At 60.1% G+C, this 55,894-nt stretch carries 53 protein-coding genes and 1 pseudogene (2 of these 54 cut by a window edge); 27 read left to right on the top strand and 27 right to left on the bottom strand.

All coding sequences use genetic code 11. The features are described 5' to 3' along the window. Positions 1–359 carry the 3' end of a CbtA family protein gene (locus tag ACIOMR_RS06710; protein ID WP_087692947.1) on the top strand. 373 nt of this gene lie to the left of the window's left edge, so only the last 359 of its 732 coding nucleotides appear in the window; its start codon lies beyond the left edge, outside the window; its stop codon occupies positions 357–359. Between the two features lie 67 nt (positions 360–426). Here ACIOMR_RS06710 and ACIOMR_RS06705 read toward each other — a convergent pair whose 3' ends face one another. The 5 genes and pseudogenes from ACIOMR_RS06705 to ACIOMR_RS06685 form a co-directional block, all read right to left on the bottom strand. Continuing rightward, positions 427–954: a flavin reductase family protein gene (locus tag ACIOMR_RS06705; RefSeq protein ID WP_087692946.1), complete on the bottom strand. Its 528-nt coding sequence runs from the start codon at positions 952–954 to the stop codon at positions 427–429. 8 nt (positions 955–962) lie between these two features. After that, the gene (locus ACIOMR_RS06700) at positions 963–1,991 is read right to left on the bottom strand and encodes a methionine synthase (RefSeq protein ID WP_087692945.1); all 1,029 of its coding nucleotides are present in this window, start codon (positions 1,989–1,991) and stop codon (positions 963–965) included. 24 nt (positions 1,992–2,015) lie between these two features. Continuing rightward, positions 2,016–2,999: a DUF1852 domain-containing protein gene (locus ACIOMR_RS06695; protein WP_401193013.1), complete on the bottom strand. Its 984-nt coding sequence runs from the start codon at positions 2,997–2,999 to the stop codon at positions 2,016–2,018. 490 nt (positions 3,000–3,489) lie between these two features. Next, a pseudogene (locus ACIOMR_RS06690) lies at positions 3,490–4,952 on the bottom strand (methylenetetrahydrofolate reductase C-terminal domain-containing protein). Between the two features lie 112 nt (positions 4,953–5,064). Beyond that, positions 5,065–5,739 carry an epoxyqueuosine reductase QueH gene (locus tag ACIOMR_RS06685; RefSeq protein WP_087692942.1) on the bottom strand — a complete coding sequence of 225 codons (675 nt, stop codon included), beginning with the start codon at positions 5,737–5,739 and terminating at the stop codon, positions 5,065–5,067. A 182-nt stretch (positions 5,740–5,921) separates the two neighbouring features. Here ACIOMR_RS06685 and ACIOMR_RS06680 point away from each other — a divergent pair, with 182 nt between their 5' ends. Next, complete coding sequence (locus ACIOMR_RS06680; protein WP_087692965.1) at positions 5,922–6,842, top strand: LysR family transcriptional regulator; 921 nt, start codon at positions 5,922–5,924, stop codon at positions 6,840–6,842. 604 nt (positions 6,843–7,446) lie between these two features. On the opposite strand, the gene ACIOMR_RS06675 is transcribed toward ACIOMR_RS06680, so the two are convergent. Further along, complete coding sequence (locus ACIOMR_RS06675; protein WP_401193010.1) at positions 7,447–7,710, bottom strand: Ada metal-binding domain-containing protein; 264 nt, start codon at positions 7,708–7,710, stop codon at positions 7,447–7,449. A gap of 152 nt (positions 7,711–7,862) precedes the next feature. On the opposite strand from ACIOMR_RS06675, the gene ACIOMR_RS06670 reads away from it, so the two are divergent. Next, positions 7,863–9,908 carry a prolyl oligopeptidase family protein gene (locus ACIOMR_RS06670; protein WP_401193007.1) on the top strand — a complete coding sequence of 682 codons (2,046 nt, stop codon included), beginning with the start codon at positions 7,863–7,865 and terminating at the stop codon, positions 9,906–9,908. Here the strand turns inward: ACIOMR_RS06670 and mug are convergent. Continuing rightward, on the bottom strand, positions 9,895–10,410 hold the full coding sequence (gene mug, locus ACIOMR_RS06665; RefSeq protein ID WP_003216518.1) for a G/U mismatch-specific DNA glycosylase: 516 nt from the start codon (positions 10,408–10,410) through the stop codon (positions 9,895–9,897). The two genes, ACIOMR_RS06670 and mug, sit on opposite strands and share 14 nt — an antisense overlap. Then, positions 10,407–11,030 (bottom strand): TetR/AcrR family transcriptional regulator, encoded by a 624-nt coding sequence (locus ACIOMR_RS06660; RefSeq protein WP_003216516.1) that lies wholly within the window; start codon positions 11,028–11,030, stop codon positions 10,407–10,409. The genes mug and ACIOMR_RS06660 overlap by 4 nt, the downstream gene beginning before the upstream one ends. Before the next feature lie 104 nt (positions 11,031–11,134). On the opposite strand from ACIOMR_RS06660, the gene ACIOMR_RS06655 reads away from it, so the two are divergent. Genes ACIOMR_RS06655 through ACIOMR_RS06640 form a run of 4 tightly spaced genes read left to right on the top strand, consistent with a single transcriptional unit; the run spans position 11,135 to position 15,972 of the window. After that, complete coding sequence (locus ACIOMR_RS06655; RefSeq protein WP_087692937.1) at positions 11,135–12,166, top strand: HlyD family secretion protein; 1,032 nt, start codon at positions 11,135–11,137, stop codon at positions 12,164–12,166. Then, positions 12,163–13,617 (top strand): MFS transporter, encoded by a 1,455-nt coding sequence (locus tag ACIOMR_RS06650; protein ID WP_401193003.1) that lies wholly within the window; start codon positions 12,163–12,165, stop codon positions 13,615–13,617. The genes ACIOMR_RS06655 and ACIOMR_RS06650 overlap by 4 nt, the downstream gene beginning before the upstream one ends. 18 nt (positions 13,618–13,635) lie before the next feature. Further along, positions 13,636–15,015, top strand: a complete 1,380-nt coding sequence (locus tag ACIOMR_RS06645) for an efflux transporter outer membrane subunit (RefSeq protein WP_401193000.1) — start codon at positions 13,636–13,638, stop codon at positions 15,013–15,015. Between the two features lie 12 nt (positions 15,016–15,027). Continuing rightward, the gene (locus tag ACIOMR_RS06640) at positions 15,028–15,972 is read left to right on the top strand and encodes an aldo/keto reductase (RefSeq protein WP_177122573.1); all 945 of its coding nucleotides are present in this window, start codon (positions 15,028–15,030) and stop codon (positions 15,970–15,972) included. 528 nt (positions 15,973–16,500) lie between these two features. Here ACIOMR_RS06640 and ACIOMR_RS06635 read toward each other — a convergent pair. After that, a complete protein-coding gene (locus ACIOMR_RS06635; RefSeq protein WP_003207888.1) occupies positions 16,501–16,887 on the bottom strand; it encodes a MarR family winged helix-turn-helix transcriptional regulator in 387 nt (128 codons plus the stop codon). Between the two features lie 309 nt (positions 16,888–17,196). On the opposite strand from ACIOMR_RS06635, the gene ACIOMR_RS06630 reads away from it, so the two are divergent. The 4 genes from ACIOMR_RS06630 to yghU all read left to right on the top strand — a co-directional run bounded on the left by ACIOMR_RS06630 (position 17,197) and on the right by yghU (position 23,964). Beyond that, on the top strand, positions 17,197–20,385 hold the full coding sequence (locus ACIOMR_RS06630; protein WP_008433261.1) for an efflux RND transporter permease subunit: 3,189 nt from the start codon (positions 17,197–17,199) through the stop codon (positions 20,383–20,385). A 1-nt stretch (position 20,386) separates the two neighbouring features. Continuing rightward, entirely contained in the window at positions 20,387–21,568 is a 1,182-nt protein-coding gene (locus tag ACIOMR_RS06625) for an efflux RND transporter periplasmic adaptor subunit (protein WP_401192995.1), read from the top strand. Then, positions 21,561–22,988, top strand: coding sequence for an efflux transporter outer membrane subunit (locus ACIOMR_RS06620; RefSeq protein WP_087692933.1), 1,428 nt, complete (start codon positions 21,561–21,563; stop codon positions 22,986–22,988). The genes ACIOMR_RS06625 and ACIOMR_RS06620 overlap by 8 nt, the downstream gene beginning before the upstream one ends. Before the next feature lie 133 nt (positions 22,989–23,121). Further along, positions 23,122–23,964, top strand: a complete 843-nt coding sequence (gene yghU / locus ACIOMR_RS06615; RefSeq protein WP_401192992.1) for a glutathione-dependent disulfide-bond oxidoreductase — start codon at positions 23,122–23,124, stop codon at positions 23,962–23,964. Between the two features lie 71 nt (positions 23,965–24,035). Here the strand turns inward: yghU and ACIOMR_RS06610 are convergent, their stop codons facing one another. The 3 genes from ACIOMR_RS06610 to ACIOMR_RS06600 all read right to left on the bottom strand — a co-directional run bounded on the left by ACIOMR_RS06610 (position 24,036) and on the right by ACIOMR_RS06600 (position 27,341). Next, a complete protein-coding gene (locus ACIOMR_RS06610; RefSeq protein WP_401192989.1) occupies positions 24,036–25,364 on the bottom strand; it encodes a cation:dicarboxylate symporter family transporter in 1,329 nt (442 codons plus the stop codon). 91 nt (positions 25,365–25,455) lie between these two features. Next, entirely contained in the window at positions 25,456–26,664 is a 1,209-nt protein-coding gene (locus tag ACIOMR_RS06605) for a pyridoxal phosphate-dependent aminotransferase (RefSeq protein ID WP_401192986.1), read from the bottom strand. An 11-nt stretch (positions 26,665–26,675) separates the two neighbouring features. Further along, positions 26,676–27,341 (bottom strand): RraA family protein, encoded by a 666-nt coding sequence (locus ACIOMR_RS06600; protein ID WP_134326042.1) that lies wholly within the window; start codon positions 27,339–27,341, stop codon positions 26,676–26,678. 117 nt (positions 27,342–27,458) lie between these two features. On the opposite strand from ACIOMR_RS06600, the gene ACIOMR_RS06595 reads away from it, so the two are divergent. After that, positions 27,459–28,355 carry a LysR family transcriptional regulator gene (locus tag ACIOMR_RS06595; protein ID WP_008433274.1) on the top strand — a complete coding sequence of 299 codons (897 nt, stop codon included), beginning with the start codon at positions 27,459–27,461 and terminating at the stop codon, positions 28,353–28,355. A gap of 51 nt (positions 28,356–28,406) precedes the next feature. Then, the gene (locus tag ACIOMR_RS06590) at positions 28,407–29,330 is read left to right on the top strand and encodes a LysR family transcriptional regulator (RefSeq protein ID WP_008433275.1); all 924 of its coding nucleotides are present in this window, start codon (positions 28,407–28,409) and stop codon (positions 29,328–29,330) included. Here the strand turns inward: ACIOMR_RS06590 and ACIOMR_RS06585 are convergent. Further along, positions 29,233–29,937, bottom strand: coding sequence for a TetR/AcrR family transcriptional regulator (locus tag ACIOMR_RS06585; RefSeq protein ID WP_087692927.1), 705 nt, complete (start codon positions 29,935–29,937; stop codon positions 29,233–29,235). The genes ACIOMR_RS06590 and ACIOMR_RS06585 overlap by 98 nt on opposite strands. A gap of 124 nt (positions 29,938–30,061) precedes the next feature. On the opposite strand from ACIOMR_RS06585, the gene ACIOMR_RS06580 reads away from it, so the two are divergent. The 4 genes from ACIOMR_RS06580 (at position 30,062) to ACIOMR_RS06565 (ending at position 33,815) form a co-directional block, all read left to right on the top strand. After that, positions 30,062–31,285 carry an MFS transporter gene (locus ACIOMR_RS06580; RefSeq protein WP_401192981.1) on the top strand — a complete coding sequence of 408 codons (1,224 nt, stop codon included), beginning with the start codon at positions 30,062–30,064 and terminating at the stop codon, positions 31,283–31,285. Between the two features lie 112 nt (positions 31,286–31,397). Continuing rightward, on the top strand, positions 31,398–31,778 hold the full coding sequence (locus ACIOMR_RS06575; RefSeq protein WP_003207908.1) for a type 1 fimbrial protein: 381 nt from the start codon (positions 31,398–31,400) through the stop codon (positions 31,776–31,778). A 22-nt stretch (positions 31,779–31,800) separates the two neighbouring features. Then, positions 31,801–32,706 (top strand): LysR family transcriptional regulator, encoded by a 906-nt coding sequence (locus tag ACIOMR_RS06570; RefSeq protein ID WP_003207910.1) that lies wholly within the window; start codon positions 31,801–31,803, stop codon positions 32,704–32,706. 116 nt (positions 32,707–32,822) lie between these two features. After that, positions 32,823–33,815 carry an MBL fold metallo-hydrolase gene (locus ACIOMR_RS06565; protein ID WP_003207912.1) on the top strand — a complete coding sequence of 331 codons (993 nt, stop codon included), beginning with the start codon at positions 32,823–32,825 and terminating at the stop codon, positions 33,813–33,815. 7 nt (positions 33,816–33,822) lie between these two features. Here the strand turns inward: ACIOMR_RS06565 and ACIOMR_RS06560 are convergent, their stop codons facing one another. Beyond that, positions 33,823–34,746 (bottom strand): LysR substrate-binding domain-containing protein, encoded by a 924-nt coding sequence (locus tag ACIOMR_RS06560; protein WP_087692926.1) that lies wholly within the window; start codon positions 34,744–34,746, stop codon positions 33,823–33,825. A gap of 196 nt (positions 34,747–34,942) precedes the next feature. Here ACIOMR_RS06560 and ACIOMR_RS06555 point away from each other — a divergent pair, with 196 nt between their 5' ends. The 5 genes from ACIOMR_RS06555 (at position 34,943) to ACIOMR_RS06535 (ending at position 41,723) form a co-directional block, all read left to right on the top strand. Then, positions 34,943–35,863: an ABC transporter permease gene (locus ACIOMR_RS06555; protein WP_003207915.1), complete on the top strand. Its 921-nt coding sequence runs from the start codon at positions 34,943–34,945 to the stop codon at positions 35,861–35,863. A gap of 7 nt (positions 35,864–35,870) precedes the next feature. Then, on the top strand, positions 35,871–36,734 hold the full coding sequence (locus tag ACIOMR_RS06550; RefSeq protein WP_008433279.1) for an ABC transporter permease: 864 nt from the start codon (positions 35,871–35,873) through the stop codon (positions 36,732–36,734). Between the two features lie 62 nt (positions 36,735–36,796). Beyond that, positions 36,797–38,377 carry an ABC transporter substrate-binding protein gene (locus tag ACIOMR_RS06545; protein WP_003207917.1) on the top strand — a complete coding sequence of 527 codons (1,581 nt, stop codon included), beginning with the start codon at positions 36,797–36,799 and terminating at the stop codon, positions 38,375–38,377. A gap of 5 nt (positions 38,378–38,382) precedes the next feature. Beyond that, complete coding sequence (gene argH, locus ACIOMR_RS06540; protein WP_023659030.1) at positions 38,383–39,888, top strand: argininosuccinate lyase; 1,506 nt, start codon at positions 38,383–38,385, stop codon at positions 39,886–39,888. Between the two features lie 11 nt (positions 39,889–39,899). Further along, positions 39,900–41,723, top strand: a complete 1,824-nt coding sequence (locus tag ACIOMR_RS06535) for an ABC transporter ATP-binding protein (RefSeq protein WP_003207919.1) — start codon at positions 39,900–39,902, stop codon at positions 41,721–41,723. Positions 41,724–41,767: 44 nt separating this feature from the next. Here ACIOMR_RS06535 and ACIOMR_RS06530 read toward each other — a convergent pair whose 3' ends face one another. The 5 genes from ACIOMR_RS06530 to ACIOMR_RS06510 form a co-directional block, all read right to left on the bottom strand. After that, positions 41,768–42,064 (bottom strand): DUF3144 domain-containing protein, encoded by a 297-nt coding sequence (locus tag ACIOMR_RS06530; RefSeq protein WP_003207921.1) that lies wholly within the window; start codon positions 42,062–42,064, stop codon positions 41,768–41,770. Positions 42,065–42,146: 82 nt separating this feature from the next. Then, positions 42,147–43,439, bottom strand: a complete 1,293-nt coding sequence (locus ACIOMR_RS06525; protein WP_401192972.1) for a PQQ-dependent sugar dehydrogenase — start codon at positions 43,437–43,439, stop codon at positions 42,147–42,149. After that, positions 43,436–43,864 (bottom strand): DUF2231 domain-containing protein, encoded by a 429-nt coding sequence (locus tag ACIOMR_RS06520; protein WP_003207924.1) that lies wholly within the window; start codon positions 43,862–43,864, stop codon positions 43,436–43,438. Before ACIOMR_RS06520 ends, ACIOMR_RS06525 begins: the two co-directional genes overlap by 4 nt. 123 nt (positions 43,865–43,987) lie before the next feature. Continuing rightward, entirely contained in the window at positions 43,988–45,490 is a 1,503-nt protein-coding gene (gene proP, locus ACIOMR_RS06515; RefSeq protein WP_003207926.1) for a glycine betaine/L-proline transporter ProP, read from the bottom strand. 125 nt (positions 45,491–45,615) lie between these two features. After that, on the bottom strand, positions 45,616–46,347 hold the full coding sequence (locus ACIOMR_RS06510) for an SDR family oxidoreductase (RefSeq protein ID WP_177069250.1): 732 nt from the start codon (positions 46,345–46,347) through the stop codon (positions 45,616–45,618). A 98-nt stretch (positions 46,348–46,445) separates the two neighbouring features. On the opposite strand from ACIOMR_RS06510, the gene ACIOMR_RS06505 reads away from it, so the two are divergent. After that, positions 46,446–47,351 carry an AraC family transcriptional regulator gene (locus ACIOMR_RS06505; protein ID WP_401192967.1) on the top strand — a complete coding sequence of 302 codons (906 nt, stop codon included), beginning with the start codon at positions 46,446–46,448 and terminating at the stop codon, positions 47,349–47,351. Here ACIOMR_RS06505 and ACIOMR_RS06500 read toward each other — a convergent pair. Together ACIOMR_RS06500 and ACIOMR_RS06495 are read right to left on the bottom strand one after the other, a co-directional pair. Then, entirely contained in the window at positions 47,348–48,238 is an 891-nt protein-coding gene (locus tag ACIOMR_RS06500) for a bestrophin family protein (RefSeq protein WP_008433288.1), read from the bottom strand. The genes ACIOMR_RS06505 and ACIOMR_RS06500 overlap by 4 nt on opposite strands. 86 nt (positions 48,239–48,324) lie before the next feature. Continuing rightward, entirely contained in the window at positions 48,325–48,831 is a 507-nt protein-coding gene (locus ACIOMR_RS06495) for a GNAT family N-acetyltransferase (RefSeq protein ID WP_102368487.1), read from the bottom strand. A 101-nt stretch (positions 48,832–48,932) separates the two neighbouring features. On the opposite strand from ACIOMR_RS06495, the gene ACIOMR_RS06490 reads away from it, so the two are divergent. After that, entirely contained in the window at positions 48,933–49,841 is a 909-nt protein-coding gene (locus ACIOMR_RS06490) for a bifunctional oligoribonuclease/PAP phosphatase NrnA (RefSeq protein WP_401192962.1), read from the top strand. Positions 49,842–49,919: 78 nt separating this feature from the next. Next, positions 49,920–50,615: a tRNA (adenine(22)-N(1))-methyltransferase gene (locus ACIOMR_RS06485; protein WP_401192959.1), complete on the top strand. Its 696-nt coding sequence runs from the start codon at positions 49,920–49,922 to the stop codon at positions 50,613–50,615. A gap of 3 nt (positions 50,616–50,618) precedes the next feature. Here the strand turns inward: ACIOMR_RS06485 and ACIOMR_RS06480 are convergent, their stop codons facing one another. Beyond that, positions 50,619–51,473, bottom strand: a complete 855-nt coding sequence (locus ACIOMR_RS06480) for an aldo/keto reductase family oxidoreductase (protein WP_003207934.1) — start codon at positions 51,471–51,473, stop codon at positions 50,619–50,621. A gap of 71 nt (positions 51,474–51,544) precedes the next feature. On the opposite strand from ACIOMR_RS06480, the gene ACIOMR_RS06475 reads away from it, so the two are divergent. Together ACIOMR_RS06475 and ACIOMR_RS06470 are read left to right on the top strand one after the other, a co-directional pair. Then, positions 51,545–52,177, top strand: coding sequence for a TetR/AcrR family transcriptional regulator (locus ACIOMR_RS06475; protein ID WP_023659027.1), 633 nt, complete (start codon positions 51,545–51,547; stop codon positions 52,175–52,177). Positions 52,178–52,269: 92 nt separating this feature from the next. Then, positions 52,270–53,133, top strand: coding sequence for a DNA/RNA non-specific endonuclease (locus ACIOMR_RS06470; RefSeq protein WP_003207938.1), 864 nt, complete (start codon positions 52,270–52,272; stop codon positions 53,131–53,133). Positions 53,134–53,152: 19 nt separating this feature from the next. On the opposite strand, the gene ACIOMR_RS06465 is transcribed toward ACIOMR_RS06470, so the two are convergent. The 5 genes from ACIOMR_RS06465 to ACIOMR_RS06445 form a co-directional block, all read right to left on the bottom strand. Then, on the bottom strand, positions 53,153–53,332 hold the full coding sequence (locus ACIOMR_RS06465) for a DUF1289 domain-containing protein (protein WP_003207939.1): 180 nt from the start codon (positions 53,330–53,332) through the stop codon (positions 53,153–53,155). Positions 53,333–53,336: 4 nt separating this feature from the next. Continuing rightward, entirely contained in the window at positions 53,337–53,708 is a 372-nt protein-coding gene (locus ACIOMR_RS06460; RefSeq protein ID WP_003207940.1) for a hypothetical protein, read from the bottom strand. A gap of 361 nt (positions 53,709–54,069) precedes the next feature. Continuing rightward, complete coding sequence (locus ACIOMR_RS06455) at positions 54,070–55,284, bottom strand: MFS transporter (RefSeq protein ID WP_003214526.1); 1,215 nt, start codon at positions 55,282–55,284, stop codon at positions 54,070–54,072. Between the two features lie 5 nt (positions 55,285–55,289). Beyond that, the gene (locus ACIOMR_RS06450; RefSeq protein ID WP_102368490.1) at positions 55,290–55,619 is read right to left on the bottom strand and encodes a hypothetical protein; all 330 of its coding nucleotides are present in this window, start codon (positions 55,617–55,619) and stop codon (positions 55,290–55,292) included. A 2-nt stretch (positions 55,620–55,621) separates the two neighbouring features. Continuing rightward, positions 55,622–55,894, bottom strand: partial view of an isochorismatase family protein gene (locus ACIOMR_RS06445; protein WP_401192952.1) — the end only. It continues 291 nt past the right edge of the window; the window shows 273 of its 564 coding nt (coding positions 292–564); its start codon lies beyond the right edge, outside the window; it ends in the stop codon at positions 55,622–55,624.

Below are 55,894 nucleotides of genomic sequence, written 5' to 3'. Positions count from 1 at the left end.
CTTCGGTTGGTAACCCAGACACAATCGGATTGCGCACTCAACTGTTCTTCCTGATCATGCTGGTGTCTGTGATCGGCGCCGTGATTTCGGTCAATGTGGGCCGCAAGCTGATCGGCCAAAACGGCATCTGGAGTGGCGCCATCAGTGGTGTCGCGCTTTATCTAGTCATCGTATCGGTCGCCGCTTACTTGTTCCCAACGATCAATGAGGTGCCAGACAACTTCTCTGCGGTACTGCTGTGGAAGTTCCGTACGGCGTCGTTAGGTATCCAGATCGTACTGTGGACTAGCCTAGGACTGATTTTCGGCAAGGTTGCCGAGTTGGCCCTATACCCATCTCGCAAGGCTGTAGGCGTCTAATTTGCTTTAACGCAGCATAAAGGAGTGGTTTGTGGCCACTCCGGTTACGCAGAAAAACGCTCGTCGCTCAAACTGCGCCATGCGCCGCCAGGTTGCGATACTGCCCTTTGAAATACAGCAATGGCTGTTCGGTATCAGCTTTTTGCAGATCCAAAGCTTTCACCTCACCAATCACGATCACGTGATCACCCGCGATATACTCGGCGTGAATCTCACAATCGAGCCAATGCAGGCTGCCATCGATGACCGGATTGCCCAGCGGCGATTCCTGCCATTCGATTCCCTGCCATTTATCCGTGCCTCGGCGAGCGAACTGGTTGGAAATCCCGGCCTGCTCACCGGACAAAATATTGACTGCGAACCGACCTGCCTCGCGAATCTTCGGATAGCTGGCCGAACTGCGCATGACGCTGAACGACACCAACGGCGGGTTCATCGAAACGCTATAGAACGACTGACAAGTAAAGCCAATCGGCTCATCACCGGTGTGCGATGTGATCACCGTAATACCGGAGGCGTAATGCCCGAGCGCCTCACGAAAGCTCACGGGCTCGATGGCAATAGCTGTAGCATTGGTAGCGGCAGTGAGTGACATCGCAGTTCCTAGTTCGACAGCTCTTTCCGAATGATCTCTGCGCCTGCACTCAACGCATTCAACTTGCCCCTTGCCACCTGACGAGGCAACGGAGCCATGCCGCAGTTGGTGCATGGATAGAGCTTGTCGGCATCGACGAACTGAAGTGCCTTGCGCAGGGTATTGGCAACCTCCTCGGGCGTCTCGATAGCATGGTTTGCCACATCAATGGCCCCCACCATTACTTTTTTGCCCCGAATGAGTTCGATCAAATCCATAGGGACGTGAGAGTTATGACATTCCAGCGAGACGATATCGATGCTGGATTTCTGCAACTTGGGGAACGCCTCTTCATATTGGCGCCATTCCGAACCAAGCGTTTTCTTCCAATCGGTGTTGGCCTTGATGCCGTAGCCGTAGCAAATATGCACGGCGGTTTCGCATTTAAGCCCTTCGATGGCTCGCTCCAAGGTGGCTACACCCCAGTCATTCACTTCGTCGAAGAACACGTTGAATGCGGGCTCATCGAACTGGATGATATCTACCCCGGCAGCCTCCAGCTCTCTGGCCTCCTGATTGAGAATCTTCGCAAATTCCCAAGCCAGTTTTTCACGGCTTTTATAGTGAGCATCGTAGAGGGTATCGATCATGGTCATTGGGCCAGGTAGGGCCCACTTGATCGGCTGCTTCGTCTGCTGGCGCAAAAATTTGGCGTCTTCGACGAACACCGGCTTTCTCCGAGCAACCGCACCTACAACCGTCGGCACGCTGGCATCGTAGCGATCTCGAATCCGGACGGTTTCACGATTCTCAAAATCGACACCTTCGAGATGCTCGATGAAGGTCGTCACAAAGTGCTGACGAGTCTGTTCGCCATCACTGACGATATCGATACCGGCCAGCTGTTGCTCCTGCAATGAGAGGCGCAGAGCGTCTTGTTTACCTTCAACTAGTTCTTCATCCTGCAATTTCCAGGGTGACCAAAGCGTTTCAGGTTGTGCAAGCCAGGAAGGTTTAGGCAGGCTACCAGCGGTCGAAGTAGGCAACAGTTTTTTCATTAAAAATGACCTTGATTTAAATTATTAAAGCGCGCAGCTAACAGACCACTGATCAAAAATGGCTTGATATGGCTTGATGAATTGTTCTTCGGCAAACTTTCCCTGTTCGGCAGCCAGTCGGCTACGCTCTTCTCGATCATAAACAATTCGAGTCAATGAGTAGTCCTGATGCTTCAAACTAGGCTGATAGAACTTTCCAGCTACGGAGTTCGCATTGTAAATCTCAGGACGGTAGATTTTCTGGAACGTATCCATTGTACTGATGGTGCCAATCAACTCAAGATCGGTGTAATCACCGAGCAAATCCTCTGAGAAGTAGAAAGCCAGTGGCGCAGCACTGTTCGGCGGCATGAAATAACGAACCTTCAAGCCCATTTTCCTGAAATACTCATCTGTCAAAGAGTACGCATCTTGCTGGTACTCAAAGCCCAGGACAGGGTGCTGGTTCTCGGTTCGCAGGTATGTCCGGGTACTTGATACGCTCAGGCAGATGACAGGTGGCTTGTCGAAATGATCTTTGTAAGCGCTTGAGTTGACGAAGCACTTAAACAGTTTGCCGTGCAAATCGCCAAAGTCATCTGGGGTGCTGAACTCCGACTGGTTCTTGTTGTGCTCCAGCAGTCTCACACTGAAGTCATAGTCTCGCACGTAGGATGAGAAATTATTACCTACAATGCCATTGATGCGTTCATTGGTTTTTCGATCAACAATGGTTGTCTTCAAAATCTCAATTAACGGAATAGGTTGGCCGCAACCTTCAGGATCAATTTTCATTTCAGCGGAGATAATGTCCAACTCGACCGCGTAACGATCACTGGTCGGATTATCCCAGTGCGCCAAAGCATTAAATCGATTGTCAATCATCTTTAAAGTGTTACGCAAATTCTCCTGACGACTCTCTCCTCTTGCTAAATTAGCAAAGTTGGTCGTAATGCGCGTATTGTCTGAGGGAAAGTAGTTTTCATCAAAACAAATTTTCTTGATAGCAAATGTGAATTCATTGTTCATCGTGACCTGCACCTATATTTTTGACAAGCCTGAACTGGCGCATTGCCTCTTTCAGCTTTGATCAACATTCTCTTCCTTCGCTCGACGGCCTGTAGATCAGCCACAGTGAAGTGCTGCACGCATTTTAAGCAGGCAGGCTACATGAACAAAAACGAATTGATTTCAAAAGAATATTAGTCACGCTCATGATGGCGTGTAGGCGCAGCGGTGAGGTCATCGTGGAGGCCCCTGTCGATCACCCCGTATACATCTGCATCGAGCAACCGTTGACGTCCTTCTTTTTGATACGTGTGAAAAACGTCGCTATGTACCAGAATATCCTGTGCTCGCACGTAAAAATACTCATGCTAGGCGATAGTGACCCGGCCATATCTGCGCGCTACCTGGTAGCGATTCTGCTTGACCGCTTCGATAACTAAAGGCGCTATCAGTTGTCTGGTCGATCTTGAATGCTCAATTCTCGGCTCATGCGCCTGCTGCTCTTTCGATTTCATTCGGATGCTTTTCCAGACTGCCTGGAATCGGCAGCAAACCAGTGTGGCCAGGAACTACGATGTCTACTGCCCAGCTCAACGCACGGAATCAAGCGATCTGCGAGAACTGGAAACTGACCTACTGACTTGGCGGTACGGTACTTCACACTGTGTACGCACTCCCGATCCCCGAACTCGCAACGGTTGAGTTGAGTGCCGCCGCAGGGGCCATTGGCCAATCCTTTCGGACATGTTTCGGGACAGACATACAGCGTATCCTCAAGACGACACTGCCCGCAGGTGTTGCAGCCCATCACGGGACGTTTCAGATTTCGCTCCAATTGGTGCAACCATCGTTACCCCGTAGCGGAAGACCATACAGAGCGCTGTACGCTCCAGCCGAAAGCCTTGCTGAGCCCCGTGGTTCGACTGAAAAGGTGAGAATGGAAGGCCGACAATACGTGGTAGCGAAACGTTTCTTTCAGAGTCGCCTTCACGCTGGATTCGCCCCGATACCAATTGCCTCCAATGGGGTTAAAAGTGACTGCAACGTTGGCCATCCAAGTGCCAACTAGCTTCCCAAGCTGGCTGCCACTGTTTCAGGGAATCGATTTGGCTGACCCAAATGGAAATCCGCTGTTCCAACGCTACAAGCTCATCTGGCGTGTGGACACCGGACAGGTGGATTCCGGCATATCCCATCAACCGCAAGCCGACGATCTGGAGAGCCAAGCGATCAATGCAGCGCAAGTGTGCATGATCCTCTGAGATAGCTGCCTCAGCAGCCAGCGCTTTAAGCATAGAGGGGCTGATCACGATGCCAGGTACGCTGAAGCATGTTGGCGCGTTGCGGGGTTAACCCCATCACGCAAGCCAGAAGTGGCTTAGGCCTGTCCTGTTCAGCCATCCAAGCAAGCGCTTCCAAGTGCTTCTGGGTGTCGAAGCCGAGTTGTACAGTGAGAAAATCGGCACCCGCAGCAAGCTTCTTTTGTGCCTTGAGGTACTGGGCGCCGCCTTCCTCCTCGCAATATTTAAATGGATTGAGCGCAGCGCCCAACAGCCAGTCCGGGCGAGCCGCACGAACGATTTGCAGCGCGGGCACCGATTCGAGATAACGCACCGGGCGCTGGCCAGGCTCACGTCCTGACAATCGGTCGCCACTGATGAGCAGCAGCTGATTTACACCCAGGTTTTCCAGCCTGTCCAGTTGTGCCAACAGGCCGGAACGCTCGCGGTCTTTTCCAGAAAAATGAATGAGCACCGGAATTGGGCGTTTGAAAGCAGCACATGCGTCCACAGGGCCCACATCCAGGTTACCGCCAACACGGTCTGCCACGGCGGCGACGAGCGGCCACTCGTGAAGCCGTGCATGCTCCATGAGAGCCTCAAAAGCAGCAAAACGCTCCGATGATGGTTTGGGCACAAACTCAACGACGCAAGTGAATACGCCATCGTGCAGTGCTTCTTTCAACACACTCATGTTTTATCCGTATCGGAGAGATCTCATCATTCAGCCGCACATCCTCATCGGCTCCAGTGACGACATAAAGTGAGGAATTTTCCTTTTGCATATGAGTGCCGTTTCTGGCCGGTTACCTACCAACCGAGCCATCATCACGGTCATCCCCGTAATACTTCACGCCGATACGGATGATGTCTCGCCCTTGATCCTTGCGATGGTGATTGGTGTCTCGCAGTGAGTAGATACAGCCGCAGTATTCTTGTTGATAGAAACGCTCACGCTTGCTGATCTCGATCATCCGTGCCGAACCGCCCGCCTTGCGCCAGTTGTAATCCCAATAGCTGACTCCAGGATATTTCTGCGCGCTGCGGATACCGCTATCAGTGATCTGCTTCATATCCTTCCAACGAGAAATCCCTAGCGAGCTGCTGATCACGCTGAATCCATGCTCAAAGGCATACAGGGCCGTACGTTCAAAACGCATGTCAAAGCACATGGCGCAACGTACGCCGCGTTCAGGTTCATGCTCCATCCCTTTAGCACGAGCGAACCAGTTGTCGGTGTCATAGTCGGCATCCACAAACGGCACGTTGTGGTCTTCGGCAAAACGGATGTTCTCGTCCTTGCGCAGCAGGTACTCGCGTGCAGGGTGAATGTTCGGGTTGTAGAAGAAAATTGTGTAGTCGATCCCCGATGCCGTGATCGCTTCCATCACCTCTCCAGAGCAGGGAGCACAGCAAGAGTGGAGGAGCAGCTTATCGGCTCCATTCGGCAAGGTGAGTTGAGGTCGATCTACCGTTGTCATCGCGAGTTCTCAGCGGGATTTCCAGGTTCACAGTCGCCTCCCATACACGGAAATACGAGGAGGATTAACCCCTGAGAAGCAGGCGACTGCAATTCGTTTATCTCTAGACCCATTGTCGTCAATTAATCTATGGTGAGACAAACTAATTTTAGTCTATGACAACTCAAATTTTATTCATGATCATGATCGATATTCGTCATCTTAAAACCGTACAAACCATGCGTGACACCAACAGTCTGGTGGAGACGGCTGAGCGTTTGAACCTGACGCAGTCAGCCATTTCCCATCAGCTCAAAGAGCTGGAGGAGCGGATGGGTATGACATTGTTCGCGCGCAAGACCAAACCGATGCGCTTTACCAGTGCGGGTCTTAGATTGCTCAGGCTGGCGGATGAAGTGCTTCCATTGATGAGGGAAGCTGAGCGCGATTTCAGCCGGTTAGCGGGAGGCTCTGCTGGGCGTTTGCACCTGGCAATTGAGTGTCATAGCTGCTTCCAGTGGCTGATGCCAGCCATTGACGCCTTCAGGACCTCATGGCCTGAGGTGGAGATGGATCTGGCATCAGGTTTTTCATTCGCGCCGCTTCCAGCTTTAGCCCGAGGGGATCTGGATCTGGTCGTGACCTCCGATCCGATAAACCTGAGTGGCGTTACCTATGTGCCGCTGTTCATGTATGAAGCATTGCTGGCCGTGGATAACCATCATTCACTGGTTGGGAAAAGTATTATTCTGCCAATGGACTTGAAGCCCTTCACGTTGATCACCTATCCCGTCGACCGAGACCGGCTCGACATCTTCACTCGTTTCCTTGACCCCGCCGATGTCGAACCGCTCAACATACGAACCTCAGAAATGACCGTGATGATGATGCAACTCGTCGCATCTGGTAGAGGGATTTGCTGCCTACCAAACTGGGCCGTGCACGAATACACGTCTCGTGGATATGTCACAGCTCGACGCCTGGGCGACAAAGGCCTATTTCCCACTCTATTCGCTGCGGTGCGTACGGACATGCTGACCACACCCTACATGAGGGATTTTCTGCTGACGGCGAAAGACACATCATTCTCGACTCTAGAGGGCATCAGTCCCATTCGGGAATAGTCCTCCTGAATCGTAACCGTGGTGGTAGAGCCAGTTTGCTTTCCTAAGTTTCTACTTTGGGTCGATTGTTGCCGTTACTCAATGGTACCTTCTGGCCGACTCTTGCCCGTCGCGACCGGCAAAGAACGGCCAATTTCTGCCCATCGCAATCGTCAGCTTTGGGTTGCTCACTGCCGGTCACCTTCTCTACGAGTATCGGTCAAGTCGGATGCAAAAGATGGTCAGCATCAATGCCATTGATTAGCCGGCAGGAATGCAAACCACGAATCAAAACCTGTCGAAATTCAGGACGTCTTTTTCAATACCTAAACCACCCAACTAAAGTCCGTTTCTGACTGACACAGTGATCACGAGGAACGAACTACTGCACTGATCGGTAGGCGGGACGGACGCAACTGCCGTGCTCATGGGGATCCAAAGAGTTCGTATAAAATCCGGGCTTAATAAGGATAACCTTAGGGATAAATATTTTATAAGTCGACATAATTTACTTTTAAAACAGATGCTTAATCTTCTATTCGAGTCCAGGTCGTGGAGCCAGATAGTAAAAAAGCCTGCAGCGATGCAGGCTTTTTTTGCCCGGAATTTGTCCCGGACACTCGATTCAGGCGTGCCCTCGAAACAGGCGATATTCGGCTGGCATGCACACCGCACAAGGACGAAATCCCGCGGCGATAGCCGTCGCTTCATCGAGAAAAAACACGCGATTTTTCACGTAGCCGCCACGCGCAATGGCTCCCAGCGCCGCACGACAGTCGAGCTTTCCATAGCGCTTGCCGCCTCGGTGGCCGCCCAGCGTTCCCGGCTCGGGGCTTGGGAAGGGGCTTGCGTCTGCGCCCATCAGCATCCACATGTTTTTGTCAGCCATCGCTTGTCCTCCTGCCGCACCAGCCTGCGGTACGTCCGCCATGTATCGCCGATCAGATCGGCTGGCGCACCCGGTTTCTTGCTTTTTTTATCGATCAAAAAGGCTCAAAGTCGGGCACGCTATCCATTTCTGCTTTTCGACAGGATTCGAACATGTCAAAACTTCCCGAAACGTCCAACGATCCCTACCAATGGCTTGAAGACGTCGACGGCACGCGTTCACTGGACTGGGTACGCGCCCAGAACCTCAGGACCGAAGACCGGCTCGCCCGCTCCGACAGCTTCAAGCAGATCAAGGCCGATGTGCTGGAGATACTGGACTCGGACAGCAACATCCCCTACGTCGATAAGGTCGGCGCCTATTACTACAACTTCTGGATGGACGCCGCCCACCCGCGGGGCCTGTGGCGTCGCACCACGCTGGCGGAGTACCGCAAGCCTCAACCTGACTGGGAAACGTTGCTGGACCTTGACGCACTGAACGCCGCCGAGGGCGAAAACTGGGTGTGGCACGGTGCTGATTTCTTGCGCCCGGACTACCAGCGCTGCCTGCTGGCGCTGTCCCGTGGCGGCGCCGATGCGAATGTCACCCGCGAGTTTGATCTGGCCAGCAAGACCTGGGTCGAAGACGGCTTCCAGTTGCCCGAGTCCAAGGGCGGCCTGGGCTGGATCGACCGTGACAACGTCTATGTCTATACCGATTTTGGTGAAGGGTCGATGACGCGTTCCGGTTACCCGCGCATCGTCAAGCAGTGGCAGCGCGGTACGCCGTTGAGTGCCGCCAGTCTTGTCTATGAAGGCGCGCTGGATGATATGTACATCGCGGCGATGCACGACGACACGCCCGGCTACGAGCGTGACTTCGTCAGCCGCACGCTGGCGTTCTACAACAACGAGCTGTACCTGCGGGGCAGCGACAACCAGTTAAGCAAAATCGACGCGCCGAACTCAGCGGAAAAGTCGGTGTACAAAGACTGGCTGCTGCTGGAACTGCGGGAGGACTGGACGCTTGATGAAGTGTTTGTGGCCGGCTCGTTGCTGGCGATCCGGTTTGATCGCTTCATGGCAGGCCAGCGGGATTTCGAGGTGCTGTTCACCCCTACGGACAGCACCTCGCTGGCAGGGTTTTTCTGGACGTTGAATCACCTGGTGCTGAACGTACTGGATCACGTCAAGAACCGCCTCAGCGTCCTCACTCCCGGCGCGAACGGCTGGCAGCACAGCCCGTTCACCGGGGCGCCGAGCATGGGGACGGTGGATGCCAGCGCAGTGGACAGCGACGACAGTGATGCCGTCTGGCTGGTGACCACTGACTACCTGACGCCGACCACCTTGTCGCTGGCCGAGATCGGTGATCCGCCCGAGGTACTGAAAACCCTGCCGGCCTTTTTCGATTCCAGCCAGCACGTGATCGAGCAGCACTTTGCGGTCTCCAGGGACGGCACTCGTGTGCCGTATTTCCTGGTGCTCGGCAAAGACCTGCCGCGCAACGGCACGGCGCCGACCTTGCTCTATGGTTACGGCGGCTTTGAATACTCCCTGACCCCGTATTACTCCGGTAAGGCAGGCCGCGCCTGGCTTTCGAAGGGCGGGGTGTACGTGGTTGCCAACATTCGCGGTGGCGGTGAATACGGCCCGCGCTGGCACCAGGCCGCACTCAAGCAGAACCGTCCGCGTGCCTACGAAGATTTTGCCGCAGTGGCCCGTGACCTGATCGACCGCGGGATTACTTCGCCCCGACACCTGGGCGCGGAGGGTGGCAGCAACGGTGGTCTGTTGGTCGGCAATATGCTTACTCAATACCCGGAACTGTTCGGTGCAATCGTCTCCCAGGTGCCCTTGCTCGACATGCAGCGCTATCACCTCCTGTTGGCCGGGGCGTCGTGGATGGGGGAATACGGCAACCCGGACGTACCTGAAGAGTGGGCGTACATCCAGACGTTTTCTCCATACCACCTGTTCGATCCGGCGAAGGCCTACCCACCGGTGTTTTTCCTGACCTCGACCCGCGATGACCGGGTGCATCCAGCCCACGCCCGCAAACTGGCGGCGAAGATGATCGAGGCCGGCAAGGACGTGACGTACTACGAAAATATCGAAGGTGGGCACGGCGGGGCGGCAGACAATGCGCAGGCTGCGCATATGAGTGCGCTGGTCTACAGCTTTTTGTGGGAGAAGTTGAGTTCTAATCGGGACTGAGTGTTGCCAGCCTTAATTGCTGGTACGCCTGCACCAATTGGTCGAGCGTAAACCCAAGGTTCCTGCCGCTGGGGTTGGGCAGAACCCACACCGCCGCACACCCCAAGGTGTGCGGTTGAAGTCCCCAGGCAATCTGCTTCTGCCCGCTCAACGCGCTATAGGCGGCCTTTCCCAGAAACGCCACATACCGTGGCGCATAACGTGCGATCTTGCGTTCAAAACCCGCCGCCGCCGCCCTGAATTCATCCGCCGACAACTGGTCCGCCCGGGCCGTAGGCCGCTCCACCACCGTGGTCAGCCCGCATTGGTATTGCAGGATCGTGCGGTCGTTCTCCGGCTGCACTTCATGGGGCGTAAACCCGGCCAGGTGCAGCGTGCGCCAGAACCGATTGCTCCTGCCCATGAAGTGATGCCCGGTGGTGGCGGCCTTCAGCCCCGGGTTTATCCCGCAAAAAATCACGGCCAGGTGCTCGGCCAGAATGTCTTCCAGTCCTTCACTCATCCGCAGATGACCTGCACGGCATTGCGCGCCAGGGTGATCAATTCGGCGTGGGGTTTGCCCGCCCGTGCACGAATCGAAAGGCTGTGCACCAAAGACGCGGCGAGGACGGCGACGGCTGCCGGGTCTGCACCACCTTTCAACTCACCGGCCTCGATGGCCGTGCGCAAGCGGGTTTCGAGATGGGCGTCGAGTGCGTCGAGGCGCTGCAAAAGCACGGCGCGAATCTCCGCATCCTCCACCGCTTCAGTGGTTGCGGTGCCGATGATAAAGCAGCCCCGTGGCTCGCCATCCCCCGAAAAGTAGATCGACAACTGGCCTTCATATAAGCGCATCAACGCCTCTGCGAGGGTCAGGCTCGGGTCGTCCAGCGCCTCGTCGATGGCGGCAGAAGCGAGACCCCAATACTGCTCAAGTGCCTTGAGGTAGATCGCGTGTTTGTCGCCGAACGCGGCGTACAGGCTTGGCCTGTTCATCCCGGCGGCGGTGGCGATGCTGTCCAGTGAGGCGCCGGAATAGCCGGTGCTCCAGAACACCCCGAGGGCTTTTTGCATTGCCGTTTCGGGGTCGTAGGCCCGTGGGCGGCCACGGCCTTTTGCCTCTGTGATCTTTTTTTGTGCCATGGCGTACAAAAATCCTTGAGTAGAGGTGGGTGGGTCGATATTCTTACATCATCGCACAAAATTAAGGCCTCAGAAATCCCGGGCTCAGCAAAGGTGATTCGATCATGAGCAATGCGTTGGAAAACACGACCCGCACCCCCTGGCGTTCACTGTTGATGGTGGGCTTTCCGGTACTCATTGCAGCGGCCGGGTATGTGTATTACCTCAAGGATGCGCCGTACGTATCCACCGATAACGCGTATGCCCGAGTGGCGAAGGCGTCGATCAATGCGCGGGTATCCGGGCAGGTCGTGGAGATCGCCGTGGAAGACAACCAGTCGGTACACAAGGGGCAGGTACTGCTGCGTATCAACCCCGAGCCGTTCCAGGTCGCGGTCGAGCGTGCCCAGGCGCAATTGAGCGTGGCGCGCCTGCGGATTGAAGGCCTCAAGGCCAGCTACCGGCAACAGCAGGCAGAGTTGCAGGCGGCCAAGGAATCGGCGGGTTTCGACCAGAAGGAATTCGCCCGCAAAAAGGCCCTGGTGGCCACCGAGTTCGTGTCCCAGGCCGTGTTCGAACGGGCCGATACCGACCTGAAAGTCGCCCGGCAACGCGTGGCGTCCGTCGAGCAGCAGATCGCCAATACGGTGGTGGCGCTGAACGGCAATCCCGACATCGAAATCGACCGACACCCGGCGATTCGGGAGGCCCAGGCGCAGCTCGACGAGGCACAACTCTACCTCTCGTACGCGACGGTCTATGCCCCCGACGACGGCGTGGTGGCCAAGGTGGATGACGTGCAGGTCGGCGATTACCTGAACAGCGGCGCGCCGGCCTTCGCCTTGCTGTCGCCCCGTCGCACCTGGGTCGAGGCCAACTTTCGCGAAACCCAGATGACCCATATGCGAGCCGGTCAGCAGGCAACCATCAAGCTCGACACCTACCCGGATCATCCCTTCAAGGCGCACATCACCAGCCTGAGCCCGGGCGCCGGTGCCGACTTCGCGCTGCTGCCGCCGGAAAACGCCACCGGCAACTGGGTCAAGGTGGTGCAGCGGGTGCCGGTGCGCCTGGAACTGGACGAGGCCAACGCGGACTTGCCGCTGTTCTCCGGCACCAGCGCCACGGTGACGGTTGATATCAGGACCGGCCCATGAACGGCGCACGTACTCTCCGGTTTGCGGCGTTGCTGGTGACCTGGTTGCAGGCGGTCAACGTGTCGCTGCCGAACTCGGCCCTGCGGTTTGTGCAGGGCAGTTTGTCGATGACGGATGACGAGGCGGGGTGGATCTTCACGTCGTACCTGGCGGCCAGCGCGATTACGTTGCCGGTGGCTCAGTGGCTTGCTGCGCGCCTCGGCGTGAAGGCGGTTTACCAGGCGGCGATGCTGATCTTCGCCCTCGGCCTGCTGCTCGCGACACAGGCCACCACCTCACTGCAATTCGTCGGCGCGCGGATCATCCAGGGGGCTGCCAGCGGCGTATTGGCGCCGCTGTCGATGGCCATCGCCCTGGAGACATTGGCCCCGTTGCAACGGCCAAAATTCGGCCCGTTATGGACGGCGATCGGGTTGCTGGGGATTGTCAGCGGCCCGGCGATTGGTGGCTGGATCAGCGAGCATTTCGGCTGGCGCTGGATGTTCTACGCCAGCTTGCCGCTGTTGGCGTACACCTTCTTGATCGTGGCGATGTTGCAGCAGGAGAAGAAAGCCAACAGCGCTGCTGCGTTTGATTTCGCAGGCTTCGCCAGCTTCACCCTCGGCGTGATCGGCCTGCAAATGGTCCTCGACCGTGGCCAGCGCCTGGAGTGGTTCGACTCGCCCGAGATCTGGCTGGAAGCCGCCACCAGTGCCCTGGGGTTCTACCTGTTCGCAATGCACCGGTTCACCTCGAGCACACACTTCATCAGCAAGGGGTTATTGCGCGACCGCAACTTCGTGCTGTCGACCATCCTGTTCTTCGCCGTCGGTTTCGTGCTGCTGCCGACCATGGCGATGACCTCGCCGATGCTGGATGAACTGCTGGGCTTCCCGCCCGACACCACAGGCTTCCTCACCATCCCCCGTGGCGTGGGGCTGCTGGGTGCGTTCTGGCTGATGAACAAGGTGCCTGCGCATCTCGACGGCCGCCCATTTGTGGTCGCCGGGATCGCCGTGGTGATCTACGCCAACCACTCGATGCTCGGCTATTCACCCTTGATGGACGGCTGGCCGGTGGCAGTGGCTGGCGCAATCCAGGGCGCGGGCCTGGGCCTGCTGATGCCGGCGCTTTCCCGGGTGGCGTTCAGCACCCTCGACCCGACGTTGCGCCCCGAAGGCAGCGGGCTGTTCAACCTGTCCCGCGTCTACGGCAGCACCCTGGGTGTGGCGGTGGTGCAGTGGTTCTTCTTCAACAACACCCAGGCGATGCACGTGGCGCTGGCCGGCCACCTGACTGTGCATTCGGTCCCCGCATCGACGCCCCTGGCGGGATTCGCCGCGCTGAACGAAGCCATCACCGGCCAGGCCGCCTTCATCGCGGTGGTCGGCCAATTCAAGATTCTGCTGTGGGCAATGCTGGTGGTGAGCCCGCTGGTGCTGCTGCTGCGTAAACCTGTCACGACCCACTAGTTTTCCGGAGTGTGCGTAATGAAATCCCATGGGCTTGTTATCACGGCCGTCATGACCCTGTCCGCGTGTTCGGTTGGCCCGGACTATAAGGCGCCGTCCGTTACCGCTTCGCAGCACTATGACGTGCAGGCTGAGCAGCACGTTTCCTTCAGTCAGAAGGTCAGCGTCGACTGGTGGTCGACCTTTCATTCCGAAACGCTCGACAGCGTGATGCGCCGGGCGATTGCCGGCAACCTTGAGCTGACGGCAGCGGACGCGACGTTGCGTCAGGCCGCCGCTTCGGTGGCTGCGGCCGAGGGTGCACTTTTCCCGCAGGTGGATTTCGCCGCGCAAGCGGGCCGCCAGCGCGTGCACAACGCCGCTCGGCCAGTGGTGACGAACTTCTATGGCGTCGGGCCGCAGGTCAGTTTCGACCTCGACGTATTCGGCGGCAATCAGCGCCGGGTCGAGCAACAGCAGGCATTGGCCGATTTCCAGCAGCATCGCTTCGAGGCGGCGTACCTGACGCTGACGGGCGACGTCGCCAGCCAGGCGTTGCTGATGGCCTCGGCCAGCGCGCAGATGGAAGCGGTGCAGACCTTGCTCGCCACCGACGCGAAAAACCTCGAACTGGTGCGCGCGGCGCAACACAGCGGCACGACGACGCAGCTCGATGTCTCCCTGGCCGAAACGCGACTGGCGCAGGACCGCACCCTGTTGCCACCACTCGCCCAGCAGCGCGATGCGGCGCGGCATGCGCTGTCGATCCTGGCGGGCAAGGGCCCGGCGGATTGGCGCGCACCGGATTTCGAACTGGCTGGATTTGCCTCGGCCACCACGCTGCCGGTCAGCTTGCCGTCCGAACTGGCCCATGACCGCCCGGACGTGCTGCAAGCCGAAGCCGAATTGCATGCGGCCAGCGCGGCGGTCGGCGTGGCCACCGCCAATCTCTATCCCCGTGTGGAGTTGTCCGCGTCACTGGCCCAGGCCGCGTCGGGCAATGGTGGTGCGGCGCTGTGGGGTTTTGCCGCCGGGTTGGCGGGGCCGATCTTCGATGGCGGAACTCTCAAGGCAGAGCGCCAGGCCGCCGTGGAGGGCTACAACGCCGCGCTCGCCAACTATCAGCAGACCGTCATCAAGTCCTTCGGCCAGGTCGCAGACACCTTGCAGGCGATCAACCACGACGCCGAGGAGTACCAGGCACAGACCGCCGCGCTACAGGCCGCCGCCAACAGTTTGCGCCTGAACCAGCAGGCCTATGGGGCAGGGGAGAGCGGGCTGTTGCAAGTGCTGGAGGCACAACGCGCCTATGAGCAGGCCCTGCTCGGGCAGATCCGGGCGAGCACCGCCCAACATCTCGACACCGTGCGGTTGTTCGTGGCGCTCGGTGGTCGCTCGGTCAACGATTTCAAACGCTAGTGGAGCAAACACATGAGCTATTACGATGCACTCCGCGATACCCGTTTTCCTTTGCAGCATGGCTCGGGCGCGATGCCGGCGGTGGGGTTCGGGACGCTGTTCAGGGATTTGACGGCCACCACCCAGGCGGTCACGCAAGCGTTGGAGGCGGGCTTTCGCCATTTCGATTGTGCGGAGCGTTATGGCAACGAAGCGCAGGTCGGCGCGGCGATTCACGATGCGGTGGCGGCCGGTAAAGTCCGGCGCGAGGACCTGTTCATCACCACCAAGCTGTGGAACAACAACCATCGGCCCGAGCGTGTGGTGCCGGCGTTCGAAGCCAGTTGCCGCCGGCTTCAGGTGGAGGTGATCGACTGCTACATGATCCATACGCCGTTTGCGTTTTTGCCGGGTGACGAGCTGCACCCACGGGATGCGTTTGGGCATGTGTTGTATGACTCGGGGGTGACGTTGATCGAGACGTGGCGGGTGCTTGAGCGTCTGGTGGATGAGGGGCGTTGCAAGTCCATCGGGGTGTCGGATATCAGCCTGGAAACGCTGCGGGAGTTGGTGGCGGTGGCGCGGATAAAGCCTGCGGTGGTGCAGGTTGAGTCACACCCTTATCTGCCGGAGTGGGAGCTGTTGGAGTTTTGCAGGCAGCATGGGATTGTGGTGTTGGCGTTTGCGCCGTTGGGGCATGGGATGAGGCCGCGGGTGCTGGATGAACCGGTGATTACCGGGATTGCACGGCGGGTGCAGAAGACGCCGGCTCAGGTTGCGTTGGCGTGGTCGGTGCAGCGTGGGGTGGCGTTTTTGACCTCGTCGGTGACGCCGGCGCGGATACGGGAGGATGCGGATATTTCTACGTTGCCGCAGGTGGCGATGCGTGAGATTGAGCAGGACATTACGACCCGGGTTCGTTTTAATCCGGTGATGGATACTGGGGTGTTGGGGTTTATTTCGCGGGAGAAGTGTTGAGTTTGGCCGGAGGAGGGGGGTACATATCCGTTATTTAGGTTATGGCTACTTATGGTTTCGCTCTTACAGCGAGTCACTTTGCAAAAGCGGCAGGGGGCAGTTAGATCAAGATCAAAAGTAAGAGCACGGCTGCCTGAGAGCCGACCTGAGTGTTAAAAGCAAAGGCAAAAGCTGCTTTTCTGTAGGAGCTGGCTTGCCGGCGATGCAGACAACTCGGTGAATCAGACACACCGAGGTGATGCCATCGCCGGCAAGCCAGCTCCTACAGTGGACCGTGCCCGCTTTAGCTTTTGATTTGGCTTTTAAACACTCAAGCCGGCCGGTAGGCCGCTGTGCTGTTGATCTGCTTTTGATCTTGATCTTGGGCGCCCCGTTAAACCACGCTGGCCGGAGTGAGGGCAAACCGAGCCTAGGCGAGGTGCCGAGTGGTGGGGCAAGAGCGTTTTGCTTACTTTTGCGCTTTTCAAAAGTGAGCCGCTGTAAGAGCGGAACCAATACAAGCCATCACCCAAATAACGGATATGCCCCCTAACCCAACAACGCCCGAGCAAACTCATCAGACGCAATAAAGTCCATGGCCTTACGCAACTCGCAAGCCGCCTCAGCCCCAAACACCTCATCAAACCGCACCGCCATCTGCCTGGACACCACCCGCGCCTCTTCGTATTTACGCTGCCCCGCGTCGGTCAACAGCACCCGCCGGCTGCGACGGTCCAACTCATCCACCCGCAACACCACAAGCCCATCCCGCACCAGCGGCTTGAGCGTATGCCCCAGGGCCGACAAATCCATCACCAACGACTGCGCCAGGTCGCGCATCTTCGGAGCGTCCCCATTGGCGATGTGGTTCATCAGCGAATACTGGGTGGCCTTCAAACCAAACGGCGCAAACGCCTCGTCATAGATCTGCGCCATACGACGGGACGCGCGCCGCACGGCTCCGTTGGAACAGGTGCTCGGGCTATTCAGGACAGGCGGTGCGCATTTCACAGGCTGATCACTCGCTACAGATCAAGGGTTAACCGAACGTTAATCCGGCAAGATGAATATTGACACATGCTGCAACAAATTAGTTGCGTATGCCACTAAACGCTATATCGTGGCATATGCCTCTATTTTGACCGGATGTCAGTGCAGTTGGCCCGGAACACAGACGGGCGGGGCAGGAGGGAAGCGCTGTTCGGTACCTCCTTCAGTCATCAACTTCCTGTCTGGATCACATCTATGCTCAACCTCGTGCGCATCGCATTGCGGCGCCCCTATACCTTCCTGGTATTGGCTATTTTCATTCTGATTGTGGGCCCGCTCGCGGCCTGGCGTACACCGACCGACATCTTCCCCGAAATTCGCATCCCCGTGATTGCCGTGATCTGGCAGTACACCGGCTTGCCGCCCGACCAGATGGCCGGCCGCATCACCTCGCCGTTCGAGCGGGTGCTGACCACCACGGTCAACGACATCCGCCATATCGAGGCGCAATCGCTGAACGGCTACGGAATCGTCAAGGTGTTCTTCCAGCCGGGAGTCAACATCAGTACGGCCAACGCGCAGATGACTTCGGTGTCCCAGGCCATCCTGCGTCAACTGCCGCCGGGCACCACGCCGCCGCTGATCCTCAACTACAGCGCCTCGACAGTGCCGATCGTGCAGTTGGCCTTGTCCGGCAAAGGCCTCAGCGAACAGAAACTCGGTGACCTGGGCCTCAACACCGTGCGCCTGATGCTGACCACGGTGCCCGGTGCCGCACTGCCATACCCGTTCGGCGGCAAGACCCGCCAGGTGCAGATCGACCTCGACTCCGCACGCATGCAGGCCCGTGGTCTCTCGGCGCAGGACGTGGCCACTGCCCTGGCCACGCAGAACCTGATCACCCCGGTGGGCACGCAAAAGATCGGCAGCTACGAGTTCAACCTGCAACTGAACAACTCGCCGACGGACTTCCACGACCTGGAAAACCTGCCGATCAAGACCGCCGACGGCACCACGGTGTTGATTCGTGACGTGGCCACGGTGCGTGACGGCAACCCGCCGCAGACCAACATCGTGCACGTCAACGGCAACCGCTCCGTGCTGCTGCCGGTGCTCAAGACCGGTTCAGCGTCGACCCTCGGGGTGATCGCCGGGATCAAGGACAAACTGGCCGACAACAAAGGCGCCTTGCCGCCCAACCTGAATATCGACCTGATCGGCGACCAGTCGCTGTTCGTGCGCTCGGCCATCAGCGGCGTCGCCCGGGAAGGGATCATTGCCGCCGCGTTGACCAGCCTGATGATCCTGTTGTTCCTCGGTAGTTGGCGCTCCACGGTGATCATCGCCACGTCGATCCCGCTGGCCATCCTGTCGTCGATTGCCACGCTGTCGGCGCTCGGCGAAACCCTCAACATCATGACCCTCGGCGGCCTGGCATTGGCGGTGGGGATCCTGGTGGATGACGCTACGGTGACCATCGAAAACATCAACTGGCACCTGGAACAGGGCAAGCCGGTGGAGACGGCGATCCTCGACGGCGCGGCGCAGATCGTCACGCCGGCGTTCGTGTCGCTGCTGTGTATCTGCATCGTGTTTGTGCCGATGTTTTTCCTGGAAGGCGTGGCGCGCTTCCTGTTTGTGCCGATGGCCGAAGCGGTGATCTTCGCGATGATCGCCTCGTTCATCCTCTCGCGAACCCTGGTGCCGACCCTCGCCAATTACCTGCTCAAGCCTCACGAACATCATGCGGACGGTACGCCGGTGGTGGCGCCGTCGAGCAATCCGCTGGTGAAATTCCAGCGCGGGTTCGAGCGCCAGTTCGAGGCGTTTCGCGGGGTTTACCACGGGGCACTGGAGAGTGCCTTGCACCACCGCCGTATCGCGGTGATCGCGATGCTGGCGTTCGTCGCCGTGTCGTTTGCGCTGGTGCCATTCCTGGGTCGCAACTTCTTCCCCGACGTCGACTCCGGGCAGATCCTGTTGCATGTGCGTGCACCGATCGGCACGCGGGTCGAGAGCAATGCGCGGCTGGTCTCGCAGATCGAGAACACCATTCATAACGTGATCGAGCCCCGGGAGCTGGCGGCCATCGTCGACAATATCGGCCTGGCCATCAGCGGGATCAACGTGGCCTACAACAACACCGGCACCGTGGGTTCACAGGACAGCGACATCCAGATCAGCCTGAAAGAGGGCCATCGTCCCACCGCCGAATACATGCGCGAACTGCGGGAGCGGCTGCCCCGTGAATTCCCGAATGCGGTGTTCTCGTTCCCGGCTTCGGACATCGTCGGGCAGATCCTCAACTTCGGTTCTTCGGCGCCGGTGGATGTGCAAGTCAGCGGGAATAACCTGCCCGCCAACTTCACCTACGCCAGCACGTTGCTGCGGGAAATCCGGCGGGTGCCGGGTGTGGTGGATGCACGTATCCAGCAGTCGCGGCAACTGCCCACGTTCAAGATCGATGTGGACCGTACCCAGGCCCAACTGGTGGGCCTGAACGAGCGCGATGTGACCAACAGCCTGGTGGTCAACCTGGCGGGTTCCAGCCAGGTGGCGCCGACGTTCTGGCTCAACCCGGCCAACGGCGTGTCTTATCCGATTGTGATGCAAACCCCGCAGTACGGCCTCGACACCCTGGCCGCCCTGCATAACCTGCCGTTGAGCGGCAGCCCCGGTTCGGCGCAAGACCAGACCCTCGGCGGCCTGGCGTCCATCGAACGCAGTCACGCGAACTCGGTGGTGACCCAGTCGGACATCCAGCCGGTGGTCGAGGTGTTGACCGCAATCCAGGGCCGCGACCTCGGTGCCGTCGCCGCCGACATCCAGAAGATCATCGCCGCCCACGCCAGCGAAGTGCCCACCGGCTCCAAGGTGCTGTTGCAGGGCCAGGTGCAAACCATGAACGCGGCCTTCAGTGGCTTGCTGTTTGGCCTGCTTGGCGCGGTGGTGCTGATCTACCTGCTGATCGTGGTCAACTTCCAGTCCTGGGCTGACCCGTTCGTGATCATCACCGCCTTGCCGGCGGCGCTCGCGGGCATCGTGTGGATGCTGTTCATCACCCACACGCCGCTGTCGGTACCGGCGCTGACCGGGGCGATCATGTGCATGGGCGTGGCCACCGCCAACGCCATCCTCGTGGTGAGCTTCTGCCGCGAACGCCTGGCCGTGCACGGGGATGCGGTGCAGGCGGCGCTTGAAGCCGGCTTTACCCGTCTGCGCCCGGTATTGATGACCGCGATTTCGATGATCATCGGCATGGCGCCGATGGCGCTGAGCCTGGGGGAGGGCGGCGAACAGAACGCCCCGCTGGGCCGCGCGGTCATCGGCGGGCTGGCCTTCGCCACCATTGCCACGTTGTTCCTGGTTCCGCTGATTTTCAGTCTTGTGCACGGGCGGCGTCAGCACGCCACGCTTGCGACCACCGCCACTCAAGGGGTTTGACATGTCTGCTTCCGTTTCCAATCCGGGTTCGCCCCGCCGTAAATCCCGTGGTCTGCTCTGGCTGTTGCTGGGGCTGGTGGTCCTGGTTGCCGTGGTGGTATTCGGCATCGGCGTGCGCGCCAGCGAATCCCATGACCTGAAAACCTGGACCGATGCCCAGGCGTTGCCCAGCGTGATCCTGATCACCCCGAGCGTTCAGCCCCAAGGGCCGATCCTGAACCTGCCGGGGCGTCTTGAGGCGTATTCGCGGGCGTCGATCTTTGCCCGGGTCAATGGCTACCTCAAGACCTGGAACGTCGACATCGGCGACCACGTGAAGGCCGGGCAACTGCTGGCCGAAATCGACACGCCGGAGCTCGATCAGCAACTGCTGCAAGCCAAGGCCGTGCTGGCTTCGGCCCAGGCCGACGAGTCGCTGGCACAGACCACCGCCAAGCGCTGGCAGGCAATGCTTTCGTCGGACTCGGTGTCGCGCCAGGACGTGGATGAGCGCACCGGCGACCTGACTGCCAAGCAGGCCAAAGTGGTCGCGGCCAGGGCCAACGTCGACCAGTTGGTTGCCACCAAGGGCTTCCAGCGTTTGACTGCGCCGTTCGCCGGCGTGGTCACTGCACGCTCCACCGATGTGGGGGCGTTGATCAGTGCCGGTGGTGCCAGTGGCAAAGAGCTGTTCGCGGTCTCTGACGTCAGCCGCCTGCGGGTGTATGTGCAGGTGCCGCAGTCGTCGGCGCCGCAGATCCAGGTGGGCACCGTGGCGCGTCTGAGCGTGCCGGAGTATCGCGGTGAAACCTTCAACGCCAAGGTGATCGCCACTGCCGATGCGGTGAACGCCGCGTCCGGCAGCACCCTGGTGCAACTGTTGGTGGACAACCCCGGCAGCCGCCTGCTGCCGGGCGGCTACACCAGCGTGCAGTTCACCTTGCCGGTGCAGACCGACGTGCTGCGCCTGCCTGCCAGCGCCCTGGTGTTCGATGACAAGGGCATGCGCGTGGCCACCCTCGACGCGAATAATCATGTGCACTTCAAGACCGTGACCATCGCCCGGGACTTCGGTGACAGCGTGGAAATCGGCAGCGGCCTGGTCGCCACCGACCGCGTGATCGACACCCCGCCCGACGGCCTGGCCGACGACGATTCGGTGCAGCTGGCCGCCAATCCTGTGGAGGCCAAACCCCATGGCTAAGCGCACTTGCCTGGTATTGGTCGCGACCCTGGGCCTGGGCGCCTGCCATCTTGCGCCGCCGCTGGACGTGCCGGAGGTACCCATTGCCGCGCAGTTCCATACCCAGGGACCGTGGACCGTCGGCACGCCGAACGACCAAGCAAGTCGCGACGGTTGGTGGCACATCTACAAGGACTCGCAACTGGATGCGATGGAGCAGCAGTTGCTGCAAAGCAACCCGGACTTGAGCGCGGCACTGGCTCACTATTCCCAGGCCCAGGCGTTTTTGGCCCAGGCGCAATCCGGGCTGTTTCCAAAGCTGATCGGTTCCAGCAATGCCCAGCGCATTCGCCAGTCGGACACCCGGCCACTGCGCTCGGCCAGCCCGCCGAATGTTTACGATTCCGGGACAGTGGGGGTAGAGCTGGACTATGAAGTCGACCTCTGGGGCCGTGTGCGCGACACCGTTGCCGCCGGCACCAGCGACGCCCAGGCCGCCAAGGCCGACCTGGCCTCAGTGCGTCTGAGCTTGCAGGCGCAATTGGCCGACAGCTACATCCGCCTGCGTGGCATCGACCGGCAAGACCAGTTGCTGCAGGAAACCAGCGATGCCTATGCCAAGGCTTTGAGCCTGACCGAAGGCTTGCACGGCGGCGGTATCGTCTCCGGGCTGGACGTGGCGCGGGCGCGTACCCAACTGTCGACGGTCAAGTCGCAGCTGAGCCAGAATTTGGTGCAGCGTGCAGTGCTTGAACACTCGATAGCGGCGATGCTGGGTGAGTCCGCATCGACCTACGCGATTGCCCCAAGCGTCGCGGATATCGCCTTGCCCGGCGTGCCCACCGGTGTACCGTCTACGCTGTTGCAGCGTCGGCCGGACATCGCCGCTGCCGAGCGCCGGATTGCCTCGGCCAATGCACGCATAGGGGTGGCGAAAGCCGCCTGGTTCCCGGCCCTTACCCTGAGTGCCCAAGGTGGTTTCCAGAGTGATGAGTTCGCGCACTTGTTGAGCGCGCCCAACATTTTCTGGGCGATTGGCCCGTCGCTGGTGGGGACGATTTTTGACGGCGGCGCGCGCCAGGCCGGAGTGGACAGTGCCAAGGCGGCAACAGATGAGGCCGCAGCCAAGTATCGTGGTGTAGTGTTGACCGCGTTCGAGCAGGTGGAGAACAACCTCTCCATCATCTCCGGGCTCGACACCGCCCTGGTTGACCAGCGCGATGCGGCGGCAGCCGCGCAGTACGCCGAGGACTTGTCCCTGGCACGCTATCGCCAGGGTGGCGCGGCGTACCTGGACGTGGTGACGGCGCAGGTAGCGTCGTTGCAGGCACAGCGCACGGTGCTGGATCTGCAGACTCAACAGTTAAGCGCCAACGTAGGGCTGATCAAGGCACTGGGTGGCGGTTGGAATATGGCCCAACTGGCCCAAAAGAACCTGTAGGAGCGAGCTTGCTCGCGAAGGTCGTCAACGATAACGCGAGCATCCTGAAAGAACACGGCGCCCTCGAGTTTTTCGCGAGCAAGCTCGCGCCTGCCGTTAGTTGTTGTGAACATTGAATCCAAGGAGTAGTGGCATGACTGATTACGTACCGCCAAAAGTCTGGACCTGGAAGACCCAAAACGGCGGCACCTTCGCCAGCATCAACCGGCCCATTGCCGGCGCGACCCACGACAAGGAATTGCCGGTAGGCCGTCATCCGTTGCAGCTGTATTCGTTGGCAACGCCCAATGGCCAGAAGGTCACGATCCTGCTGGAAGAGCTGCTGGCCCTGGGTCACAAGGGTGCCGAATACGATGCGTGGTTGATCAAGATCGGTGACGGCGACCAGTTCGGCAGCGGCTTCGTCGGCGTGAACCCGAACTCGAAGATTCCCGCGCTGCTGGACCGCAGCGGGCCCAAGCCGATTCGGGTGTTCGAGTCGGGTGCGATCCTGCAGTACCTGGCCGAGAAGTTCGGCGCGTTCCTGCCCACCGAACCGACGGCCCGTGCCGAATGCCTGTCGTGGTTGTTCTGGCAGATGGGCAGCGCGCCGTACCTGGGCGGTGGTTTCGGGCATTTCTATGCCTACGCGCCGACCAAGATCGAGTACGCCATCGACCGCTTCGCCATGGAAACCAAGCGCCAACTGGACGTACTGGACAAGCAATTGGCCGAGCACGAATACATCGCCGGGGATGAGTACACCATCGCCGACATGGCGATCTGGCCGTGGTACGGCGGCCTGGTGAAAGGCCGCTTGTATGAGGCGGGGGAGTTTCTCTCGGTGCAGGATTACAAGCACGTCGTGCTCTGGGCCAATGCCATCGAAGCGCGGCCGGCGGTGCAGCGTGGGCGCCGGGTCAACCGTGTGTCGGGCGAGCCGTCAGAGCAACTGCGCGAGCGGCATGAGGCGTCGGACCTCGACCTGCACCGTTGATAGAGCTGGCAACCCACACCTTGTGGCGAGGGGGCTTGTCCCCCGTTGGGCTGCGCAGCAGCCCTGAAAATTCACCGCGTTTTTTCAGGAAAATTCGGTGAGCTTATTGGGGCTGCTGCGCAGCCCAACGGGGGACAAGCCCCCTCGCCACAGGTTTCTGCGGTGCTCTCACGCCTTTCCCATTTGGCAATCACCAGCGGTGCCAGGGCATTGCCCAGCACGTTCAACGCGGTGGTCGGCATTTCCATCAGGCGATACACCCCGGCGATGAAGGCGATGCCCTCCAACGGCAAGCCCGCACTCGCCAGGGTCGCCGACAGAATCACGAACATGAACCCCGGCACCCCGGCCGCGCCCTTGGATGTCAGCACCATGGTCACCACCAGCAGGGCCTGGTCGCCCAGGCTCAGGTCGATGCCATACAGCTGCGCCACAAACAGCGTGCCGATCCCCAAGAACAGCGACGCACCGTCCAGGTTGAACGAATACCCCACCGGCACCACAAAGCTCACCAGTGAAGGCGGCACGCCGTAGGTTTCGAGCTTCTTCATCAGTTGCGGCATCACCGCCGCCGAACTGGCGGTGGAGAACGCCAGGATCAGTTCATCCTTGATATGTCGCATCAACGCAAACAGGTTGATCCCCCACAGCCGCGCCACCAGGTTGAGCACCACCAGCACGAAGAATGCAATCGACACGTAGCTGACCAGGATCAGCTTGGCCAACGGCAACAGCGAGCTGAACCCGAAGTTGGCCACGGTCACTGCAATCATCCCGAACACGCCGATGGGCGAGTAGGCCATGATCATCGACGTGACCTTGAACATCGCCTCCGACACCCCGCGCAGCAGGGCAATCACCGGGTCCTTGCGCTCGGCCGGCAAGCGCGAAACCCCGAGGCCAAACATCACCGCGAAGAACAGCACCGACAGCAGGCTGCCCTGGGCCATGGCGTTGATCACGTTGTCCGGAATGATCCCGACAATGATCTGCCCCAGGCTGTGGCCGCCGCCGGCGCTGCTGGTGGGCAAGGTCACGGCACTCGCTTGCAGGCTGGCCAGTTCGGTGCCGGCGCCCGGCTTGAGCAGGTTGCCCATCACCAGCCCGACGATGATCGCCAGGGTGGTGATGCAGAAGAAATAGCCCAGGGACTTGGCCCCGATGCGTCCCAGGGATTTACCGTCACCGTGCCCGGCAATGCCCACCACCATGCAGGCAAACACGATGGGCACGACGATCATCTTCATCAGCTTGATAAAGATATCGCCCGCCGGTTGCAGCAGGTTGTCCACCAGCCACGGCCGGGATTCGGGAAAACGGTGCAGCAGGGCGCCGATGGCGATGCCGGCGAGCAAGCCGATCAGGATTTGCCAGACCAGCGCAATGCGGGGCTTGTGCATGGGAATGCCTCATTTATATCAATGATTATGAGTGTTGTTCTAGGCAGTCAATGAGCGGCCATCCCTGGCCGCCGGGTGGGGCGGGAATCCGTCAGCGCAATCGATGGCACGCTTCATTCAGGCGACGGCAACCTTCTTCAATCACGTCAAGCGAGCTGGCGAAAGACAGGCGGATATACGGCGACATGCCGTACGCCGCGCCGCTTACGGTGGCCAGGCCGTGTTCCCGCAGCAGGTGCTCGGCCAGTTGGGTGTCACTGTCGATCCGCTCGCCCTGGGCGGTGGTCTTGCCCATCAGCCCGGCGACGTTGGCGAACACGTAGAACGCGCCATCCGGTGGCGTGAAGCTCACGCCGGGAATGTCTTCGAGCAGGCCCAGCATGCGTTCGCGGCGTTGCTGGTACACCTCGCGCATCCCGGCGATGGGCGCCTGATCGCCAGCGAAGGCGGCAACTGCGGCAGCCTGGCTGAGAGAGCTGGGACAGGTGGTGGTTTGCGAGAGCAGCTTGGCAATGGCCGCGATCAGCCAGGCCGGACCGGCACCGAAACCCAGGCGCCAGCCGGTCATGGCGTAGCCCTTGGAGGCGCCGTTGACGATCAGCGTGCGCGGCTTCAGGTCCGGTGCGAGTCGGGTCAGGGAAACGTGGCGGGCATCGTCGTAGACGAAGTGCTCGTAGATCTCGTCCGCCATGATCAGCACATGGGGATGGCGCCGCAGCACCGCGGCCAGGGCCAGCAGTTCGGCCTCGTTGTACACCGCGCCGCTGGGGTTGTTCGGGCTGTTGAGGATCACCCATTTGCTGCGCGGGGTGATCGCTTGTTCCAGGGCCTGAGGCGACAGCTTGAACCCCAGTGACTCGTCGCCGGGAATGATCACCGGCGTCGCGTCATTCAGCCGTGCGATGTCCGGGTACGACACCCAATACGGCGTGTGCACGATGACTTCGTCGCCGCGATTCAGGGTCGCCGCCAGGGCGTGATAAATGATGTGCTTGCCACCGCACCCGGCGATCACTTCGTCCAGCCCATAGTCCAGCTGGTTATCGCGCTTGAGCTTGAGGCAGATCGCCTGGCGCAGGGCGAGGGTGCCGCTGGTGGCGGTGTAGTGGGTGTCGCCACCGTGCATCGCGGCGCTGGCTGCTTCGAGGATATGCGCGGGTGTATCGAAGTCCGGCTCGCCCACGGTGAAGTTGACGATGTCCCGGCCCTGGGCGCGCAGTTCGCTGACCAGTGCATTGGCGGCGATGCTCGGGGAGGGCGCGATGCCCAGCACCCGGTCGGACAGAAAGGCAGTGCTCATGATGACTCCCCTCAGCCTGCCAGGCCGGCCTGTTGCAACACCTTGTCGATCCAGCTCTGGCGCACCGCACCGCTGGCAATTTCGGCTTTGACTTGCTCTTCATGGGCCGCGTGTTGCGCGGCCTTGCGCAGCACTTCGGCGGCGTCGGCCTGGGAGAAGGCGACCAGGCCGTCTTCGTCACCCACCAGTACATCCCCCGGGTTGATCAGCATGCCGCCGATGGACACCGGCACATTCACCTCGCCCGGGCCGGTCTTGTAGGGGCCGCAATGCACCACGCTGCGGGCGTAGCAAGGGGTGTCCTCGAAGCTCGCGACATCGCGAATCGCCCCGTCAATCACAAACCCCACGCAGCCGCGTTGCTGGGCGTAGAGCTTGACCAGTTCGCCGATCACCGCGTTGTTGGTGTCGCCCTGGGCGTCCACCACCAGCACGTGGCCCGGCTCCAGCATGCTCAAGGCCTTGTAGATCAGCAGGTTGTCGCCGGGGCGGGTTTTCACCGTGAGCGCGGTGCCCACCAGCTTGCCGGTGCGGTTGTAGCGGTTCAGCCCACGGGCGCCGATGTGCCGGCCGAGGTTGTCGCTGATGTGCGGGGTGACCACGTGAGTGAAGGCTTCGAGCACTTCGGCAGAAGCCAGCGGCGGGTTGGGGAGGATGCGGGAACCGGGCAAGGACATGGCTGTAACTCCGATTGATCTTATGGGTCTGTGGCTAGATCTTAGGAGTGATGAACATACAGTTTTAGCGATATTTTATTATCTGATAGGATCGATTTTTCTCATGGGAGGTGGCCGATGATCACGTTCAAGCAAATCGACGCGTTGTACTGGATTGCCGAGCTGGGCAGTTTCGAGGCCGCGGCGAACAAGCTGAACATGTCGCAGTCGGCGATTTCCAAGCGCATCCAGGAGTTGGAAGAAACCTTCGATGTGGAGATTTTCGACCGCAGCAAACGCAATGCGCGGTTGACGGAAAAGGGCGCCGAGTTGCTCGACTACGCCAAGGACCTGCTGGAGCGTCGTGACTACATGCTGGAGCGGGTCAGCACCCGTGAAGTGCTGGTGCGCAGGTTTCGCCTGGGGGTGACGGAATTGACGGCTTTCACCTGGTTGCCGGCGCTGGTGGAGGCGTTGCGCGAGGCCTATCCCAAGGTGCAGATCGAGCCGTCGGTGGAGTTGAGCAGTGAGCTGTTTCGCAAGCTGGAGAGTGATGAGCTGGACCTGGTGATCGTGCCTGATGCCTACAGTGATTCGCGCTTCCTGAGTACGCCGCTGGGCAGTGTGGAAAACGCCTGGATGTGCGCACCGGGGTTGGTCAGCGAGGCTGATCCGGTGGGGCTTGAGGCATTGGCCGGGTATACGGTGTTGACCCAGGGGTCGCACTCGGGGACGGGGCTGATTTATGAGCGCTGGTTGGCAGCGCATGCTGTGCAGATGCCGCGCAAGTTGACCAGTCATAACCTGTTGGTGCAGGTCGGGCTGGCGCTGTCGGGGGTGGGGGTGAGTTATTTGCCCAAGGGGTGTTTGTCGCATTTGATCGAGCGCGGGGAGCTGCGCGCGCTGGTGACGGAACCGGCGCTACCGAGGGTCGGGTATGTGGCGTTGCATCGCGGGGATCGGCAGTTTGGGTTGAACCAGAATGTGGCGCAGTTGGCGGTGCAGTGTTGTGATTTTTCGCGGTTGTTGTTTTAGTTTTTCGAAGCAGTGAGCGAGTCCTTAAAGACCTACCCGGTGTAATCCATCATGAAACGCCATTTCGAAGATTTGCAGCTGGGCAGCATCGAGCTGTTCTGCCTGGCCGCCGAGGCCAGCAGCTTTACCGCCGCCGCCCAGGTGGCAGGCGTGACCCCGGCGGCGGTGAGCCGCAGCATCTCGCGGCTGGAAGAGCGCCTGGGCTCCCGGCTGTTTGTGCGCACCACCCGCAGCATCCGCCTGACCGATGGCGGCCGGACATTTTTCGAGCAATGCCGCCAGGCGCTGACGCAACTGGTGGAAGCCCAGCAGGAAATGATGGGCGCGCAATCGGTGCCGTCCGGGCTGTTGCGCATCAGCATCCCGACCACCTACGGCCATCACCGGATCCTGCCGCTGCTGCCGAAATTCCGTGCGCTGTACCCGCAAGTCAGCGTGGATATCCACATCAGCAACCGCAACATCGATTTCGTCGCCGAAGGTTATGACCTGGCCATTCGCGTGCGGGCCCAGCCGGACTCGACGCTGATTGCGCGGTTGCTGGAAGACGCCAGGCTGGTGGTGGTCGCGACGCCGTCATATCTGAAGCGTGCCGGCACGCCCCAGGCCCTGGAGGATTTGCCGAACCATGAGTGCATCCAGTACGAATTGCCGAGCAACGGGCGGCGCATTTCCTGGCTGTTCCAGGTGGACGGCAAGGAGCGGGAGTTTGCCGGGGAAGCAGGCTACAGCTGCTCTGACGACGTGCTGGGTGGCGTAACCCTGGCCAAGCACGGCGCGGGGTTATTCCAGACCTACAAGTTCATCGTCGAGGAGGAGTTGGCCAACGGCAGCCTGGTGGAGGTCTTGCAGCCTTACGGCGGGCGCTCACGGCCGTTTACCTTGCTGTATCCCCATGGCCGCTATGTGCCCCATCGGGTGCGGGCGTTTGTGGATTTTCTGCTGGAGCATCGCGCCGAATGGGCGGCGCTGTAGCGGCGGATAAGTCCCAGGTCAGCATCAGTTGGCCAATGGCAGTATCGATGGCATCAGCGTCGACGCCATCCCGGGCCAGGATCGACACGCCTTGCAGAAAACTGTCGTAGACCGTGGCCATGGCACGGGCGTTGGTCTCGGCCGGTAACTGGCCTGCGCGGATGCCGCGCTCGACACAATGCACGATGCCCGCCCGTGTGCGCTCTCGCGAATGGGTCAGCCCATGGGTGACTTGTGCGTTCTCGGGGGAGGGCGCGCTCATCACGCCCAGGGCTACCATGCAGCCTTTGGGATGCCCCTCTTCACACTGCATGCGTGCCGATTGGCGCAACGCCGTCTCGATGGCCTGGCGCGGTGGCAGGCTGTCATCCCACAGGCATTCGGTGACTTGGGCGAACGTCGCCAGATAACGCTGCACGCACTCCTGGAACAGCGCGTCCTTGGAGCCGAACGCCGCGTAGAAACTCGGCGCGGAGATGCCGCCGCCCAATCCGGCTTTCAACTGGCTCAGGGACGTCGCGTCGTAACCGTGCTGCCAGAACAGGTGCATGGCCTGTTCCACGGCCTGGTCGCGGTCGAAGGTGCGGGGGCGGCCCATCTGTGCCATGTGGAAATCCTCTCGGGTGATGAGATAAATACTAGTCGATACATAAGTCGTTGACAACGCTGCGTGGGGCGCCCAACATTTATATCGATCGGTATTTAAGTCCTCTCGCTCAAGGAGTTTCCCTGTGACCCCCTCAACCACCTTATCGGCAGACGCCGTTCCCGACCGCTTGCCCGTCGGCGCCTTGCTCGCCCTGGCCATGACCGGTTTCATCTGCATCGTCACCGAAACCCTGCCGGCGGGCCTGTTGCCGCTGATCAGCGATGGGCTGGGAGTTTCAGCCTCCATGGCCGGGCAGATGGTCACCGCATATGCGCTGGGCTCGGTGCTGGCGGTGATCCCGCTGACCATCGCGACTCGCGGCTGGCGTAGACGCAATGTGCTGCTGCTGACCATCGTCGGTTTTCTGCTGTTCAACTCCATCACGGCGCTGTCCTCCCACTACGGGCTGACGTTGCTGGCGCGGTTCCTCGCCGGGATGGCGGCGGGGCTGGCCTGGAGTTTGTTGGCCGGCTATGCGCGGCGCATGGTAGAGCCACATCAGCAGGGCAAGGCGTTGGCGCTGGCCATGGTAGGAACGCCGATTGCCCTGTCACTCGGCGTACCGCTGGGCACCTGGCTGGGTGGGCTGGTGGGCTGGCGCACCACGTTCGGGATCATATCGGCACTGACCCTGGTGCTGATTGTCTGGGTGCTGGTGAAAGTGCCGGATTACCCCGGCCAGTCGGCCCATCAGCGCATGCCGTTGCGCAAGGTGCTGACCACGCCGGGTGTGCGGCCAGTGCTGGCGGTGGTGATCTCATGGATGCTCGCCCATAACATTCTCTATACCTACATCGCGCCGTTCGTGGCTCCGGCGGGCTTGGTGGACCGTGTGGATCTGGTGTTGTTGGTGTTTGGTATAGCGGCGCTGCTCGGGATTTGGGTGACTGCCCGGTTGGTGGATGTGGCGTTGCGCAAGACGGTGCTGGTCAGCCTGGCGGGCTTTGCGGCGACGTGCCTGGCGTTCGGTTTTCTCGCGCAAGTGCCGGGCGTTATTTACCTCGGCGTGGCGGTCTGGGGCTTGAGTTTTGGTGGCGCTGCAACGCTGTTGCAAACCGCGTTGGCGGACGCAGCCGGGGATGGTGCGGACGTGGCGCTGTCGCTGAATGTGGTGGCCTGGAACAGCGCGATTGCCGGAAGCGGCGTGGTGGGTGGCGTGTTGCTGGATACCTGGGGCGTGGCGTCTTTCCCATGGGCAATGTTGGTGTTGCTGGCGGTGGGCTTCGCGATTGTGTGGTGCGCGCGACTCCATGGCTTCAAGCCGGGGCACCGGGCCCACGGTAAACCTGTGGTTGGCGGGCACTGATATTTCCAAAGTCTTTGGAAAAACCGCTTCTAACATCAGACAAATCTTAAAATATCCTGCTGCTCGGCCGATATCCCGGGGCATAGGCTTTATCACCCCCGGGAGTATCGGCATGCGCATCAAGAGAATGTCTGCAATCCATGTTGGCCTGTTGTTCAGCCTGTCCGGTGCCTGCATGGCCGCGAGCCCGGTGGGGCAGGGAGTCATCTCGTTTCACGGCAGCATCGTCGAAGCGTCTTGCACACCGCTCGCCGTGGCCAACGGGATGAAACTCAACAATTGCCCTACGTCCGCACGCGGCAGCGCCATCAGCGTGCGCAGTGTGCAACCGGTGGGCTCGGTCACGGCCCTCGACCACAGCGCCGTGAACGTGAAGCTGGTCGCCGACAGTGGCCGGGGAGACCGCTATTACCAGCAGCAATATGCGTTGGTGGATGGCCAAGGGAGGCCTGTGACGTCGGGGCAGTATCTGATTACATTAACGTCACCTTGAGAGATGGCAGTGGATCAACCCGATGAACCTGACTGGACACAACCTCGCGCTCCTGACTTCCCTCAGCGTCTTGCTTGAGGAGAGGAACGTCACGCGGGCGGCGGCGAAGCTCAACCTGACGCAGTCGGCGTTATCCGCGCAGTTGTCGCGGTTGCGTGACCTGTTCGGCGACCCTTTATTGATGCCTGCTCAGTCCGGAAAAGGCATGGTGCTGACAGCACGTGCCGAACATTTGCGTCAGCCGTTGCGCCAGGCGTTGCAGGTACTGGGGACGGTGGTCGGTGACCTTCCATGCTTTGATCCTGCCAAGTCGGACCGGACCTTTGTGATTGGCGCGAACGATAACGCCGCTGCGATCGTCGCGCCCCGGCTGGTGCAGCTTGTGCAGGCTGCGAGTCCTGGGGGCATCCGGGTTTCGATACGTGCGATCGACCAGGTGTTGCTTGGCGATCAGTTGGAAAGCGGCGAGATTGACGTCGCGCTGGTATCACACAGCCGTATCGGGAACCTGTCGCACGAGTTGCTGCTGCAGGAAGAATTCAAGATGGCCCAGCGCGCCGATCACCCTCGCGGATCCGCGCCACCAACGCTGGAGGAATACCTGGGCCTGGAGCATGTGGTGGTGTCGGGTGCCGTGAACAGCTTTCACGGTTTTATTGATGATGTGCTCGCGCAGAAGGGGCGTGCGCGCCGTGTCGCGGTGTCGGTGCCTTACTACAGCATCGTTCCATTGCTGCTGCAGAACAGCGACTGTGTAAGTGTGCTTCCGTCCCGTTTCCTGAGCCGTTATGAGCGCTCGCTGGCGGCCCTTGCTCTGCCCCTCGAGGTGCGCGACTTCAGTTTGTTCTCTGCCTGGCATCCACGGTTCGACAAGGACCTGGCACATCTCTGGTTGCGCGAACAACTCAAGCTCTGCGTGCTTTCCTGACGACATCAGGCCCTGGCAGGTATCTACGCCACACATACCTGGCATGCGGAGTTTCGATTTCAACTATAAAAAACGCTTGAATAGGATGCCGCCGATTCCAACTGGAGAGCTGCACCATGACCAAGCTGACATTTACCCGCGTGTTGAATTACACGGCCCTTGCTGCTGCCCTGGCACTGGGAGCCATCGCGGCACCGGCGGTGGCAGTTGCCGCCGCGCCCCAAGTCAAAACCCAGGCCCCTGGTTACTATCGCACGATGCTTGGAGATTTCGAGGTCACCGCGCTGAGTGACGGCACCATCGATGCACCGTTCGACAAATTGCTGAATGAGCCGGCTGCCAAGACCACTACCGCACTGCGCAAGGCGTTCCTCGGGGTGCCCACCGAGACCTCGACGAACGCGTATCTCGTCAATACCGGCACTCGGCTCATCCTGATCGATACCGGCGCTGGTGCGCTCTTCGGGCCGACCCTGGGCAAGCTCGCGGCCAACCTGCAGGCAGCCGGCTACAAGCCGGAGCAGGTCGATGACATCCTTCTCACGCACATGCACCCGGACCACGTGGGTGGGCTGGTTGCCGAAGGGGTGATGGTGTTTCCGAACGCCACGGTACACGCCGACAAGCGTGACGCCGATTACTGGCTCTCGCCGGCGAGGCTGGAGCCTGCCTCGGCCGACGCCAACAGCTTCGTACCCGAGTTCGCGAAGGGTGCAATGGCTTCCTTGAACCCGTATATCGCGCTTGGAAAGTTCCAGCCTTTCCAGGGCAGCGGGGAGATCCTGCCGGGGTTCAAGGCGCTGTCCAGCTATGGCCATACCCTGGGGCACACCAGCTACCTGGTTGAGAGCAAAGGCCAGAAGATGATTGTCGCCGGTGATCTGATCCACGCCGGTGCCGTGCAGTTTGCCGACCCGTCGGTGACTATCGAGTTTGATACGGACAAGAAAGCCGCCACCACTGCCCGCGAGACCGTGTTCAGCCTGGCTGCGAAAGAGGGCGCGCTGGTCGGCGCGGCGCACCTCTCGTTTCCCGGCCTGGGGCATTTGCGTGGTCAGGGCGCCGCGTGGCAATGGGTGCCGCTGAATTACTCAACCGAACTGAAGTGACTCGCGATTAGTACGCTTCACGGGGAATCATGGAAATAAACTCCGACCTGAAGATACCTTCCATGACCTGCATGAAATCCGAGGCGAGCTTGGAGCGCTGCTGGTGACCCGGAAATACCATCGAAACCTCGAAGGGTATGTCCTGGTCCAGCGGTCTGAACGTAAGGCCCGGGTATTTCGAGTAGGAGGCGGTGAATGGATCACACACGGTGATGCCGAGCCCCCCGGACACCATTCCGCAGGCGGAGTGCGCGGCGGTGGTTTCAACGCTGGAGACGCCTGCAACACCCCGAGCCTCCATGGCTGATGTGATGCGTCGCTGCAAAGGATTGTTGGCGTTCAGGGTAATCAGGCGTCGCCCGTGCAAATCCTCCAGGGTCACCACGTCTTTGGTGGCCAACATATCGTTGGCCGGCATCACGCACACCGCGCTGATGGGTGGCAGGTTGATCACCTGGATCCCGGGATATTCCCCTGAAGGAATCTGCACAAAACCAATATCGATCTGGTTGGCAGACGTCAGTTCCAGGATGCCCACCGAGTTGCGCACATCCAACGAGGTTCTGACCTCGGGGTGCTTTCGCGCGAATCGGCATACCCCCTCAGCCACCACACTGAGCCCCAGCGTGCTCATTGAACTGATCCTCAATGTGCCGGTGCGCAGCGTCACAAGGTCCTCTGCAACCCGCTCGATGCGTTCTATGCCTTGATAAAACTTGTCCACCTCCGCGTACAACACCTGTGCTTCCGCCCCGGGAATGAGGCGATTGCCTTCACGGCGAAACAGTCGAAGGGAAAGGACAATTTCGAGGTCGCGGATGAGCCGGCTGATGGCCGGTTGACTGACCTGAAGTGCCTCGGCGGCGATAGTCATGCTTCCGGTGAGCATGACCGCCCTGAAAGCTTCCAATTGGCGAGGATTGAGTTTCATTGTAGCTCTCGATCGAATGTTGGAGGGCGCATTTTTGCGAGCGTATAACATTTTGTTATGTGCGTCCAACCTGTTACCGGTTTGCTATAAGCATGTAACGGCGCGATGATTTAGTTGCGTGGTTTTACCAAAGAAAAGCAGTTCCCGTTATTAATATCGGGTGCCGCTTAAGTAAAAATAAAAAAGAGGATAGCGCGTGCTGAATTATACCGTCCGCAGGTTGTTACTTCTGCTTCCGATGCTGCTGGGAGTCTCCATTGTGGTCTTCCTGGTCATGCACTTTATTCCGGGAGATCCTGCGCAGCTGGCAGCAGGTCCGGATGCAACAGCGGAAGATGTTGCGCAAATAAGGCAAAACTACGGATTGGATAAGCCGCTAATCAATCAATACCTTATTTATGTCAGGAAAGTTGTCGTGGGTGATTTTGGCGAGTCATTCCAGACATTCACGCCCGTGCTCGAAGGTATAGCCAGAACTCTTCCCGCCACGATTGAACTGACCGCTGCCGGAATGTTGCTTGCCGTCATCATTGGCGTTCCCCTCGGTATTGCGGCCGCTTTGAAGCCCAGAGGCTTCCTTGATAGTTCGCTGACCACCGTTGCAGTTCTGGGCATATCAATGCCTGGCTTCTTTCTGGGACTGATATTGATGCTGATCTTTTCAGCCAACCTCGGATGGTTGCCGCCGACCGGCAGAGGCGGGCTGCAACACCTGATATTACCGGCCTTGACACTTGGTTTGCCGTATGTTGCAACTTTTTCACGGCTGGCCCGATCCACCATGATGGATGTGCTGAGGGAAGATTATATTCGTACTGCCTATGCGAAAGGTGTACCGAGTTACAAGGTAGTACTCAAGCATGCACTTTCCAATGCGGCCATTCCATTGGTGACAGTATTCGGTATGGACTTCGGCCGGTTACTGGGTGGCGCGGTTATTGTCGAGACAGTATTTGCCTGGCCGGGAATGGGGCGGCTCTTGATTGATGCAATCATGGCTCGGGATATTTATGTCGTCCAAGGCACAGTTCTTGTGTTTGCCGCGGTGGTGGTAATTATCAACTTAATGGTGGATTTGGTTTATGGCGTCCTCGACCCTCGCGTCACTTACAACTGAGGCCGATATGAAACTTCCGAAAAAATATCGGTTGGGCTTTGTCAGTTTCCTTATTTCCAATAAGCGCTGGTTCGCGTTTGCTTCATTGATCGTGATCCTGGTGATGGTTGCTGCGGCGATAGCTGCCCCTTTGTTGTTTGATTGGGATTCGGTCACCAAGATCAACTTATCAACGTCCCTTGTCGAGCCCGGTGCAAGTTCCTGGCTCGGCACGGACCAATTGGGCCGTGACTTGTTGGGTCGAGTCGTGTGGGGGGCACGAATTACGCTCACCGTCGCAGTTTCAAGTGTCAGCATTGCGATGGTCATTGGCATCGCTTTAGGTGCGGCGTGTGGCTATTACAACGGCGCCATCGCCGGGGTGGTGATGCGGGTCATGGACTCGATGATTGCATTTCCCCGGACACTGGTTGCCATTCTGGTCATCACGGTGGCGGGCAACAGCATAGTAAGCCTGACACTGGCCATCGCCATTTCAACGATCCCGATTTACGTGCGTTTCTTTGCCGGGCCGGTCATGGCATTGAGAAACCGCGAGTTTGTATTGGCCTCCAAGTCGATTGGCGTCAGCGATCTGCGGCTGCTGCTGATACATATCCTGCCGAATATCGGTTCGCTGGTCATTATCCAGGCCACCGTCTCGCTGGCTGAAGCAATCCTCATTGGTTCCGGGCTCAGCTTTCTGGGGCTTGGCCCGCCGCCGCCCACCCCGGAGTGGGGCTCGATGATTGCCGAGTCGCGGCCGTTATTGACCACCCATCCCTACGTATTGATTGCGCCCGGATTTGCACTGGTTTTGACCATATTGAGTTTCAACATTGTGGGGGATGCGTTGCGAGACTATATCGACCCGAAATCACGTAACGCATAAATGAGTTCGGCGCGGTTAAACACGCCCTGTGTGTCCACCAGAATTATCAAGCGAGAAAGATTATGCGGCGTCTGAATTGCCTGGAAGTATTGATACGGAGTTTCGCTGTTGTCGGCATCCTTGGACTGTCGGCGGGCCTATCGTTTGTTGCCAACGCCAAAGACCTGAAGAAGCTGACATTCGTTCAAGGCGCTGATATCGATACCCTGGACCCAGCGATTTCGCGCAGTGTGCCTTCCTATAACGTGATTAATCACCTGTTTAATCGGTTGGTCGCATGGGACGGTCACGGGCATAACACGTTTGTAGCTGATTTGGCGCAGTCATGGTCAAGGTCCGAGGATGGACGGCAATGGATTTTTATCCTGAAACCGGGAATTACCTTTCATGACGGCACGGCGTTTGATGCTGCAGCGGTGAAGTTTAACCTGGACCGAATCATGAACCCCAAGCTCGGTTCTCCGCACCGGTCCTACTATGCGGATATAGCTTCGGTGGATGCGCTAGCGCCGAATGAGTTACGCATCACCACAAAAAATCCCTCACCCACAATGTTGGAGTTACTGGCAAAAGAATCTTCGTCAATCAGCAGTCCGGCCGCTGTCGTTAAATATGGACGGGCTTATGGGCACCATCCCGTCGGTACCGGGCCCTACGTATTTGATAGTTGGATACCCAACGACCAGGCCGTTATTCATAAGAACAACGCTTTTTATGGAACAACGGCAAAACCGGAAACCATCGTGTTCCGTCCGGTCAGGGAAGATTCTTCCCGAGTCATAGAGCTGCGAACGAACAATGCGGATATCGCGGCAAATTTATCGCCCGAGGCGGCTATTGAATTAAAGGAACTGAATAAATCCACCTTGCTGCGGGTACCCAGCACATTCCAGGTGTTCTTTGAAATGAACCTGACCAAACCGCCCTTTGATGACCCGCGCATACGGAGGGCGGTGAGTATGGCGATTGATCGCCAGGCATTGGTCGACAAAGTGTTGTTGGGATATGGAAAAGTACCCACTGGCCCATTTCCGGAGGGTACGCAAGCCCGACGTGAATTCCCTCCGGTGAAGTACGACCCTGATGCGGCAAGAAAAATAATTAACGAGGTATATCCAGGCGGTTATCCAGGCACCGTAGTTATATGGACCCCGGCGGGACGCTATACCAAAGATCGCCAGGTCTCGGAAGTTGTCCAAGGCTATCTTAACGCCGTGGGGCTGAAGACCGAGTTTAAGGTATGGGAATGGGCAACGTATCAAAAGAACTTGTATCGCCCCGAGCCGGGCAAGGGCACGGGCAAAGGTAGCAATGACGCAAACATGTGGTTACTGGGAACGGGCATATCTGACGCGGATATTCGTTTGCGTCGAAAGTTGTCCAGCGGCGACCCGCAGAATCTCACGGGTTACAGCAACCCTCAGGTAGACAAATTACTTCAGTTGGCCTCGCGTGAACTGGATGAAAAAACACGCATGTCCTATTACGGCCAGATTCAGCAGATTCTATGGGAACAAGACCCGGACAATCTGCCGCTGTTTGACCAGGAGCAAATAATTGGTGTGCGTAAAGCGTTGAATGGCCTGGATGTCGATTATGAAGGGACCATCGATTTGACGAATGTAGAACTTATTGAGCGGTGATTTAAATGTCGAATTTACATGCCAACGAAACACTGTTAACCGACGCTCGCCTGAGTGCTCCTCCCGCTGAACGCATGGTCAAGTACCATGATATTCCGGCACTTGAGACCGAGAAACGTCAGTTTCACGAGTTTGTCGAAGTGGACCTGGCGCACACCGTGATGCTGGTTGAACAGCAGATTCTTTCTGTGTCGGTCGGGCAAGCCATCCTCGCGGAGCTGCGGTTGATTCGGGACATGGTTCCCGCCGACTTCCCGTTTGATGTAAAGAAAGGCAGCTTCCTGCTTCAGGTTGAATCGTACCTTTTCTCCCGGATCGGCGAAGACTCGGCCGGGCAGATGCACACCGGCCGCAGCCGGATAGACCAAGGGGCAACGGTACGCCGCCTGTACGACCGCAAGCGCATCCTGGCGGTGCTGGACCGTATCAATGAGTTCCAGGTGGCGTTGATTCAGAAGGCCTCCACGCATTCGGGCACCATCATGCCCGGCTACACCCATATGCAGCATGCCCAGCCCTGGGTGTTCGGCCACTACCTTTTGAGTTTTACGTCGAGGCTGCACGACAGCTTCAGCCGCTTGATGCACGCTTACACCCGGGTCAATCGCAACCCCCTTGGTGCCGTCGGCCTGGCCGGCACGTCCTGGCCGCTGGACCGTGGGCGCACCACGCACCTGTTGGGGTTCGACAGCCTGGTAGAAAACTCCAAGCTGGGCCGCGAAGCATGGTACGCAGCAGAGACGATTGGCGCATTGTCCTTTGTCATGGCCGACCTGAACGACCTGGCAACCGACCTGCATATCTGGTCGAGCGTCGAATTTGGAACGGTGGAAAGCCACGACGGCTATTGCGGCACCAGCAGTATTTTCCCGCAGAAGAAAAACCCCAGCGGCTTGGAAACCATCAAGAAAGCTGCAGGTGGATCGGTGACCTGGCTCAGCACGGCCCTGGCCACTTTCCGGTCCGAAGGCACCGGCGACCAGGCGATGCGCGACCTGCCGTTGATCCATGATGCGCTGGCCACCACCGAAGGCATGTTGGACCTGTTTACCGGCATCATTGAAACCCTGGTGGTGCATGAGGACCGGATGACAGCCCTGCTCTCCGGGAGTTGGTGCACCGCCAGCAACCTCGCCGATGTGATCGTTCGGGACCGGGGCATCTCTTTCCGCCAGGTCCACCACATCGTGGCCCGCCTGGTGCGTAACTGCCTGTACGAGGGCGTGGCTCCTGCCGGGGTGACCGGCGCCGCACTGGATCAAGCCAGCGTGGAAACTGTCGGCTCAACCCTGGGCTACTCGGATGCCCAGGTCCGCGATGCTTTGAACCCGCGCCGTTTTGTCGAGACCCGCACTTCCGCGGGCGGCGTCGGCCCGGACGAGGTCCGGCGATTATTGTCGATCGCCCAGAACGAGCTGGAGCAGGACCGTGAGTGGGTTGCGCAGAGCCGGCGCAAGGTCGATCAATCCCGTGCCGACCTTGACGCGGCCATCTCGGCGATCGTCGATTAAAGGAGCGCCTCATGAACGAGAATTTGGTAGCCCGGGTGAAAAACCTGAGTGTCGGCTTCGGCACCAGAGGGCGCGAGACGCCGGTGGTGCGCGATGTGTCCTTCGAGGTGATGCGCGGTCAGACGCTGGCGATCGTGGGTGAGTCCGGCTCCGGCAAATCCGTCACCTCAATGGCGATGATGGGCCTGATCAAGCGCGCCGGCGGACGGGTGCTTTCGGGCTCGATGGAGCTGCAAACCAGGAATAACCAGATTGTCGACCTGGTGGCGGCGCCCGAGTCTGTCATGCGCACACTGCGGGGCTCGTCCATGTCGATGATCTTTCAGGAGCCCATGACTTCGCTGAATCCGGTCTTCAAGATCAGCGCGCAACTCATCGAAGGCATCTTGCTGCATCAGCGGTGCAGCCGTGCGCAAGCCGAAGCCCAGGCATTACGCATGCTGGACCTGGTGCGTATTCCGGATGCGAAGCAGGTCATGAACCGGTTTCCCCATGAGCTTTCCGGCGGCATGCGCCAACGGATCATGATTGCGATGTCGCTGGTCTGCGAGCCCACACTGCTGATCGCCGACGAGCCGACCACAGCGTTGGATGTGACGGTGCAGGCGCAGATCCTGCGGATTATCAAGGAGCTGCAAGATAGCCTGGCCATGGGTGTGATCTTTATCACCCACGATATGGGCGTGGTGGCGGAAGTCGCAGACCATGTGATGGTGATGAAGAAAGGCGAGACCGTTGAGCAAGGTCCGGCAAGGGCAGTGCTGCAGGAGCCCAAGCAGCCCTACACCCGGGCATTGCTGGCGGCTGTTCCAAAAATCGGCTCAATGCGTGGCACTCAACTTCCCGCAAAATTTGCCTTGATCGATGATGACGTCGCAGCGGGTGCAGAACCTGCGCCTGGCGTGGCCCCGGACTACCAGAGTCCGCCGGTGCTCAGAGTCGAGTCGTTGTCCATTCGGTACGACCTCAAAGGTGGTCTCCTCGGGAAGGTCCGGCGCCGTGTGCATGCCGTCGAAGGCATCGACTTTGATATCTACTCAGGTGAAACGCTGGCCCTGGTGGGCGAGTCCGGGTGCGGGAAATCTACCAGCGCTCGTGCGATTGCCGGGCTGATGCCGATACAGGGCGGGAATATCGTTTTCGGTGGCAAGAACCTTACGACGTTGAACAAGAGCGATATGAACTCGCTGCGCCGCGATATCCAGATGGTCTTCCAGGATCCCTATGCATCCCTGAACCCGCGTCTCACGATCGAGAACAGCCTGCTGGAGCCGCTGCATGTTCATGGCATTGCACATGGCGCGCAAGCACGAAAGCAGGTGCGAATATTGCTGGAGAAGGTGGGGCTGTCGGCGGAGCATGCACAACGCTATCCGCACGAGTTCTCGGGTGGGCAGCGACAGCGGATCTGCATCGCGCGGGCGCTGACTCTGTCTCCGAAGCTGATCATCGCCGATGAAGCCGTCTCGGCGCTGGACGTGTCCATTCAAGCCCAGGTGATTAATCTCCTGCAGGACCTGCAGCGCGAGATGGGCATTTCATTTCTGTTTATTTCCCATGACCTGGCGGTGGTCGAGCGGGTCAGCCACCGGGTCGGGGTGATGTACCACGGACGCATCGTTGAGATCGGGCCACGCCAGTCAGTGTTCGAGCAGCCTCAGCACCCTTACACCCAAAGGTTGCTGAGCGCGGTGCCCTCGGCGGACCTGAACGTGCCCAGAAAGCCGTTCAGCCTGATGGAGGAGAGCGTGCCCAGCAGGATTTACGAGGTGGGCTACAAGGCTCCGCCGATCAGTTACCGCGAGGTCGCCGCGGGCCACTTCGTTGCAATTTGAGCGCCGGGTATCACAGGTCGACACACCGCCCTGTGCGGGCGGGTTCAACTGCCCTTAACGAGCATGTACTTGCTGAAATTGTTGATGTGATCATCAAGATTATCCTCAAGCATCATCCGGTACTGATCACAGAAATACTTCAGCATCGCCTCACGGGCCTGGGCCATTTCTTCGCCGGATTTAAAGCTGCGTGCGCTGACCCAGGCATTGAAGCGTGTGGTGCCGAACATCATCGAGGCGCTGACTTTGCCCAGGTCGGCGAACGCCCTGAACTGCTCGTTGGACAGCTCGATGTGCGCGTCCGCGCGATCATAGAAGCCGTTGTCGGTGGTGTCTGGCATTGCGGTTACCTTCCTGTTCGTGAGTGCGGCGAAGGTACCGCCGCGCTCCACAGGAAGGCAACCACATCGGCCGCTTCAGGCCTTATTTATTGCGCGTCACCCTCCACACCGTGTTGGCCAGGTCATCGGCAATGATCAGCGCACCCTTCGGATCAACCGTGACCCCCACCGGCCGCCCGCGAGTCTTGCCATCGTCCCCGCGGAAACCCGTGGCGAAGTCCAGCGGCTCACCGGCAGGCTGGCCATTGCTGAACGGCACGAAGATCACCTTGTAGCCCACCGGATTGTCCCGGTTCCAGCTGCCGTGCTCGCCGACGAAGACGCCGTCGGCATATTTCTCGCCCATGGCCGGGATGGAAAAGTCGACGCCCAGCGCGGCGACGTGGGAACCCAGGCTGTAATCCGGCTTGATCGCGGCGGCGACCTTGGCCGGGTTCTGCGGTTGGGCGCGGGTGTCGACGTTCTGGCCCCAATAGCTGTAGGGCCAGCCGTAGAATTCGCCTTCGCGCACCGAGGTCAGGTAATCCGGCACCAGGTCCGGCCCCAGTTCATCCCGCTCGTTGACCACCGCCCACACCTGCCCGGAGCCCGGTTGAATGGTCAATGCCGTCGGGTTGCGCAAACCGGTTGCATAAGGCTTGTGGGCACCGGTGGCGGCGTCGATCTGCCAGACCATCGCCCGGTCGATCTCGACCTCCATGCCGCGTTCGGTGATGTTGCTGTTGGACCCGATGCCCACATACAGCGAGCGGCCGTCGGGGCTGATCGCCAGGGATTTGGTCCAGTGGTGATTGATCGCGGCGGGCAGCTCGGTGACGGTGGTGGGCGGGCCACCGGCCTTGGTCTGGCCGTCTTCGTAGTCGAAGCGCACCAGCGCATTCTGGTTCGCCACGTACAGCTTGCCGTCGGCAAAGGCCAGGCCGTAGGGCGCGTTGAGGTTTTCGGCGAATACGGTTTTCAACTCGTAGGTGCCGTCACCGTCGGCATCGCGCAGCAGGGTCAGGCGATTGCCGCCCTTGACCTTGGTGTTGCCCTCGGCCTTGATCACGCTGGCGATCACATCCTTGGGCTTGAGTTTCGCTGCGCTGCCGCCCCGGCCTTCGGCGACGAGAATGTCGCCGTTGGGCAGCACCAGGGTCTGGCGCGGGATCCGCAGGTCGGTGGCGATGGCCGTGATGCTGAAACCCTCGGGCACCGTAGGTTTCTGCTCGCCCCAGGCCACCGGTTCGGCGATCTTCATGCTGGGCAACAGGCCGCGCTGGGGTTCCGGCAGCTTGGGGTCGGGGCCGCGAGCTTGAGTGCTGTCGGCTTCGCCACCGCAGGCGCTCAACAGCACCGCCATGCTTAAAACGGTCAGCGTGCTGGAAGGCTTCATTGGGCACCTCCCGAGCGCAGGTTGGTCAGCCCGACCCACGTGGTCACGCAGGCCAGCAGGGTCACGACGGCAGACAGCACCAGGCCCGAAGGCATCACGGCCCAGGCATCCTTCGCATGTTCAAAGGCATTTACCAGGCCCAGCGCCCAGGTCACCAGCAACAGCAGGAAGTACACCGTGGGGCGCCCGGCCTTGCGGTCGGCACGCAGCAGGTTGACCAGTGCAAACAACCCCGCCAGCCCGCAGAACAGCAGGGCGCCGGCGATCAGCCAGGCGGCGAAGTTGCTCCATTGGATCTGGTAGGTCTGGTAGTAGGCAATGTCGCTCAGCAGGGCGCCGAGAAACAGCGGGACGGTACCGGCCAGCAAGGTCGCGTGAAGCGGGCCAGGCGTGCAGCGGTAGGTGAGGGTGGTGGTGTCGGTCACGGGCGGCTCCTTATCGTTGAGCGGCCCTGATGAGGCTCATCAGGGCCGCGCTGACTGCGCTTAAGGAAGGAGCGTGCTGCTTGCGCGTTAGTTCACCCGCTATTCGTTTCCAAATATGTTGCGTCAGTTGATGCGTGGATGTTGCTGCACCAGGTTTTCACGCTTGGCTTCCAGCTCGGCGATTTGCGCGTCGATATCTTCGATCTTCTGCTCGATATTATCTTCGTGCTCCTGCAGCAGCTCCTTGGCTTCCTCGATATCCGACGCCGCCGGTGCCGCACCGCGCAGGGGTTTATTGGCGGTTTCCTTCATGGTCAGGGCGGTGAAAAGCCCCAGCACGGCGAACACCATCAGGTAATAGGCCGGCATGTACAGGTTGTTGGTGGTCTCCACCAGCCAGGCCATGGCGGTTGGCGTGAGGCCGGCAATCAGGATCGAGATGTTGAAGGCGCTGGCGAGCGCGCTGTAGCGGATGTGGGTAGGGAACATCGCCGGCAGGGTGGACGCCATCACGCCGATAAAGAAGTTGAGCACCACCGCAATGATCAGCAGCCCCGAGAAAATCAGCCCGAGCTTGCCGCTGTTGATCAGCATGAACGCCGGAATGGCGAGAAAGAACAGCGCGATGCTGCCGAACAGAATGAAGGGTTTGCGCCCGATCTTGTCGCTGACAAAGCCAATCATCGGCTGCACGAACAACATGCCGACCATGATCGCGATGATGATCAACACGCCGTGGTTTTCGCTGTAGTGCAGGTTGTGCGACAGGTAGCTCGGCATGTAGGTGAGCAGCATGTAGTACGTGACGTTGGTCACCACCACCACGCCGACACAGGTCATCAGGCTGCGCCAGTGCTTGGTGGCGACTTCCTTGAACGAGACTTTCGGGCCGCCCGCCAGGCCTTCGCGGTCACCTTGTTCGAGTTGCTCCACGTGCTGTTGAAAGGCCGGTGTTTCTTCCAGGGCATGACGCAAGTAGAGCCCGATCATGCCCAGCGGCAGGGCGAGGAAGAACGGCAGGCGCCAGCCCCAGGACTGGAAGGCGTCTTCGCCGATCACCGCCGAAATCAGCACCACCACGCCCGCGCCGAGCACGAAGCCGGCGATGGAGCCGAAGTCCAGCCAACTGCCGAGGAAGCCGCGCTTGCGGTCCGGGGCGTATTCGGCGACGAAGATCGAGGCCCCGGTGTACTCACCGCCCACCGAGAAGCCCTGGGCCATCTTGGCCAGCAGCAACAGGATCGGCGCCCAGATGCCGATCGAGTCATAGGAGGGGATCAGTCCGATGGCGAAAGTGCTCAGGGACATGATCACGATGGTCGCCGCCAGGACCTTTTGCCGGCCGTATTTGTCCCCCAGCCGGCCAAAGAACAGGCCGCCCAGCGGGCGAATCAGGAACGGCACCGAGAAGGTCGCCAGGGCCGCGATCATCTGTACGCTGGGAGACGCTTCGGGGAAGAACACCTTGCCCAGCACATAGGCGACAAAGCCATACACCCCGAAGTCGAACCACTCCATGGCATTGCCCAGCGCAGCGGCGGTGATCGCCTTGCGCATCTTGGCGTCGTCGACGATGGTGATGTCATCCAATCCAATCGGATTGACGGTTTTCTTGCGTGATTTCATGGGAATACTCAGCCGCAGGTCCATTTCGATGCCACTGTTTTGGTGGCATGCGCTTAATGGGTCAGATACATGCGGACACTGAATAATTCACCACTGGCTGGATTTTTTTGTTAACGGCCAGCGCCTTACCGGGACAACGCCACCGCATCCGCCCCGGCCGGGATACGCATCGGGCTGTTTGGGTCAGTCGCCGCGCGCCATACGGCTTCAGCCACATCCTCGGCCAACGTGACCTCGGAAGGCTCCCCCCAGGCGGCAAATATGCGTTCCGCCAGGCCTGCGTAAGCCTCGGGAATCAGGATGCGGTTGCGGGCGTTTTCGCCGAAGCGGGTGGTCGGTGCGCGCCCTGGCAATACCAGGTTGGCGCGTACATTGAACGCCGCCAGTTCCAACGCCAGGGATTCGGTGAAGCCGTTCACTGCGCATTTGCTGGCGGTGTATACGGCGAGCAACGGCAACGGTAGCAAGGTCACACTGGAGGTGACGTTGATTACCACGCCGGCCTTGCGCTCACGAAATTGCGGGAGCACGGCCTGGGTCATCGCGATGGTACCGAAGGTGTTGGTTTCGAATACCTCGCGGATCGTTTGCATGTTGATGCCTTCGACCGCACCCAGCAGGCCGATCCCGGCGTTGTTGACCAGTACATCAACCGGCCCGGCGGCTTCGATGGCCTGCTGGATGCTGGCCTCGTCACTCACATCAAGCGCCAGCACCCGCAGGTGCTCCGAAGGCGGTAGAAGGTCTTCCCGGGGCGTACGCATGGTGGCGACGACCTTCCAGTCCCGGGCCAGGAAGTAGCGAGCGATTTCCAGGCCGAAGCCGGACGAGCAGCCGGTGATCAATACAGTATTCATGGACGTTCCTGCCAGTGGTGAGGGTCGTAAAACGATAGGCCGCGTTGATTGGACTTGCTATGCTTCAAAGTCCAAATTTCATTTGCAGGAGTCCGGTCATGGTCGACCCGCTGGCCGAGATCGTCACATTGCTGCAACCCACCGCAGGCTTTTACAAAGTGGTCAGCGGCGCCGGTGCCTGGCGCGTGCAGCGGGCCCACAATGGTCAGCCGTTTTACTGCGCGGTGCTTGAAGGCCAATGCTGGCTGACCTTCGACGGCAGGCCGGCGGTACCTTTGCAGGCCGGGGATTTTGTGTTGATTCCGGCTTCCCGGGTGTCCGGCATGTCGAGTGCCGTTGACCTGGAACTGCCGGAAACCACACCCGTTGTGCAGCCTGATGGGGAGTTCCGGATTGGCGAACAGAGCGGGCCGGCGGATATTCGCTTGTTGGTCGGGCATTGTGCGTTTGCCTCACCCGACGCAGCCTTGCTGGTGTCGTTACTGCCCGAGCTGGTGCATGTGCGCGGGGAGCCGAGACTGGCAACCCTGGTCCATCTTGTGGGTGAGGAGTCACGCAGCCAGCGGCCTGCACGGGAAGTGATTCTGGATCGGTTGCTGGAAGTGTTGCTGATCGAAGCCTTGCGCTCGACAGGCAGTACGAGGGCATCCCCCGGGTTGCTGCAGGGCTTGTCTGACGAACGACTGGCGGTCGCTATCCGCCTGCTGCACGAACAACCCATGCGGGCCTGGACGGTGGCGGAACTGGCAAAACACGCCGCACTGTCGCGCTCGACGTTTTTCGAACGCTTCAACCGCGCCGTGGGTGTCGCCCCGATGGCGTACCTGTTGGCCTGGCGCATGGCGCTGGCGAAGAAGCTGCTGCGCAATCAGGCAGGCGGTATCGCCGACATTGCCGAGCAGGTCGGCTATGGCTCCGCCAGTGCCTTCAGCGTGGCGTTTACCCGGTATGCCGGGCAGTCGCCGACCGTTTATGCTCGCGGCGAGGGCGCACCGGTGGATTAACTGATCCGCTCGCCCCCCAGGGAATCACGCTGCATCGACTGCAGGTTTTTCTCGATGGTTTCGCAAAGGGCTTCCATCTGGATCTGGTGCTCGCTGTCGCGGAACGGGCTTTGCAAATCGGTGCCGATGCGTTCGATGGCCAGCAGCATGAAGCCCACCACCGTGGACGCCAGCGGGGTGAACCAGCCCAGGGATTCCACCAGGCCCACCGGCACGATCAGGCAGAACAGCGAGATGAACAGCCGCGGGAAATACACGTAAGGGTAGGGCAGCGGCGTATTGGCGATGCGCTCCATGCCGCCCTGGCTGTTGGACAAATCCACCAGAGTCGACTCCAACCGTGCCAGGCGAATGCTGTCCAGGCGCCCGGCCTTGTATTCCTGGGCCAGCAGGGCTGCGGAGCCGTTGATGATGTCGTTGGAAAAGTTATTGGTACTGGTGCTGCGGGCGAACTCGTTGGCCGGCAGGAAGGCGCGGATTTCTTCCGGGCAAGGCTGGCCCCGCAAGTGCGCCGCCAGGCAGTTCACATACGCCACGTGACGGCGCAGCAAGGTCGCCTTTATCGGGTTGACCTCATTGTCCGGGTCATCCAGCAGCGTCAGCACTTGCCGGGCGAAGCTGCGGGAATTGTTGACCATCGCCCCCCACAACGTGCGTGCCTCCCACCAGCGGTTGTAGGCGCTGCTGTTGCGGAAACTGATCAGCACCACCAGCGCCGAGCCGAGCAGGGTGAGCGGCATCAGCGGCAGGTTGATCTTGCTGTTGAGGAACAGCATGAAGTCCACGGTGACGGCGATATCCCAGAGCAGCAGCCAGAACAGCGCCCAGCCTACATAGCCCATGGTCTTGATGATCAGGCGGTATTTTTTGATGATGGCAGCTTTCAAACGGAAACCTCGCGGCGAGCGGTAAACATCAATGCCCTAGCTCGGACGGTGTTTACCGGGTAAAGGTTCGCCGGCGGGTCGGCTCTTCAGGCCTGGAATGTCAGGACAAAGCGGTTTTCGCCCTGGGGCTTGCCGTCCGGTGCGGGCTGGTCGGGCACGAAACCGCAGCGGGTCAGGACTTTTTGTGAGCCCACATTCTCGGGGTACACGTACGCCACCAGTTGGGTCAGTGCCCAGCGCGCCTGTGCCTCGCGGATCAGATGGTTCAGCGCCAGGGTTGCCAGCCCTTGCCCGCACGAGCGCTCACCCACGCGGTAGCCGACTTCGGCAGAGCCCTTTGGCGAGTCGATGCTTTTCAGGTTGGCGCGACCGACGATTTCGCCGCTGGCGTCTTCGATCACGAACGGGTGCCATGTGCCGGTGGCCAGGCCAGATAGATAACCGTCAATATGCTCGGCGACGCCCTGCACCGAGTAAAACGATGGGTCGCGCGCCTCGATATGCGACTCGAACCAGTCACGGTTACGGGCTTCGAAGGCCAGCAATGCTTCAGTGTCCGTACTGCTCAGCTCGCGAACGCGAAATGACGTCATTGCTCGAATCTCCAGGGTTGTTCTGTCCATTTAGTCATGTTTTCGTCATAAAGGCGTGTGAAATTTGCCTGCCAAAAATATGAAATCATGGAGTTTTTCCGATGAGGGTAGTCACCTCCGGCTCGGCGTATCTGGACATCGATGCATACGCCTGCTGCATTGCGTATGCCGAGTTGTTGAATCGTCAGGGAATCGAGGCGCGTGCCGTCAGCAGTGCTCCACTGAATGCCAGCATCTCCAGGACCGTGCTCGGCTGGCGATCGTCACTGGATGACTACCGACCCGAGCCCGGCGATGAGTTTGTGATGGTGGATATCTCGGACTTCCACCACTTCGACCCGGTGGTCGTGCTCGATCAGGTGGTGGAGGTGATTGACCATCACCCGGGGTTTGAAACCTATTGGGCGCAGAGGCTGGGAAGTGCCGCAGACATCCGTTTGATCGGTGCAGCAGCGACGCAGGTTTTCCTGCGTTGGGAAGCGGCCGGTTTGTTGCCGCTGATCAGTGAGCACAGTGCCGCGCTGCTGGCCACGGCAATCCTGGACAATACCCTGAATTTTACCGGGCAGTTGACCACCGCGGCGGATGTTCGGGCTTATGAAACCCTCGCGCTGCTGGCGAAACTCGCGGCGGGCTGGCCTGAGCGGTATTTCTCCGAGTGCCAGGCCACTATCGAGTCAGACCTTGCAGGCGCGTTGGCGGGTGACCTGAAGTGGCTGAAAGCCGACAGCAACCTGCCGCAGGTTTTTGCGCAGATGACGGTGTGGGATGCCGGTGCGCTGATCCGAAAGCATCGCTCGACCATCGCTGATTGGCTGGCGGCGCAGGGGGAGGACTGGCTGGTGAATCTCATCAGTATCCGCGAGTGCAGAAGTTATTTCCTGGCTGAGCCCAAGGTCAGCCAGGAAAAACTGAGCCAGTTGCTTTCCATCGACTGGCAGGCCGGGATGGCGGTGCTGGATCGTTCGCTGTTGCGCAAGGAACTGGTAAGGCTGGCGGCCACTGATTGACGGCGTTCACCAAAGTGACGTTCCTCTTTGAAGAACCCGCAATACAATGGCCAGGGTATTACCGAAAAGGAACGTCAGTTGAACGAACACACATTGTCCATGCGCCTTGAGCGCGTGGCGACGCACGTCCCCGCCGGGGCGCGCCTGGCGGATATCGGCTCCGACCACGGCTACCTGCCGGTGGCATTGATGCGCCGCGGCGCCATCGTGGCGGCGGTGGCGGGCGAGGTGGCCCTGACGCCGTTTCGCGCAGCCGAGCGCACGGTGCGCGAGAACGAGCTGGAGCAACACATCACCGTACGCCTGGCCAGTGGCCTGGCGGCGATCGAGCCGGGAGACGGGATCAACGCGATCAGCATCTGCGGCATGGGCGGCGAGACCATCCGCGACATCCTCGACAGCGACAAGGCGCGTCTCAGTGGCGAGGAGCGCCTGGTGCTGCAGCCCAACGGCGGCGAGCAACCGTTGCGCCAGTGGTTGATGGAGAACGGCTACCACATCGTGTGCGAAGAGCTGCTGCGGGAAAATCGCTTCTTCTACGAAATCATCGTTGCCGAGCACGCCGGGCCTGTGACCTACACCGCCGAAGAACTGTACTTCGGCCCGCTGCAAATGCAGGCCCGCAGCCCGGAATTCCTGCTCAAGTGGCAGCGCATCCTGCGCCACAAACAGCAGACCCTGAGCGACTTCGCCCAGGCGCGGCAAGCGGTGCCCGAGGACAAGGTGCAAGAGGTCGCCCAGCAGGCGCGGTGGATCGCAGAACTGCTGGCGTGAGGGTCAGCCTGCGAGGGTGTTCAGCTCTGCGAGTACCTCGTCCGAAAGATCCAGCTCGCCCACCGCGATGTTTTCCCGTAGATGGGTGACCGAGGACGTTCCCGGGATCAGCAGGATATTCGGGGAACGGCGCAGCAGCCATGCCAGGGCCAGTTGCATCGGGGTGACGCCGAGGCGCTGTGCAACGTTCGACAACACCGCTGACTGCACTGGCGAAAATCCGCCCAGCGGGAAGAATGGCACATAGGCGATGCCGTCCCGGGCCAATTCGTCGAGCATCGCGTTATCGTGTTGGTGGGCGATGTTGTACAGGTTCTGGACGCACACGAAGCGCACGATTTTTCGCGCCTCGGCGACCTGCGTCGGGGTAACGTTGCTGATGCCGATATGGCGTATCAGGCCCTGTTGTTGCAGCTCGGCAATGGCACTCAGGGGTTCCTCGATCGAGCCTTCGGCAGTGCCCATCACGCCGTGCATGGCCCGCACATTCACCACGTCCAGCACATCCAGGCCCAGGTTGCGCAGGTTGTCGTGCACGGCCTGGGTCAGCTCGGCCTTCGACGAAGCGTTGAACCAGGCGCCATCGTCGCCACGGCGGGCGCCTACCTTGGTGACGATCGTAAGATCGTCTTTATACGGGTGCAGTGCCTCACGAATAATCTGATTGGTGACATGCGGCCCGTAGAAGTCGCTGGTGTCGATATGGTTCACGCCGCAAGCGACGGCCTCGCGCAGTAAGGCCAGCGCTGCATCACGGTCCTTGGGCGGGCCAAACACGCCTGGGCCGGCCAGTTGCATGGCACCGTAGCCGATGCGGTTGACGGTGCGATCGCCGAGATTGAATGTGCTGGTGGTCATGGTCGGAGCTCTTGCTTGACGGGAGGAAGCCTATAATATGAAGGATCCTTCAGGTTTAGAATTCGCATTCCATGAGCCCTCTCAAAGCGTCGTTAAAGCCAAGAAAATCAGCGGTCCAGGCCCGGTCGGCGGCGACGGTGGAAGCGCTGCACACGGCAACCCTTCAGGTTTTGACCGCTCAGGGCCTGGTGCGCTGCACCACGACCCGCGTGGCCGAGCGGGCGGGCATGTCGGTGGGCAGTCTCTATCAGTACTATCCGAACCGCGATGCACTGCTTGCTGCGGTATTGGAGAAGCATCTGGTGCAGGTGGCCGAGACCGTCGAGCAGGCGTGCGATCAACACCAGGGCACCACGGTGGCGGAAATGGCATCGGGGTTTGTCACGGCTTTTCTCGCCGTGAAGCTGATGGACCCGACGGCGTCCAAAGCCCTGTATGCCATCGCAGGTGAGCGGGGCGGTGCGGAGCTTGTGGCGCGGATCAACAAGCGGGTGGTGGCCGCGATTGCAGCGATGTTGGCGACGGCGTCGGATGCGCGTTTTGAAGACCCATCCCTTACCGCCGCCATCTCGCTCAGCGCGGTGGTGGGACCGGTTCGGGCGTTGCTTGAAGGCAATGCATCTGCGGCCTTTGAAGCCGGCCTGGAACAGCAGGTGACCCGCATGCTGCGAGCTTATCTTCAAACCTATCAGTCACTTACGTAAACCGTGTTCAGGGTATTTTGCAGCGCTGCTTCGCACTAAAGTCACATCCATGGGTCCATAAGCCCCGCAATCGAACTTTGAAGATTTAACCCATGCACCTACGCAAAATTGCAGTTGGGCTGTCGGCCCTTGTTTTGCTCTCCACCGGGGCGCAAGCCCGTGGCCTGCTGGACCTCATCACACCACCTCAATCCCATACCTCTCGCTCGGGCTCCATCAGTCAGGGCGCGGCCCTGGGTCTGTATTCAAGCCAACAGAAAAAGCCATCGTTCGACAGTTGCGCCGACCTGTTCCCGGCCGCACAACCGATCAACACGGCCACCGTGCCGGCCACCATGAAACCCCTGGCGCTGTGTTCCGATAATTTCGCGGTGCTGTACTCGCAAACCAGCAAGACCCCGCTGGTGGTGGTCGAACGCCTGAATGCCGGCCAGTTGAAGGATGCCAAAGGCGAAGAACGCACCAACCAGTTCTACCCCGACCCGCGTATTCCCAAAGGCGCGCGCGCCGAGTTGAGCGACTACCGTGGCCAACACCCGGCCGTGGACCGTGGCCATCAATCCCCGGCGGCGGATGCGCCGAGCACCAACGCCATGGCCCAGTCCTTTGCGCTGTCGAACATGGTCCCGCAAGACCCGACCAACAACCGCAAGATCTGGAGCAAGGTCGAGGCGGACGTGCGCAAGTTTGCCAAGCGCGCCGACGGCAATGTGTTCGTGTTCACCGGCCCGTTGTTTGACCCGGGCTACAGCACCATTGGCGACAACAAGGTCTGGGTGCCGACTCGCCTGTTCAAGCTGGTTTACGACGTGTCGTCCAAGCGCGCCTGGGCGTATGTTCTGCCCAACGCTGAAACCCGTATCGAGAAGCCGATGGACTACGCGACGTTTGTGAAAACCACCGGGCTCAAGTTGCTCGGGAATTTGCCGGTGACGGGGTCCGTCGGGCGTACTTGACGGCCTGAAACCGGGTGCGTCACTTGCCCTTTTTCAACGTCTTCAAGCGCAACGTTGCGCGCTGCACAGCGGCCATCTTCTCTGGCCGCTTCATCTTTTTCCATTTACGAATATCGTCCTTGGTGCGTCCACAACTCACGCACAGCTCACCACTGAGCTGGCAGGTTGAGACGCACGGGTTCTCGATATCTTTAGCCAAGGCTTTACCCCTTTACCGCATACAGTTTGAGCAGGCGCAGGCGCCAATTGCCGCCATGCTGCAGGTGGCATTCTTCCTCGGAGTCGAAGCGCACGTAGCGGTGCGAAGAAGGGCGATCCACCCCGGCATCCTCCAGCGCGGTGGCCGTCAGTTCGCGCATGCGCAGGTCCAGTCCGGTAGAAAGGGCCAGTTCCCGGTTCGCCCTGGTATCGAATACCCAGATGACCAGCAGGCTTTGGGCAAAGGCCTGGTAGTCGACTTCGTGGGTCAGCCAGTCGAAGCCGGTGATTTCGGCTTTCGCGATCTCACAGGCTTCGGTCAGGGTCGCGACCAGGCGACGTTCGATGCGTGCGCTGTCGCGTTTGCTTGAAGACATGGGGATTCCTTGAGGAGCGAGGAGGGTGATGATACGCGAGAGGTCCACTGTAGGAGCTGTCGAGCTTTAGCGAGGCTGCGATGGCGGACTGGCAGGCGACATCTTTATTGCCTGACAGGGCCTCTTCGCAGCCTCGCTAAAGCTCGACAGCTCCTACGCAGGATTTTGTCGGATCGAGATGATCGTTCCCACGCTCTGCGTGGGAACGCCGTCTCGGACGCTCTGCGTCCAGCTGACGATGCAAGGTTCAAGTCCTGCGCAATGGTGACGCGGAGCGTCACAGGATGTATTCCCACGCAGAGCGTGGGAACGATCAACTGTGCGAGCCTGCGAAGATCAACTGTGGGAGCTGTGTTGCCCATCACATATTTTTAGGCCGATCCAGCTTGCGCGTCATGGTGTACACCGCCACGCCGGCCGCCAGGATGCCCGAGGCCGCGCCGACCGCCAACGCCCAGCGCGGGCCAAGATGGTCGGCCACCCAGCCCACAATCGGTGCGCCAATCGGTGTGCCGCCCAGGGCCACGCCCACCCGCAGGGCGATTACCCGGCCGCGCATGGAGGGTTCGGTGGTGAGTTGCATCAGGCTGTTGGTGGTGTTGCTGAAGGTCAGCGCGCCCACGCCGATGATCACCAGCGCCCCGGCGAACAACCAATAGTTCGGGGCAATCGCCGCCAGCGTGCAGCCCACCCCGAACACCAGCGCGCCGATCAACAACGCCTTGAAGTGTGGCCGCTCGCGACCGGCTGCGAGCAGCGCCCCGGCAACGGTGCCGATGGCCAGGGTCGACGTCAGCAGGCCATAGCCGCGGGCATCGGCGTGGAACACGGTGACGGCCATGGTCGAGATGAAGATCGGAAAATTCATGCCGAAGGTGCCGATCAAGAACAGCATGATCAGGATCGCCATCAGGTCCGGCCGCGCCCACACATAACGCAGGCCTTCAGTCAGGCTGCCCTTGGTGCGCAGCGCCCGCAGGCTGGTGTGCAGGCCGGAAACCCGCAGCAGAAACAGCGAGGCCAGCACCGCGAAAAAACTCGCGCCATTGAGCAGGAACGCCCAGCCGGTGCCCACCGATGCGATGGTCACGCCGGCCACCGCCGGGCCAATCATGCGCGCCATGTTGAACGAGGTGGAATTGAGCGCGATGGCATTGGACAGGTCCGCTTCGCCCACCAGCTCCGCCACGAATATCTGCCGCACCGGTGCATCGAAGGCCGAGGCGCAGCCGGACAAAAACGCGAACACATACACGTGCCACAGCTGCACGATGCCGGTCAGGGTAAACACCCCCAGCATCAGCGCCAGCACGCCCATCACGCCCTGGGTGACCATCAGCAGCTTGCGCTTGTCGTAGTGATCGGCGGCGAATCCGGTCCAGGGCAGCAACAGCAATTGCGGCCCGAACTGCAACGCCATGACGATGCCGACGGCCGACGCGTTATGCGGCGTGAGCTGGGTCAGCACCAGCCAGTCCTGGGCCGTGCGTTGCATCCAGGTGCCGATATTCGACACCAGGGCGCCGGCGGCCCAAATGCGGTAGTTGACGCTGCGCAGCGAGCGGAAAATGCCCATCGAACTCACACCGGCCCTGAGGAATGACCACCGTTGAAGCGCCCGAAATGCTGCGCCAGGAATACACTCAGGGCCAAGGCCCCGAGCCCGAGGGCGAGCACATCAGCGGTGCTTTTGAGGTCGAAGTCCCCGACCCGGCAGACCAGCACGTAGCCGATCACCAGGTTGAGAAAACCCCAGAGCACATTCAGCGTCGAGGAGGACCGCCCCTGGCCGCGCGGCTTGGCAAACGGCGTCTGGAAGGACTGGCCCATCAAACCACTGAGGCAATGGGGCAGCGCGTTGGCGAGCAATACGCCGCCGAAGAAATAAGATACCAGCTCATGCCATTGCATCGTCACGCCCCCCTTGTTTCAAGCAAGCCGATGATCTCTTGCGCCGTGCCGGTTTCCCCCAGCTTCGGGAATATCTGGTTCAGGCTGTAGTGATGGGCCTCGGCGTTCGCGTCGGTCATGGCATCGACGGCCAGGGTCACATTGAAGCCAGCCTCGTAGGCCTGGCGCGCGGTGGACTCCACGCCGGTTCCGGTAGCAACGCCGGTGATCACTACTTGAGTCACGCCGCGTGCTTTGAGTTGCGCCTCAAGATCAGTGCTGGCGAAGGCACCCCA

Origin of the sequence: Pseudomonas sp. NPDC087814, from assembly GCF_044742865.1 — a bacterium.
GTDB lineage: Bacteria > Pseudomonadota > Gammaproteobacteria > Pseudomonadales > Pseudomonadaceae > Aquipseudomonas.
Note: the sequence above shows the minus strand (reverse complement) of the source record. Positions and strands in the feature narration are given on the sequence as shown.

What these genes read in the sequence shown, in the direction of transcription:
- ACIOMR_RS06705 (WP_087692946.1), bottom strand. Translation starts at nt 954, where the DNA reads ATGTCACTCACTGCCGCTACCAATGCTACAGCTATTGCCATCGAGCCC.
- ACIOMR_RS06700 (WP_087692945.1), bottom strand. Translation starts at nt 1,991, where the DNA reads ATGAAAAAACTGTTGCCTACTTCGACCGCTGGTAGCCTGCCTAAACCT.
- ACIOMR_RS06695 (WP_401193013.1), bottom strand. Translation starts at nt 2,999, where the DNA reads ATGAACAATGAATTCACATTTGCTATCAAGAAAATTTGTTTTGATGAA.
- ACIOMR_RS06685 (WP_087692942.1), bottom strand. Translation starts at nt 5,739, where the DNA reads ATGACAACGGTAGATCGACCTCAACTCACCTTGCCGAATGGAGCCGAT.
- ACIOMR_RS06680 (WP_087692965.1), top strand. Translation starts at nt 5,922, where the DNA reads ATGATCGATATTCGTCATCTTAAAACCGTACAAACCATGCGTGACACC.
- ACIOMR_RS06675 (WP_401193010.1), bottom strand. Translation starts at nt 7,710, where the DNA reads ATGGCTGACAAAAACATGTGGATGCTGATGGGCGCAGACGCAAGCCCC.
- ACIOMR_RS06670 (WP_401193007.1), top strand. Translation starts at nt 7,863, where the DNA reads ATGTCAAAACTTCCCGAAACGTCCAACGATCCCTACCAATGGCTTGAA.
- mug (WP_003216518.1), bottom strand. Translation starts at nt 10,410, where the DNA reads ATGAGTGAAGGACTGGAAGACATTCTGGCCGAGCACCTGGCCGTGATT.
- ACIOMR_RS06660 (WP_003216516.1), bottom strand. Translation starts at nt 11,030, where the DNA reads ATGGCACAAAAAAAGATCACAGAGGCAAAAGGCCGTGGCCGCCCACGG.
- ACIOMR_RS06655 (WP_087692937.1), top strand. Translation starts at nt 11,135, where the DNA reads ATGAGCAATGCGTTGGAAAACACGACCCGCACCCCCTGGCGTTCACTG.
- ACIOMR_RS06650 (WP_401193003.1), top strand. Translation starts at nt 12,163, where the DNA reads ATGAACGGCGCACGTACTCTCCGGTTTGCGGCGTTGCTGGTGACCTGG.
- ACIOMR_RS06645 (WP_401193000.1), top strand. Translation starts at nt 13,636, where the DNA reads ATGAAATCCCATGGGCTTGTTATCACGGCCGTCATGACCCTGTCCGCG.
- ACIOMR_RS06640 (WP_177122573.1), top strand. Translation starts at nt 15,028, where the DNA reads ATGAGCTATTACGATGCACTCCGCGATACCCGTTTTCCTTTGCAGCAT.
- ACIOMR_RS06635 (WP_003207888.1), bottom strand. Translation starts at nt 16,887, where the DNA reads ATGGCGCAGATCTATGACGAGGCGTTTGCGCCGTTTGGTTTGAAGGCC.
- ACIOMR_RS06630 (WP_008433261.1), top strand. Translation starts at nt 17,197, where the DNA reads ATGCTCAACCTCGTGCGCATCGCATTGCGGCGCCCCTATACCTTCCTG.
- ACIOMR_RS06625 (WP_401192995.1), top strand. Translation starts at nt 20,387, where the DNA reads ATGTCTGCTTCCGTTTCCAATCCGGGTTCGCCCCGCCGTAAATCCCGT.
- ACIOMR_RS06620 (WP_087692933.1), top strand. Translation starts at nt 21,561, where the DNA reads ATGGCTAAGCGCACTTGCCTGGTATTGGTCGCGACCCTGGGCCTGGGC.
- yghU (WP_401192992.1), top strand. Translation starts at nt 23,122, where the DNA reads ATGACTGATTACGTACCGCCAAAAGTCTGGACCTGGAAGACCCAAAAC.
- ACIOMR_RS06610 (WP_401192989.1), bottom strand. Translation starts at nt 25,364, where the DNA reads ATGCACAAGCCCCGCATTGCGCTGGTCTGGCAAATCCTGATCGGCTTG.
- ACIOMR_RS06605 (WP_401192986.1), bottom strand. Translation starts at nt 26,664, where the DNA reads ATGAGCACTGCCTTTCTGTCCGACCGGGTGCTGGGCATCGCGCCCTCC.
- ACIOMR_RS06600 (WP_134326042.1), bottom strand. Translation starts at nt 27,341, where the DNA reads ATGTCCTTGCCCGGTTCCCGCATCCTCCCCAACCCGCCGCTGGCTTCT.
- ACIOMR_RS06595 (WP_008433274.1), top strand. Translation starts at nt 27,459, where the DNA reads ATGATCACGTTCAAGCAAATCGACGCGTTGTACTGGATTGCCGAGCTG.
- ACIOMR_RS06590 (WP_008433275.1), top strand. Translation starts at nt 28,407, where the DNA reads ATGAAACGCCATTTCGAAGATTTGCAGCTGGGCAGCATCGAGCTGTTC.
- ACIOMR_RS06585 (WP_087692927.1), bottom strand. Translation starts at nt 29,937, where the DNA reads ATGGCACAGATGGGCCGCCCCCGCACCTTCGACCGCGACCAGGCCGTG.
- ACIOMR_RS06575 (WP_003207908.1), top strand. Translation starts at nt 31,398, where the DNA reads ATGCGCATCAAGAGAATGTCTGCAATCCATGTTGGCCTGTTGTTCAGC.
- ACIOMR_RS06570 (WP_003207910.1), top strand. Translation starts at nt 31,801, where the DNA reads ATGAACCTGACTGGACACAACCTCGCGCTCCTGACTTCCCTCAGCGTC.
- ACIOMR_RS06565 (WP_003207912.1), top strand. Translation starts at nt 32,823, where the DNA reads ATGACCAAGCTGACATTTACCCGCGTGTTGAATTACACGGCCCTTGCT.
- ACIOMR_RS06560 (WP_087692926.1), bottom strand. Translation starts at nt 34,746, where the DNA reads ATGAAACTCAATCCTCGCCAATTGGAAGCTTTCAGGGCGGTCATGCTC.
- ACIOMR_RS06550 (WP_008433279.1), top strand. Translation starts at nt 35,871, where the DNA reads ATGAAACTTCCGAAAAAATATCGGTTGGGCTTTGTCAGTTTCCTTATT.
- ACIOMR_RS06545 (WP_003207917.1), top strand. Translation starts at nt 36,797, where the DNA reads ATGCGGCGTCTGAATTGCCTGGAAGTATTGATACGGAGTTTCGCTGTT.
- argH (WP_023659030.1), top strand. Translation starts at nt 38,383, where the DNA reads ATGTCGAATTTACATGCCAACGAAACACTGTTAACCGACGCTCGCCTG.
- ACIOMR_RS06535 (WP_003207919.1), top strand. Translation starts at nt 39,900, where the DNA reads ATGAACGAGAATTTGGTAGCCCGGGTGAAAAACCTGAGTGTCGGCTTC.
- ACIOMR_RS06530 (WP_003207921.1), bottom strand. Translation starts at nt 42,064, where the DNA reads ATGCCAGACACCACCGACAACGGCTTCTATGATCGCGCGGACGCGCAC.
- ACIOMR_RS06525 (WP_401192972.1), bottom strand. Translation starts at nt 43,439, where the DNA reads ATGAAGCCTTCCAGCACGCTGACCGTTTTAAGCATGGCGGTGCTGTTG.
- proP (WP_003207926.1), bottom strand. Translation starts at nt 45,490, where the DNA reads ATGAAATCACGCAAGAAAACCGTCAATCCGATTGGATTGGATGACATC.
- ACIOMR_RS06510 (WP_177069250.1), bottom strand. Translation starts at nt 46,347, where the DNA reads ATGAATACTGTATTGATCACCGGCTGCTCGTCCGGCTTCGGCCTGGAA.
- ACIOMR_RS06505 (WP_401192967.1), top strand. Translation starts at nt 46,446, where the DNA reads ATGGTCGACCCGCTGGCCGAGATCGTCACATTGCTGCAACCCACCGCA.
- ACIOMR_RS06495 (WP_102368487.1), bottom strand. Translation starts at nt 48,831, where the DNA reads ATGACGTCATTTCGCGTTCGCGAGCTGAGCAGTACGGACACTGAAGCA.
- ACIOMR_RS06490 (WP_401192962.1), top strand. Translation starts at nt 48,933, where the DNA reads ATGAGGGTAGTCACCTCCGGCTCGGCGTATCTGGACATCGATGCATAC.
- ACIOMR_RS06480 (WP_003207934.1), bottom strand. Translation starts at nt 51,473, where the DNA reads ATGACCACCAGCACATTCAATCTCGGCGATCGCACCGTCAACCGCATC.
- ACIOMR_RS06475 (WP_023659027.1), top strand. Translation starts at nt 51,545, where the DNA reads ATGAGCCCTCTCAAAGCGTCGTTAAAGCCAAGAAAATCAGCGGTCCAG.
- ACIOMR_RS06470 (WP_003207938.1), top strand. Translation starts at nt 52,270, where the DNA reads ATGCACCTACGCAAAATTGCAGTTGGGCTGTCGGCCCTTGTTTTGCTC.
- ACIOMR_RS06460 (WP_003207940.1), bottom strand. Translation starts at nt 53,708, where the DNA reads ATGTCTTCAAGCAAACGCGACAGCGCACGCATCGAACGTCGCCTGGTC.
- ACIOMR_RS06455 (WP_003214526.1), bottom strand. Translation starts at nt 55,284, where the DNA reads ATGGGCATTTTCCGCTCGCTGCGCAGCGTCAACTACCGCATTTGGGCC.
- ACIOMR_RS06450 (WP_102368490.1), bottom strand. Translation starts at nt 55,619, where the DNA reads ATGCAATGGCATGAGCTGGTATCTTATTTCTTCGGCGGCGTATTGCTC.